The sequence below is a fragment of the Vibrio profundum genome, from assembly GCF_050337555.1.
GTDB classification, from domain to species: Bacteria; Pseudomonadota; Gammaproteobacteria; order Enterobacterales; family Vibrionaceae; genus Vibrio; species Vibrio profundum.
Window position 1 is genome coordinate 1 of the sequence record NZ_JAKJTA010000025.1, and the last position, 47,005, is coordinate 47,005.

At 44.6% G+C, this 47,005-nt stretch carries 42 protein-coding genes and 3 pseudogenes; 20 read left to right on the top strand and 25 right to left on the bottom strand.

The window, feature by feature from the left end:
* Positions 1–217: transposase (locus L4C34_RS18405; protein ID WP_428788723.1), on the bottom strand; the 217-nt coding region annotated here is incomplete at its 3' end.
* 308 nt (positions 218–525) lie between these two features.
* On the opposite strand from L4C34_RS18405, the gene L4C34_RS18410 reads away from it, so the two are divergent.
* Positions 526–855 (top strand): hypothetical protein, encoded by a 330-nt coding sequence (locus tag L4C34_RS18410; protein WP_428790785.1) that lies wholly within the window; start codon positions 526–528, stop codon positions 853–855.
* Between the two features lie 346 nt (positions 856–1,201).
* On the top strand, positions 1,202–1,924 hold the full coding sequence (locus tag L4C34_RS18415; protein WP_428790786.1) for a hypothetical protein: 723 nt from the start codon (positions 1,202–1,204) through the stop codon (positions 1,922–1,924).
* A gap of 35 nt (positions 1,925–1,959) precedes the next feature.
* Here L4C34_RS18415 and L4C34_RS18420 read toward each other — a convergent pair whose 3' ends face one another.
* From L4C34_RS18420 to L4C34_RS18445, 6 genes and pseudogenes are all read right to left on the bottom strand, one after another.
* Positions 1,960–3,225 carry an ABC1 kinase family protein gene (locus tag L4C34_RS18420; RefSeq protein WP_428790787.1) on the bottom strand — a complete coding sequence of 422 codons (1,266 nt, stop codon included), beginning with the start codon at positions 3,223–3,225 and terminating at the stop codon, positions 1,960–1,962.
* 291 nt (positions 3,226–3,516) lie between these two features.
* A pseudogene (locus L4C34_RS18425) lies at positions 3,517–3,822 on the bottom strand (IS6 family transposase); the annotation flags it as partial.
* 189 nt (positions 3,823–4,011) lie between these two features.
* Positions 4,012–4,422, bottom strand: a complete 411-nt coding sequence (locus L4C34_RS18430) for a hypothetical protein (protein WP_428790788.1) — start codon at positions 4,420–4,422, stop codon at positions 4,012–4,014.
* 106 nt (positions 4,423–4,528) lie between these two features.
* Entirely contained in the window at positions 4,529–4,942 is a 414-nt protein-coding gene (locus L4C34_RS18435) for a hypothetical protein (protein ID WP_428790789.1), read from the bottom strand.
* Complete coding sequence (locus tag L4C34_RS18440; protein ID WP_428790790.1) at positions 4,942–5,352, bottom strand: hypothetical protein; 411 nt, start codon at positions 5,350–5,352, stop codon at positions 4,942–4,944. The genes L4C34_RS18435 and L4C34_RS18440 overlap by 1 nt, the downstream gene beginning before the upstream one ends.
* Before the next feature lie 96 nt (positions 5,353–5,448).
* Complete coding sequence (locus L4C34_RS18445) at positions 5,449–5,865, bottom strand: hypothetical protein (RefSeq protein WP_428790791.1); 417 nt, start codon at positions 5,863–5,865, stop codon at positions 5,449–5,451.
* A gap of 179 nt (positions 5,866–6,044) precedes the next feature.
* Here L4C34_RS18445 and L4C34_RS18450 point away from each other — a divergent pair, with 179 nt between their 5' ends.
* Both L4C34_RS18450 and L4C34_RS18455 read left to right on the top strand, forming a co-directional pair.
* Positions 6,045–6,800 carry a transporter substrate-binding domain-containing protein gene (locus L4C34_RS18450; RefSeq protein WP_428790792.1) on the top strand — a complete coding sequence of 252 codons (756 nt, stop codon included), beginning with the start codon at positions 6,045–6,047 and terminating at the stop codon, positions 6,798–6,800.
* Between the two features lie 24 nt (positions 6,801–6,824).
* Complete coding sequence (locus tag L4C34_RS18455; protein WP_428790793.1) at positions 6,825–7,571, top strand: substrate-binding periplasmic protein; 747 nt, start codon at positions 6,825–6,827, stop codon at positions 7,569–7,571.
* A 295-nt stretch (positions 7,572–7,866) separates the two neighbouring features.
* Here L4C34_RS18455 and L4C34_RS18460 read toward each other — a convergent pair.
* The 3 genes and pseudogenes from L4C34_RS18460 to L4C34_RS18470 all read right to left on the bottom strand — a co-directional run.
* Positions 7,867–8,013 (bottom strand): annotated as a pseudogene (locus tag L4C34_RS18460) (transposase); the annotation flags it as partial.
* 268 nt (positions 8,014–8,281) lie between these two features.
* A complete protein-coding gene (tatA, locus tag L4C34_RS18465) occupies positions 8,282–8,473 on the bottom strand; it encodes a twin-arginine translocase TatA/TatE family subunit (protein ID WP_428790794.1) in 192 nt (63 codons plus the stop codon).
* A gap of 138 nt (positions 8,474–8,611) precedes the next feature.
* The gene (locus L4C34_RS18470; protein WP_428790795.1) at positions 8,612–9,532 is read right to left on the bottom strand and encodes a M14 family metallopeptidase; all 921 of its coding nucleotides are present in this window, start codon (positions 9,530–9,532) and stop codon (positions 8,612–8,614) included.
* A gap of 153 nt (positions 9,533–9,685) precedes the next feature.
* Here L4C34_RS18470 and L4C34_RS18475 point away from each other — a divergent pair, with 153 nt between their 5' ends.
* Positions 9,686–10,600, top strand: a complete 915-nt coding sequence (locus L4C34_RS18475) for a DUF808 domain-containing protein (protein WP_428790796.1) — start codon at positions 9,686–9,688, stop codon at positions 10,598–10,600.
* Between the two features lie 33 nt (positions 10,601–10,633).
* Here L4C34_RS18475 and L4C34_RS18480 read toward each other — a convergent pair whose 3' ends face one another.
* Positions 10,634–11,278, bottom strand: coding sequence for a DsbA family oxidoreductase (locus L4C34_RS18480; protein WP_428790797.1), 645 nt, complete (start codon positions 11,276–11,278; stop codon positions 10,634–10,636).
* Positions 11,279–11,501: 223 nt separating this feature from the next.
* Here L4C34_RS18480 and L4C34_RS18485 point away from each other — a divergent pair, with 223 nt between their 5' ends.
* Positions 11,502–12,080 (top strand): hypothetical protein, encoded by a 579-nt coding sequence (locus tag L4C34_RS18485; RefSeq protein WP_428790798.1) that lies wholly within the window; start codon positions 11,502–11,504, stop codon positions 12,078–12,080.
* Here L4C34_RS18485 and L4C34_RS18490 read toward each other — a convergent pair.
* The 6 genes from L4C34_RS18490 to glpT form a co-directional block, all read right to left on the bottom strand.
* On the bottom strand, positions 12,052–13,248 hold the full coding sequence (locus L4C34_RS18490; RefSeq protein ID WP_428790799.1) for a quaternary amine ABC transporter ATP-binding protein: 1,197 nt from the start codon (positions 13,246–13,248) through the stop codon (positions 12,052–12,054). The two genes, L4C34_RS18485 and L4C34_RS18490, sit on opposite strands and share 29 nt — an antisense overlap.
* A complete protein-coding gene (locus L4C34_RS18495) occupies positions 13,241–14,137 on the bottom strand; it encodes an ABC transporter permease (protein ID WP_428790800.1) in 897 nt (298 codons plus the stop codon). Before L4C34_RS18495 ends, L4C34_RS18490 begins: the two co-directional genes overlap by 8 nt.
* 69 nt (positions 14,138–14,206) lie before the next feature.
* Positions 14,207–15,196 (bottom strand): ABC transporter substrate-binding protein, encoded by a 990-nt coding sequence (locus L4C34_RS18500; protein ID WP_428790801.1) that lies wholly within the window; start codon positions 15,194–15,196, stop codon positions 14,207–14,209.
* 277 nt (positions 15,197–15,473) lie between these two features.
* Complete coding sequence (locus tag L4C34_RS18505) at positions 15,474–16,754, bottom strand: hypothetical protein (protein WP_428790802.1); 1,281 nt, start codon at positions 16,752–16,754, stop codon at positions 15,474–15,476.
* Between the two features lie 385 nt (positions 16,755–17,139).
* A complete protein-coding gene (gene glpQ / locus L4C34_RS18510) occupies positions 17,140–18,192 on the bottom strand; it encodes a glycerophosphodiester phosphodiesterase (RefSeq protein WP_428790824.1) in 1,053 nt (350 codons plus the stop codon).
* A gap of 47 nt (positions 18,193–18,239) precedes the next feature.
* Positions 18,240–19,607: a glycerol-3-phosphate transporter gene (gene glpT, locus L4C34_RS18515; protein WP_428790803.1), complete on the bottom strand. Its 1,368-nt coding sequence runs from the start codon at positions 19,605–19,607 to the stop codon at positions 18,240–18,242.
* A gap of 441 nt (positions 19,608–20,048) precedes the next feature.
* Between glpT and L4C34_RS18520 the strand changes: the two genes are divergently transcribed.
* Complete coding sequence (locus tag L4C34_RS18520; protein ID WP_428790804.1) at positions 20,049–20,801, top strand: substrate-binding periplasmic protein; 753 nt, start codon at positions 20,049–20,051, stop codon at positions 20,799–20,801.
* A 176-nt stretch (positions 20,802–20,977) separates the two neighbouring features.
* Here the strand turns inward: L4C34_RS18520 and L4C34_RS18525 are convergent, their stop codons facing one another.
* On the bottom strand, positions 20,978–21,352 hold the full coding sequence (locus L4C34_RS18525) for a cystatin domain-containing protein (protein ID WP_428790805.1): 375 nt from the start codon (positions 21,350–21,352) through the stop codon (positions 20,978–20,980).
* Between the two features lie 327 nt (positions 21,353–21,679).
* On the opposite strand from L4C34_RS18525, the gene L4C34_RS18530 reads away from it, so the two are divergent.
* Positions 21,680–22,807: a glycerate kinase gene (locus L4C34_RS18530; protein ID WP_428790806.1), complete on the top strand. Its 1,128-nt coding sequence runs from the start codon at positions 21,680–21,682 to the stop codon at positions 22,805–22,807.
* A 75-nt stretch (positions 22,808–22,882) separates the two neighbouring features.
* Positions 22,883–23,758, top strand: coding sequence for a DUF6279 family lipoprotein (locus tag L4C34_RS18535; protein ID WP_428790807.1), 876 nt, complete (start codon positions 22,883–22,885; stop codon positions 23,756–23,758).
* A gap of 37 nt (positions 23,759–23,795) precedes the next feature.
* On the opposite strand, the gene nfsA is transcribed toward L4C34_RS18535, so the two are convergent.
* Positions 23,796–24,518, bottom strand: coding sequence for an oxygen-insensitive NADPH nitroreductase (nfsA, locus tag L4C34_RS18540; protein ID WP_428790808.1), 723 nt, complete (start codon positions 24,516–24,518; stop codon positions 23,796–23,798).
* Positions 24,519–25,112: 594 nt separating this feature from the next.
* Between nfsA and L4C34_RS18545 the strand changes: the two genes are divergently transcribed.
* Both L4C34_RS18545 and L4C34_RS18550 read left to right on the top strand, forming a co-directional pair.
* Positions 25,113–25,790 (top strand): MaoC family dehydratase, encoded by a 678-nt coding sequence (locus tag L4C34_RS18545; protein ID WP_428790809.1) that lies wholly within the window; start codon positions 25,113–25,115, stop codon positions 25,788–25,790.
* Between the two features lie 205 nt (positions 25,791–25,995).
* On the top strand, positions 25,996–26,349 hold the full coding sequence (locus L4C34_RS18550) for a DUF3024 domain-containing protein (RefSeq protein WP_428790810.1): 354 nt from the start codon (positions 25,996–25,998) through the stop codon (positions 26,347–26,349).
* Between the two features lie 108 nt (positions 26,350–26,457).
* On the opposite strand, the gene rnb is transcribed toward L4C34_RS18550, so the two are convergent.
* The gene (gene rnb / locus L4C34_RS18555) at positions 26,458–28,449 is read right to left on the bottom strand and encodes an exoribonuclease II (RefSeq protein WP_428790811.1); all 1,992 of its coding nucleotides are present in this window, start codon (positions 28,447–28,449) and stop codon (positions 26,458–26,460) included.
* 583 nt (positions 28,450–29,032) lie between these two features.
* On the opposite strand from rnb, the gene L4C34_RS18560 reads away from it, so the two are divergent.
* The 3 genes from L4C34_RS18560 (at position 29,033) to L4C34_RS18570 (ending at position 34,254) form a co-directional block, all read left to right on the top strand.
* On the top strand, positions 29,033–31,045 hold the full coding sequence (locus tag L4C34_RS18560) for a DEAD/DEAH box helicase (RefSeq protein ID WP_428790812.1): 2,013 nt from the start codon (positions 29,033–29,035) through the stop codon (positions 31,043–31,045).
* Between the two features lie 374 nt (positions 31,046–31,419).
* Entirely contained in the window at positions 31,420–32,871 is a 1,452-nt protein-coding gene (gene xylB / locus L4C34_RS18565; protein WP_428790813.1) for a xylulokinase, read from the top strand.
* 198 nt (positions 32,872–33,069) lie between these two features.
* A complete protein-coding gene (locus L4C34_RS18570; protein ID WP_428790814.1) occupies positions 33,070–34,254 on the top strand; it encodes a XylR family transcriptional regulator in 1,185 nt (394 codons plus the stop codon).
* Between the two features lie 11 nt (positions 34,255–34,265).
* Here the strand turns inward: L4C34_RS18570 and L4C34_RS18575 are convergent, their stop codons facing one another.
* Positions 34,266–34,916 (bottom strand): cupin domain-containing protein, encoded by a 651-nt coding sequence (locus tag L4C34_RS18575; RefSeq protein WP_428790815.1) that lies wholly within the window; start codon positions 34,914–34,916, stop codon positions 34,266–34,268.
* Between the two features lie 153 nt (positions 34,917–35,069).
* The gene (locus tag L4C34_RS18580; protein ID WP_428790825.1) at positions 35,070–35,843 is read right to left on the bottom strand and encodes an SDR family NAD(P)-dependent oxidoreductase; all 774 of its coding nucleotides are present in this window, start codon (positions 35,841–35,843) and stop codon (positions 35,070–35,072) included.
* Positions 35,844–36,000: 157 nt separating this feature from the next.
* Between L4C34_RS18580 and gcvA the strand changes: the two genes are divergently transcribed.
* Positions 36,001–36,909, top strand: coding sequence for a transcriptional regulator GcvA (gene gcvA / locus L4C34_RS18585; RefSeq protein WP_428790816.1), 909 nt, complete (start codon positions 36,001–36,003; stop codon positions 36,907–36,909).
* 314 nt (positions 36,910–37,223) lie between these two features.
* Here gcvA and L4C34_RS18590 read toward each other — a convergent pair whose 3' ends face one another.
* Entirely contained in the window at positions 37,224–37,982 is a 759-nt protein-coding gene (locus L4C34_RS18590; RefSeq protein WP_428790817.1) for a carbon-nitrogen hydrolase family protein, read from the bottom strand.
* A gap of 375 nt (positions 37,983–38,357) precedes the next feature.
* Here L4C34_RS18590 and L4C34_RS18595 point away from each other — a divergent pair, with 375 nt between their 5' ends.
* From L4C34_RS18595 to L4C34_RS18605, 3 genes and pseudogenes are all read left to right on the top strand, one after another.
* Positions 38,358–39,017 (top strand): 3'-5' exonuclease, encoded by a 660-nt coding sequence (locus L4C34_RS18595; protein WP_428790818.1) that lies wholly within the window; start codon positions 38,358–38,360, stop codon positions 39,015–39,017.
* 157 nt (positions 39,018–39,174) lie between these two features.
* Positions 39,175–40,040: pseudogene (locus L4C34_RS18600) on the top strand (IS630 family transposase).
* A 171-nt stretch (positions 40,041–40,211) separates the two neighbouring features.
* Positions 40,212–41,021 carry a substrate-binding periplasmic protein gene (locus tag L4C34_RS18605; protein ID WP_428790819.1) on the top strand — a complete coding sequence of 270 codons (810 nt, stop codon included), beginning with the start codon at positions 40,212–40,214 and terminating at the stop codon, positions 41,019–41,021.
* Between the two features lie 256 nt (positions 41,022–41,277).
* Here L4C34_RS18605 and L4C34_RS18610 read toward each other — a convergent pair whose 3' ends face one another.
* The gene (locus L4C34_RS18610) at positions 41,278–42,093 is read right to left on the bottom strand and encodes an ABC transporter ATP-binding protein (protein ID WP_428790820.1); all 816 of its coding nucleotides are present in this window, start codon (positions 42,091–42,093) and stop codon (positions 41,278–41,280) included.
* A 54-nt stretch (positions 42,094–42,147) separates the two neighbouring features.
* Positions 42,148–43,869, bottom strand: a complete 1,722-nt coding sequence (locus L4C34_RS18615) for an ABC transporter permease subunit (RefSeq protein WP_428790821.1) — start codon at positions 43,867–43,869, stop codon at positions 42,148–42,150.
* Between the two features lie 956 nt (positions 43,870–44,825).
* Between L4C34_RS18615 and L4C34_RS18620 the strand changes: the two genes are divergently transcribed.
* Both L4C34_RS18620 and L4C34_RS18625 read left to right on the top strand, forming a co-directional pair.
* On the top strand, positions 44,826–45,743 hold the full coding sequence (locus tag L4C34_RS18620) for an IS5 family transposase (protein WP_428790822.1): 918 nt from the start codon (positions 44,826–44,828) through the stop codon (positions 45,741–45,743).
* A gap of 164 nt (positions 45,744–45,907) precedes the next feature.
* On the top strand, positions 45,908–46,948 hold the full coding sequence (locus L4C34_RS18625) for an IS481 family transposase (RefSeq protein ID WP_428790823.1): 1,041 nt from the start codon (positions 45,908–45,910) through the stop codon (positions 46,946–46,948).
* Positions 46,949–47,005 lie beyond the last annotated feature (57 nt).

A 47,005-nucleotide genomic window follows, 5' to 3' on the forward strand; every position in this document is an offset into this window, starting at 1 on the left:
GAGCACGAAGCGGGAGAGAGAAGATACCTTTTATCATTAGGGCGGTTTCAATCGCCGTGTCGGTGTATTGAAACCCTCGACCTCTCTTGCCGTGATGGGTCATACATTTCCAGGCTTTCACCGCTGAATCGTCAATCCAAAAAGTAACCCCGCCACGCTGACAGAGTGCTTGGTTGTATGCTCTCCAGTTCGTGATTTTAGCTTTCGACTTACCCATTTTTGTATCCCAACAATCATTCTCAAAAGATCAGATCGTAAGGATGGAAAAAGGTTCAATCGATTTGGGCAACAACGCCGTCATGAAGCCAAAAATATTTATGTTGTTATGGTCAATCGTACCTTCGCTATACGAGCTTGAGGTATTTCAACGACTTGGTTGTGAGCATGACACATCGAAATATCCATGGCGGCCATGAGTTTTATTTTGAAGGTAACCTACTTGTCGCACGAAGTTGGGAGGGTTGGAATTTAGAGGCAATACGTACCTATGCCGATGAGTAGAAAGCTGAAGTATAAAGAAAGAACTTGCGATATTGGGGTACGTTTGTAGATTGTAGGGAATGGGAGTTAGCCACTCCCGACGCTTTTGATGAGATTTTTGATTTTACTAATTGGCAGTATGAGCACAACTGTCGTTTTAACGGTAACGTGGTCAATACAGCCATGCTAGATAGCATTATCAAAAATGAACACTACAAACGTGAGCCAAAGTTAAAAGTAAAAAACACTGAGGATTACAATGATGTCTTGAATGGTGTGGTAAGACCCCACTATACTAAAATTACTCTCTCCTGCGATTTGGTGACAGCTGATGAAACAGAGAAGTATATATGGCGATTGGGCGATGAGTTTTAACGATAGAAAAGCTTATGTTTGGCTCTACCGGCTATTGTCAGTCTCAAAAACTCACACTTCCCTTCAGAGTTTTTTCCTTAAATTGAAAAAGCAGATTGTTACCATGTTTGGCTAATGCTGTTTAGCTGTTATTTTATACAGTCGTATTGGTTGTTCGACTAATTTCTTGGAGAAAAATGCGTAATTCGAGTCTGGCCAGAAACCTCGGTGAAGATCTTCTAAGTCATCAAGGTACGCAGGCAAACACCGGGTAATCGTTCAGCATTCGGCAATTAAAACCGTATTAAAAAAATCCGGAAACAATACAATTAGTTCAAATAAATAACGATTAATAGGAACCTCTGAGTTGGCCTATACTTATTTACAAATGATGCTTAAAGAGAGGAGGAAGCTTACAAGAACATCAACATCAACATCAACATCAACTTATCTTACTTGGGGCGGTGTAATGGCTACAGGTTCGCAAAATAAAGGGCAGATTCCTAAAGCTGTGGAATTTGATCGCATACTCGATGCTGCGGTGGAGATGGCGACTGAGCGGGATGACTGGTCCAACCTTAGTTTTGTTGAACTGGCGAAAAACTGCGGCACCTCCGTTAACCACATACGTCACTACTACGCGGATACTAACGCTATCGCTAATGCTTGGTTTTCACGTGCGCTTGAAGCCATGTTGGCTGCGGATCTTGAGAGCATTGAGGTGTTGGCGGTCAAAGAAAGGCTGGAATTTATTATTTGGCGCTGGTTTGAGACCCTCGCCCCCCACCACCGGGTAACTACTCAAATGCTGGGGGCCAAACTTCATCTACCTCACATTCATCATTGGGTACCCATGATCTTTGATTTGTCACGTCTGGTTCAATTTTGGCGAGAAGCGGCCGGGCTGCATACAGGCGGCCGGCGCAGACAAATCGAAGAAGTTGTCCTGACGGGTATTTTTTTAGCGACTTTGCGAACATGGTGCCGGGATGAAAGCCTGCAGCAATCTCAAGCACATGCTCGACTTTTGGCCCTTATAACAAGAGCGGAACGGGCGGTGACCTTTCGGTTATCAATGGATCCCCATTGAAGTTGTCTCTTATTGTTGGTTAAGTGATGCAAAGCTTAGAGGATGTAAGGCGCGACCAAGCGGTTTACGTTGACCCGTGCCCGTAGACGAGCGCAAAGTAGATAAGTCCCGCCGATCTTTCGGTGTAAAAACAGCATATCGGTGGGCGGCAGGTGCATATAACGCTGATTCAGCCGTAGGGAGACGGCTAATTCCACGACCCGCCGTGACAGGTCGGAGGTGCCGAAATCAAATTCCCCTTGGTATCGAACCGGTTCGGCAACCGCACTGATCATCTCGAATAACCCCCGCCGATACGGTATGGACTCACCTTTCCGCAGATAACCCAACTCAACAGCAGTGTTCTCAATGGCAGAAGCATCGCCTTTTGTAGCCGCCCTCATCAAACGGCGGAAAGCGTCAACCAAATCATCGGAATAGTGTCGGGTGGCACCGAAGTCGAGGAGCCCTATACTGTCCTGTTCCACCTGGTACCGGTAATTGCCAAATTGAGCGTCGGTCTGTACCAGGCCCCACTCGAACACCTCTCTCATCACCAGAGAAAGCAGTCGTGTCGCAACACGGTTCCTCACATCTATCGGTGCATTTACCAGAGTTTCGATAGGAACCCCGGTGACGAAAGACATTGTCAGCACATCAGAAGTGGTTCGTGTTCTGTCTACAGCCGGAAGATCGAACTCGGGATCATCGCCAATAAAACGCCTGTATCCGGTGATACTATCCGCCTCGGCGCAGTAATTGGCTTCTTGGTGGAGTTGCTGTTTGGCTTCTTTAAGAAGTGTCGTGATGTTGTAGTCCTTTGGAATCAGGTGCAATAGATTGAACAGCGCCGCAACATTGTCGACGTCACTATCGATACTTTTTCGAATCCCGGGATACTGCACCTTGATCGCCAGGTGTCGACCATCCTTGGTGGTGGCTTCGTGCACTTGCCCGATGGAAGCTGCAGCAAGAGGCGTAAATGAAAACTGCTTGAAAGCATCTTCCCACCCCTTACCCCAGGCGCCTTCCAGCACCTGCGCGACCTGACCTTGCGGCATGGGGTGCGCCTTCTCACGCAGGGTGGCCAGAATCTCGGTCAGCACAGGAGGAAGATACTCACCCGTCTCCATCGAGAGCAGTTGGCCGACCTTCATCGCCGCGCCGCGCATTTCAGACAACCTGTCCGCCAGCAACATGGCATTGGCCGGCGTCAGAAGTAAATCTTTTACTTTCAGTGGCTTGCCTTTATATAAGGCCGACGCACCATCGCTGAGGACCTGCACGGCAACCCCTCCGAGCAGGCGGCCGATCTTTAACAAGCGGCTGGCTCGATTTATCGGAACCGGTCTCTCTCTAGCCATACCGTTACATAACCTCCAACATTAGAAATATCCCTTTCTCTTAATATTAGAGGATCTCTGAGTAGGGCTGCTTACTCAACAACAGAAAAATGCATAGCAATATCCGCGAACTGTCGATTGGAGTTCAAGCTGTTGGATAATACCAATCGAAGTAAGAATTTGATCTAATTAAGTTATTCAATCTTGTGGTGGTGTCACTATGGATAACATAAAAGATATCGACTTCAAAAAATTGGCAAGTCAGCAAACATCGATGGTGTCACCTTCTTTGGTGATGGCCCGGTACATATACGTCCACTGGCCATTCACCTTGACATAGGTTTCATCGATCTGCCAACTGGAACTGTACCCAGGTTTCCAGCGCCAACGTAGGCGCTTTTCTATTTCTGGTGCAGACTTTTGGACCCAGTGATAGAGCGTGGTGTGACACACCTTCATACCACGCTCTAGCATCATTTCGGAGAGCTCCCAGTAACTGACACCGTACTTGCAGTACCACCAGACGGCCCACAGAATGACATCATCAGTGAAATGACGCCCTTTGAAATCTGACATAATAACTCCGACTACAGATATTTCTATTCAGATTGGTTCAACTGGCAAACTTTGCAACGGAGCCTTTAAAAGACGCTACCATGATGAGAAAAACAAAAAATGCTCAAACCTTTCTTCAAAAAAGCCAATAAATAACAAAAATCGCAGGTTTTTGATCAAACATGATTAGACTCCGGAGGCAAGGGTTGGCTATTGTTCGTTATTCGCTTTAGCGAGTGCATTGAGACAGGCTTGATGAGCTTCCTCATAATCGAAGAAATAGTTTAAGATATCGTTGGCATCGAACCATTTTTCAGCAGCAAATCCCTGTATTTTGTTAGAAAAGACAAATGCGTAAAAGATGCAATGATGTTCGGACATCCACGTGATCATTTCATTGTAGTAATCCCACGCATCTAAAGAACAAGTATCCCAATGGCGACAGTCATTGAGTACAACCCAAGGTAGGGAGTCACTCCCTTGTGATGAGAATAACAGCTCTTGCATTTCTTCTAGCCATACTTGCCCAGTCTCAGTGTTCGTCGCCCCTGTGACTTTAGTGTGTAATATCCGCTCCTCAAAGCTTATGGTCCAAAGCCCGTGAACGTTTCGTTTTGTCATTGCGCTGAATCTCTGTAAGGAATAGACGTTCCATTGAGTATAGCTAACACGCGATATACCAAGGTACATATGTTGTGAACACAGCAAGTGAGCCCGCGTGGCAGAGTTATTGGTTGTGTTGACTCTGAGCTTCGGCGAGTTTATCCAAGCAAGCTTGGTGCGCCTCGTCATAGTCATAGTAGATGGTAAATTTCTGAACTTTGGCGTTAGTTGTTGTCGCAAATTCCATTAATTTAGTGGATACGAGGACTGCGATAAATACACAGTTGTGCGCTAGCATCCATTCCTGTATGTCGTCTAGGGAGCCCCATGCATCAAGTGAAAACCCCTCCCAGTCTCGAATGTCAGATAAAATCACCCATGGAGTTTTATCGCTTTCAGGTGAGGACAGCACCATCTCCTCGACCTCCTCAAGCCAAGTTACGGCACCTTCCTTGTTTCCTGCACCATGTCCTTCGTTATAAAGTATTCTATTCTCAAATTTTACGGTCCAGTCGCCGTGAACGTTTCTTCTTGTCATCACTTTGTCCTCTGAGCTTCTTTGAGCTTGGCTTGGCAGGTTTGATAAGCTTGAGCGTAATCGAAGCTAAATCGTATGATTTCGAGGCTATCTATTTGAGTTTCAATGGCAAATTTTTGCATTTTTTTGGCAAGGATAAACAAAAATAAAACGCAGTTATGCTTTTCCATCCAGTCGACTAATTCATTATTGGCTTCCCACATATCCATCGATGCCATTTCCCAATCACGAGCATCAATGAGTGCGGCCCATGGAATCGGCTCGTTGGCTTGATAGGAGTCAACGATATGTGCCATCTCGCCAAACCAAGCCTGAGAAGCTTCTTTGTTGGTCGCACCTTTTATTTTTGAACACAGTAAACCGTCTTCAAAAGTCATGGTCCAGTTGCCATGTATATTTCGTTGTGTCATCGCTCTTTAGAATCGCTGTATGGAGGAGAGGTTCCACTTAGTATAGTTAACGAGAAGGGGAGTTATGAATGTTTAAACGCGGTAAGTTTAGTGAGATTATTTGTCTTGTTGGCGTTGAGGTTCGGCGAGCTTGTCGAGGCAATCTTGGTAGGCCTCTTCATAATCAAAATAGTAGCGCATTATACTTTGGCCTTTTAACCCAGTTTCGAAAGCGAAGTGCTGGACTTTGATAGAAAAGACAACAGCAAACAAAATACAATGGTGTTCAGAAACCCAATTGATTACCGAATTGGCACCTTCCCAAGCATCGATGGGTGCCATCCCCCAGTCTCTCATATCATGCAGAACTACCCACGGTGCTGAGTAACCCTCTTTGGACGACTTCACTTTAGCCTTCAGCTCTGCTAACCAAGCTTGGCCTGCTTCATCATTGGTGGCACCACTGACTTCGGAATGCAGTATTCGGTCTTTAAAACTCATACTCCAAAGGCCATGGATATTCCTTTCTTTCATGTTTATGTCGTCCTTAAATGTGCCTCCACATCAGTATAGCGTACGTATGATTTACCGAAATCGAAAGGATGGAACCCAGAAAAACGATTCGCTATATCATATCAGCCGCCTACCGAACCTATATGAAAGTTTCCCATCTATACTCAGGTCAGGTTACGTTGCGATACAGGAAATGGTGCGTGTTTTTACGTTTTATACTTCTATTTTCATTGGCGGTATTTGGATTAAGCTCAACACAAGCATGGGCACGAAACATCACTGGTGTTTGCATGGAGAATTCTTCTCCGTTTTGCTTTGAGAATAAAGGGCGACCGGCAGGGATCTACCCTGATATATATAAAGAGCTGTCTGTTCGTTTGGGAACCTCCGTAAATGTTAAAGTCATACCGTTCAAACGTATGCTTCTAAACCTGAAACAAGGGAGCGTAGATATTGCGGGGCCACTGTTTTATACAGAGGAACGAGCGCGCTCCTCAAGTTACTTTTCGACCAATATTTTTGAAGTAAAGATTATACTTTTTGGTTATGACGAGCCTTCATTTGAGTTCCAAAATGCTAGTGATTTATACGGTAAAACCATCGGAAAACGGCGGGGGTATCACTTATCCGATGAAGTCGCCTCTGCGGTGAAAAGAGGGCAAATAAAGGTGGTGGAGGCGAACTCTGAAGAGCAGTTATTTAACCTCCTAGTAAAAAAACGAGTGAAGTTTATTATGGTTCCAGAGTACTTGGTGATACTGGAGCAACCGAACTTACCGAAGGGCTTAGCTAATTTGGGGTATGTCAGTACAGGCACACAGCTTAAGATGGTTTTGTCGAGGTCGGCAGACCAATACCAAGAGAAAGATGAACGGATAAGCGAAGCGTTAGCGTCGATGCGTGCTGATGGCACCTTAGAGCGAATAATAAAAAAGTATTTGGTTCCTTTTGATTAACACGACTTTGAATGGGGCAACCATATGCGATGGTGTCAATGTTTGATTCTTTGTGCAGTTTCTTCATTTTTATTGCCGACTAAAGTTTCGTCAGAGGTAATTAAAGGCGTATGTAACGAAAAGGTCGTGCCGCATTGCTTTGAGGACGATGGAAAAGTCGTCGGGATTTTTGTCGAAGTCGCTCAGGAAATCGGAGCCAGAATGAATCTCCGCGTCGATATGAAGCCGATGCCTATGAAGCGTATTCTGCTAAATATGAAGGATGGGGGGGCGGATATAACGGGCCCACTGCTCTATAGTGACGAGCGCGCTAAGTTCGTTCAGTATCTATCTGCTCCAGTCTTTATTATCAAGCAAGCTGTATATGGAAGGGAAGGAGATTACTTTCCTTATCAAACCATTCAAGATCTATACGGGAAAACCGTAGGTAAGCGTCGCGGTTTCCACTTGGAGGCTGAGTTTGCAAAAGCTGAAAAAAGCGGAAAACTGAAGGTGTTTGAAGCGAATTCCTTTTCCCAACTATTTAACCTATTATCGAAAGACAGAGTTAAATACATTATTTTTCCCGAGTATATGGCTGCCCTAAACCGTTCACAGTTGCCAAGTGACGCTGTGTTATTTGGGCATTTGGGTGGAGAATTGAAAGTCTTTATGGCCATATCTAGAAATAGCCCTCTGGCTAGCCGTTATGATGAAATGAACCTAGTGCTGACAGAAATGGAAGCAGACGGAACACTACAACGTATTAGAGTTAAGTATTTGCCTCAATAGGTGTAGGGTAGCGGTTCCATATTTACTCGCTGTATTTCGTATAAATATGCTTTAGTTCGCCAGAACGTTTCATATTCAAAAACGTCTCAGAAAAAGATTTGTGTAATTGCGCACATGGTGAGTTCTTGGAAAAGAGTAGGTAGACATCTGTGCTCGTGACGGGAACGGGTAGAGGCACAATTTTTGTTTCAAGCCCCTGAGATTTTAGAGCTTTTAAACCGTCATGATGCGCAAGAATCAAATGATCAGCGCGATCCTTGAGCAACATTTCAAATCTTCTGGGAGGACTACCCCCCTTTGCCGCTTTACGCCAATTGTAAATCTGAGATTCATGTAAGGGAAGTTGCCTTGCTGCCGAAGCTACACCGACTTTCTCTGCCAGTTTAAGGGTTTCCGCTTTAAATTCAGGAGAATGAAGTATATGTTTCTTTTGGCTTTTCATGGTTCACCTCGTTAGTTGTTGTACTCACTTAACTCAGTGTCCAATTATCTGCTGGTACGGATCAGTGTGCTAACAACCAAGCAGTTTACCAATGGAGGAGAAGCGCTCTCGTGGCTACGAGCGCAAATGAATAAGTCGAAGTAACAGGTTCATATATCTGAGTGTTTTCTAGTATGAACCTGCCTCTTTTCAATTTGCTCTTCCCTATGATGATTAGGAGCCGTGCTAAGCTTTCACTATAAGTTACTGGAAGCACCATCAATGAAAATTATTTTTCGTGCTTGACCTGCTGCTGTGGATCAATGTCTTTTTTCTGAGGTTCATCGTCTGACATGGCCTTTTTAAATCCTCGAATCGCCGTGCCAAAGTCTTCCCCCATACTTCTTAGTTTTTTCGTTCCAAAAAGCAATGTGAAAATGACAGCTACAACGAGTAACTTTGATAACGATATTTCGCCCATGATGTAAACCTAAATTGTCTGAATGAAAGGCACCTTTAAATCGTTTGGGTGCCCTAAATATGTTGTGTGATTCGCTGGCCAGATTATACATCGAGAAATGTGACAATCTTACGACAGAGAATACTTTGATGAGCAGAATTAATGATTTAACGCATATTCTAATGCCCCAATGACCGCGGCGACTTGAGCGTCGTTGCATTCTTCATCAGTGACATTCGCGCTGTCTGGGTAAACTTCTGTCGTGGTGCCAAAACGGCAGTCAGTCATGCTACGACAGCATAGGCCGAGTGTTTTCATCGGGTAATAAATAATACCGTCGCCCTCTACCTTAGAACCAATGATTTCGCCATTTTCATCGGCTGGTGCAATGTGGGTCACTTCTCGCACTGAGTCTATAACCGCTTTCTGGAACTCGGGGGTTGGGGTCTCAGAATCGCCGACCGTATAGAAACCATCGGGAATGCTGCCAGGGATATATTCGATTCCGTCACGCGCAGCGAGGGCGGGGCGGAATTCGGATTCGTCAGTATCTGTCGTCTCGTGCAGGTCAATGTGCAGTAGCATGTCGTTTGATAATGTCGCCACATATCTCATCAGATTCGCTGCTTCTTCCGATGGGCTGTCTACGTAGAAAGAGCGGTTTGGGTCGATGGCTAGCGGGTTCCAGCGGTTTATGGTTTCGTAACCCCAAGGGCTCACACAAGGTGCGATCACTAAGTTCACCTTCCCAGCGTATTGCTCGCCATATAATTTGGCGAATTTGAGCGCGCCATGAACTCCGCTTGTTTCATAGCCGTGTACGCCACCTGTGATTAAAACGGTAGGTTTGCTGTCATCCCATTGTTTTGATTTCAGACAGTAAAGTGCGTAACGCTCTGGGTTGTAGGAAAGCGCGCCATATTGCTCAATGGTGAAATTTTTATCTAACGCCAAGATTTTAGGGACAACTTCTTCTTGGTATAGGCGTTTGATGGTGTTTTGCTCACGCCATAACTCGCGTTCTTGAGCCTGCCAAGCTGTGCCGGGGGTGCCAATTGAGTAGGTAGAATTATTGTTCATAATTTTTACTTTTTATGTAGGGTGACTGACAACAGAAAAATACTGCGTGGAAACGAATCTATATACCAAACACGGAATTAACACAAATCTTATTGTTTTTCTCAATGTTAGTGATACATTCTGTTCTCCATAACTATATTTTGAGAGGATAAAATGGCTAGTTTGAGCTTGCTCACACTGCTAGATGATATTACTACTGTGTTAGATGACGTGGCGCTGATGTCGAAAGTAGCCGCAAAAAAAACCACTGGATTGTTAGGCGATGATTTGGCGCTGACTTCTGAGCAAGTCGCTGGAGTGAAAGCCGACAGAGAAATTCCAGTTGTCCTTGCCGTGGCGAAAGGCTCTTTTCGCAATAAGTTTATGTTGGTTCCCGCCGCGTTATTGATCAGCGCGTTTGTTCCTTGGCTTATCAAGCCTATATTGCTACTTGGTGGTTTATATCTTAGCTATGAAGGTGTAGAAAAAGTTCTTCACTCGATGCAGCAACCTAAAGTCGAAAAAGGTCAATTGAAGTCCCCTCAACGAAACTCCCGCATAAAGGAATCCGTTGAAGAGTATGAGAAAAAGAAAGTCGCAGGGGCGATAAGGACCGATTTTATTTTATCGGCTGAAATCATTGTCATTGCTTTAAGTACTGTGACTGAATACTCGATACCCGTGCAGATTCTGGTCGTGAGTTTGATTGCCATAATAATGACCATTGGCGTATATGGACTCGTAGCGGCCATTGTGCGCTTAGACGATTTAGGTCTGTATTTATTGCGCCATTATAAATCCAGTAAAATATTATCGGGTATTGGCCGAAGCTTGCTTTCTTTCGCCCCGAAACTGATGAAAGTACTCACCGTTGTGGGAACTGTGGCGATGTTTTTAGTCGGTGGCGGTATTGTGGCGCATACTTTCCCTGCCGTTCATCACTTAATTGAGCCTATTCTTGCTCAGGTAGCGGATGTGCGTTTTGCTCACTCGTTAATTCCTCTGCTGTACAATGCCGTAATTGGTGTGGTAGCAGGTTCTGTGCTCGTTATGTTTCATAGCTTATACGAGAAACTGAAACACCGATAAGATCATTGCTAGGTAAAGCTATAGGTGGAGTAATCAGTGTAGGGAGAAACTTGCTTGCCTGATTGCTTCTTTCATCACTTCAGAGCGCTGTGCGCCATGTAGGACAGTAGAGTGATTGATGATGATGGTCGGTACGACAGTAATGCCTGCCGCTATCCATTGTTGTTCGGTATCTAAGACGGCTTTTTCCCATGAAGGATCTTTGAGTACGGAGCGGGCAGCATCTTCATCGAGGCCGACTTGGTCGGCTATACTGAGAAGCTGCTCATCATCGCTGATGTCTATACTTTGGCCAAAATAGGCTTGAAATAACGCGATCTCTAATTCCGATTGTTTGTTCTGAGTTTCCGACCACATGATAAGTTGATGAGCTTTACGAGTGTTATATAGACACATGTTTTCGTGGAAATTGAACTTGAAGCCAACTTCTTCACCCAGTTGTTTGAGCGTGCTCTGTAGGGTAAGAGGAGCGTTGATGGTGGGGTCTAACTGCTTTTGATATTTGGATAAGGGGGACCCGCAAAGTGGTGCATTTGGGTTGAGTTCAAGAGGGTGCCAATGTATCTCAGTTCCATGAGTTAAGGATAGAGCCTGTAAGGTCAACTCAAGACGTTTATAGTTTAAAATGCACCACGGGCACATCAGATCTGCGACAATATCAATCCGTATCTTCGTCATATCGAGGCCCTATTTTTTGCTTGGGTTATAAGTATACTCCGCTAATCTGAAGTTGCAGCTCTGTTATTGCAGTTGTTTACGCTATTCTTTGGATGTACTTCATCTGGCGGAACGCCTCACTGTCTTTTTAGCAATAGTCACAATCGAGTAGCCGCATAGGCTGTAAGGGATCGTGTGCAAGTCAGTTATCTTCCATCGGGCTCAGAGAAAGCATAAATCTGTAATGAAAAAATATTTAATAGTTTGTGTGACAGCCATTTTGAGCGCGTGTACCACCACGCACACTTCCCATATTGTGGATAATGGCCGACTACTATCGGTGCGATTTACACATACCCAAGGAAGCCTCACACAGCCTTTTAACGGCTCAATCGAGCCTGAAGAGGCGCCGAAGCCAGACAGACACGGTGTATTTGGCTTAGGGGAAGGGCAAGCCTCGCACGCTGAACAAGCGATTCAATCCGCTAAGGCCATGGCAAAAAAGTCGATCGTTTCCAACTTGATGCAGGTGCTATATGGTCCTATGACCAATAAGGAAAAGCAGCAACAACCTGATCAGTTTGCGTATTATCAAACGTTGATCAGCAATATTGTTGCTCCTTTACCAGATAAAGATTTTGCTGAAGTTGATGTTCAAGTACAAGAGAAACGTAATAGGGCACTAGCTCAAGTTGTGCTCAAACTGACTTATTCTAATTTCAATCGTTTGCTGGAACAGCAGAAAGCGTGGTCTCGCAATCAAGGCCTTAACTCAGCGTTAAGTGACTTTCAGGCTAGGCTGAGTTCGCATTTACCTCGCTAAATATTTCCGCCACAGATTGTCTTTGTAACTCTCCTTGTAAATTGCCATCCTCGTCGACAACGGGTAGAGAAAACTCACACGCCATGCTGTCGGGGATGATTTCTTCGATTACAGCATCTGGGGAAACGGATGGAATTTCTTCATAAATATCATCGTTGAAGCCTGATTGAGTGGCGTCTTGGCTGGCGGTGACTAGGTTTTCACGTGTGACTACGCCTTGATAACCTTCTTGAGTGACGTGATAGGCATAATCCTGTTTAAAGCGTTTCATTTGTTTTAAGGCTTCTTCTATGGATTCTGCGGTAATGCGGTGGGCTGGAGGTTGCATCACAGCTTCTACGGTGAGCGCCCTTGCTCGATTGACATCTTTAACAAAGGCTTCGACGTAGCTATCCGCTGGATGCAGCAAGATTTCATCTGGGGTGCCTTGCTGAATTAAAGCGCCGTCCTTCAAGATTGCGATACGATCGCCTAGCCGTAGTGCTTCATCTAGATCGTGAGTGATAAAAATAATGGTTTTATGCAGCTTATTTTGCAATTCAATCAGCTGGTCTTGCATCTCACTACGAATCAAGGGGTCAAGAGCAGAAAAAGCCTCATCCATTAACAGTATTTCAGCATCGGTGCATAATGCGCGCGCCAGCCCGACCCGTTGCTGCTGCCCCCCAGATAGTTGAGAAGGGTATTGTTGAGCGTATTCACTCAGGCCAACCGCTTCTAACCACGAGCCTGCTTTTTCGTGACGAGAAGGTTTATCTAACCCCTGGACTTCAAGCCCATACGCGACGTTGTCGATGACTTTCTTATGTGGCATTAAGCCGAAGCGCTGAAACACCATCGACATTTTGTGGCGGCGGAATTCTTCGAGCTCTTGCGTTGATAACTCCGTGACATCCACCCCTTCGACGATAATTTTACCAAGAGTCGGCTCAATTAATCGGTTGAAATGTCGAATCAACGTAGATTTACCTGAGCCGGATAGACCCATGATGACAAAAATTTCGCTGCGATTAATGGTTAAGCTAATATTTTTGAGGCCCACAGTATGCCCAGTTTCAGTCAAAATTTGTTCTTTGCTTTCGTCAAGCCGGACCTTTTCAATCACAGATAAGGGCTTAGGGCCAAAGACTTTATATAAACCACAAACTTCTACCAGTGGGTCAGTCATGTCTGTTATCTCCAAGATGTGCTTGAGCACGTTTCGCGTAAGCCTGAGAAGCTCGGTCGAATAGAATCGCTAGTGCGACGATTGCTAGGCCATTTAGCAGCCCTAGAGTGAAGTATTGGTTGGTGATCGATTTCAATACAGGTTGGCCAAGACCTTTGACTCCAATCATTGAGGCAATGACGACCATAGACAGCGCCATCATAATCGTTTGGTTGATGCCAGCCATGATGGTGGGCATAGCAAGGGGAAGCTGCACGCCCCAAAGCTTTTGTTTACTGCTTGCCCCAAATGCGGTTGCCGCTTCTAAAACTTCTTTGTCGACCAATCGGATGCCTAGGTTCGTGAGTCTAATGACCGGGGGAATGGCGTAAATGACAACGGCAATCAAGCCCGGGATTTTACCAATTCCTAGTAACATGACCACGGGGATTAAATACACGAAAGCGGGCATGGTCTGCATGATGTCGAGTAAGGGTGTGACGATAGTTTGCACGCGATTGGAGCGTGCCATCGCAATTCCAACTGGGATCCCAATCAGAATGGAGAGCAGGGTGCACACAGTGATAATACTTAATGTGCGCATGGTGTCTTCCCACATGCCAAAATAGCCAATCAGTATCAAAGCGCCAAGGCCTGAAAGTGCGAGTTTCCACGAACGACTGGCAGCATAAATAAGCCCAGTACAGACGATCAACATTAGCCACCAAGGGGTAGCAATAAGGAGTTTCTCAAACCAAATTAGAAAAGAGAGTAGTGGGTGAAATAGGGATTCAATTATGTCCCCATAATTACGTGAAAACTCTTTATAGGCTCCGTCGAGAGTTTTGCGAAGCCACATCAAATCAAGTCGATCCATTTGCGGAAAGCTTGTCCATATACTGCTTGCCATTGATAGTTCCTTATCATGGCGTAGCCCTATCAATGGGCTACGTTGATTACATTCTAGCTTATCGGGGAATTAAAGCGCGGCTTGAACTTTCTCGGCCACTTTTTTAGGTAACCATTGATGCCAAACCTGAGGGTATTTGGTTAAGAAATAGTACATAGCGTCGTTGCTATCGGCTTGGTTTTCTTCCATCCATGCTAACAGTTGATTAAGGTCCTTATTGGTGAAGTTTCGTTTACTGAAATATTGATAGGCGTCGGGAGATTTCTCGGCAAGTTTCTCAGTGGTCACGGTATAGACAGGGGAGACAGGGTACATGGTCGCTTTTGGATTGACGCACTCAGCTTGGCTGATGCAAGACATGAACTCTTTCTTGTTGACACCCGTGCCAAAATCTACTTTGACCATACTGTATTTACCTAAGATCGCCGTGGGGGCCCAATAGTACCCAATCCAAGGTTCTTTACGTTCATAGGCTTTTGCTAGTGATCCTGAAAGCCCTGCGCTGGAACCTGGGTCGACAATCGTAAAGCCCGCTTTTTTCATATCGAGTGCTTTGAACAAATTTTCTGCAGAAATCTGGCATGCCCAGCCAGCAGGACAGCTATAAAACGCCGAGCTATCAGGATCTTCAGGATTTTTGAACAAGCTAGCATGTTTGAGAACGCCAGCGATAGTGGTTAAGTCGGGGTATTTTTTGACGAGATAAGAGGGAACCCAAAAGCCTTCTTCGCCACCGTCGATGAGCACCTTACCTGCGTAACGAAGGCGCTTTTCTTTTACACCTTTGTCGAGTGCTTCTTGCAAGCTGTTGGTCCAGAGTTCAGGGGCCACATCGGGTTGGCCTTTTTCTATCATGGAGGTCCCAGTGGGCATAGTGTCACCCGGGATGAGTTCGGCGTCGCAACCGTAACCATTTTTTAGGATAAATTGGTCGATATTGGCGATTAAGCTAGCGGAATTCCAATTCATATCAGCAATGGTGATGGTGCCACATTCTTTGGCGAAACTTAAGCTTGGAAATATGCTTACAACAAGCCCCAAAGTGAGCAGTAATTTCATTTTAAGAGATCCTTTCTCAATTAATAATAGTGCCTCTATTAATCGAAATTTCCATTTCACTTAATAAAGGTGATTACGATCGTATAATATATGGCCAGGCAAGTATAGGGCAAAGCAGTATTTTCATCGATGTTTGCGAGGAGCTTGGGTATGGAGACAGTATTTTATACTTCAATATTCAGTTTCATTGTTAGATGGAAATAAAAAAGGCCTATTATTAGGCCCTTTTCTACATGATAACAATGAGAAGTATTGAAAATAGCGAGAGCGTAATTCTCTATTGCTCTTGTGCTAAAGATTCCATGTGGGAGTCAAATTTTCCGGCTATTGTTGCAGCCATATTACTTGGTGTAAACGTCTCCTTTACCTTATTTTTCAAGGTAGTACCATCCAATAAGTTTTGCATTTTCTGTTTTCTTACTGCTTTGTCGAAAGCTTTTTCATCCGTACCAGGAATAAAATTACGTTCGCCTCGAGCGGCCTTTAGAAATTGCATTGCCCCTGGCTTGTCGCTGCTGAGCTGGATACTACACTCTGAAATAAAGGTCTTAGCTTCAGCTTGCATCGAGCGATAAGAGGAGATTAGATCGGTTTGGTAAGCGGTGACCGGATCGAGGTTATTGCCAAAGCCTAGTTTTTTCTTGATTCGATTATACAACCTAGTTGTTTTTGACGGAGGGGTCGGTTTGGCATTGACCAAATCAAGAAAATTGAATGGTGAACTGTAGCACGGCATGCAGACGATATAGCTTGCCAAAATTGGAATGGTGGACATTTTATCCCGTAGCCATTCTTTAAACAAAGTTGCATTTAGTGTGTGTGCTTTGAGCTTCAAATTAATACATTCTTTTTTAAATGCCTTGAAGTTCTTTTTCATCACGTAGCGGTCGTACAGGCCTTTTAAAAAGTTAAATACAGCGATTCCTGCTTTAACGATTGTAGTGACTGTTGAGGAAATACCGATACTTGCAAGATCAATAAATAATGAGCCCACTGATGTGATAGCGATTGCCCCTTTTTCTATTGCGACCGATTTTATTTCTGCACGTACACGTTCAATAACATCCCCCGCCACTGGGTAAGCTGATACTGAGCTTAGTTCGCGAGTTTTATAATACAAAACAGTTTTTTGTAAGGCAGGATAAATAGCGGTGGCCGCTTTTTTTATATCGCTATATATAGGTGCGATTTGTCCTAAAATATTGCTTAATATTTTAGGAACCATAGCGAGAATTTGATTTTTGACATGGTCGAGGAGCGCACCACCATGGCGTATGAAAAAGTCAGTTAACTTCTCCTTGATGGCATTAATGATTTTTTGTACATATTTATAGGACTTTGAACCTTCTAGCGCAGACTGTGCTTTGTCTTTGGTTTTAGTCACGACCCAGTCATCTCCTGATTTTGCTTGGGAAATAGAGTCTGCCAGAGAGTTGGTTTTTCCTAGTCCATCCACCGCTTTCTGAGCTTTTTCAAGCAGGGTCAATCCTTCGATATTTGTGTTCGAGAACAGGTTCAACATATCCATGTACATAGGTGGTAGTGTACTGGCTGCCATAGCGCTGCTAGGCATGGAAGTGATAGCGTTTGACCTTGGTCTAGTCATATTCTATTCCCCTTTTTCAGTTGTGATGGCCTCAAATAAACTTAGCATAACCTGCTAAGACTTGATGTTAGGTTGGTGTTGTCGACTGGTAATAAAAGAGTGAATAGATCATTAAATATAATGGTTTACACTGAAGTTGGATAAATGTACAAACTTTGATTTTGTTTTTGGTGAAGCTAGGGAATTGCGTATTCGCGCATGGTATTGGTGTGCTCACAAAGGGTGTTAATGCCTTTACAGGTGGTGTTAGTCCGCTTAGTTCTGGTGTTAATACTCCCACATAGTGTTTAACACCCCCACATAATGTGGGGGCGGATGTAGTTGGATCTGACATTATCTACTGGTGATGAAGGAAACTCACGGCTTTATCAGGGAAATCAGTAAACACCCCATCCACTTTTACTTTGTTGAAAAATATGTCTAGCATGTCGTCGTAGCTGTTTGCATATTGAGGGATACGACTCGGATCGGCCCGAAATGTATAGGCATGAATTTGCAAGCCGGCTTTCTTAGCTTGCTCTGCTAGGGGCAAGATTTCAATATGTGTTTGAGTCGATGACGGATCAACAAGCATGGCTTTCCATGGTCCAATGCCGTCGGCGTATTTCGCCACCTCTTTCATCCCATCGGGCTTAAACATCCAATCGTAATTGTATGGGGTGAGTTTGCCATGTTTATTCTCCATGGTTTCATTCCAATCGGTATACGCCATCAGCTGGATCAGTTTAAGATCCATTTTGAGTTGAGGCAGTAATGTGGAATGAATCCGTTTCAGCTCGATAGGGTCGAAGCACTGTACATATATCTTGCTTTGTTTACTGGTGTAGCCATACGATTTTAACGTCTTCAGCACAGCGGCGCTGATGTCTTTCCCTTCTTGGCGATGGAACCAAGGTGCTTTAATTTCGGTATACAAACCTATGTTGTATCCCAAAGTTTTGTTTAAACCTTGAATCAGTTCGATTTCATCTTGCAAGGTATGAATAGAAAAATCAGAACGCCATAACGGGAAGCGATGTGGGAAAATTGCCTTTTCTTTCCCATTTTTGTCCAGTTCAAACCCTTCGGTGGCGCGTAACGTTTTTATTTCTTTCAGCGTAAAGTCAATCGCATAGTATCGACCGTCTTGGCGAGCACGGTTAGGAAACTTGTGAGCGACATCGGTGACACGGTCTAGATAACGATCGTGCAAGATAATTAACTGATCGTCTTTGGTCATAACGACATCTTGCTCAAGGTAATCCGGCTTCATTCCGTAGGCCAGTGCCTTGGCTGCAAGGGTGTGTTCTGGCAAGTAACCTGACGCGCCCCTATGAGCGATGACGATTTGCTGAGCGCTACTCATTTGTTGAGCACTAATTTGTTGCGCAATACTTAGAGAAGGGAGCATGACGACAAGTAGCAATAATATAGACTTAAAAATTTTCATTGATAGACCTATTGAGTGACTGGTTTAGAATCGCCAGATTTTTTGGCATGCAGGGACTTTTCGCCAACTAAAGCGTAGGTGAGGCAGATGATCGCAGCGATACAAGCGGCGACTAGTACCATAAATCCACCATGCCAGCCATATTGGTCAACGGTATAGCCCAATACAGCGTTAGCCGCTACTGCTCCACCGAGATAGCCAAATAGACCTGTAAGACCAGCCGCGGTTCCTGCGGCTTTTTTCGGTGCCAGTTCTAATGCGTATAAGCCAATCAACATTACAGGGCCGTATATCAAGAAGCCGATGGAAATCAGTGCCAGCATATCGACAGTTGGGTTGCCCGCTGGATTGAGCCAGTAAACCAATACGGCAGCTGTTACGAGTACCATGAATAAGATACCTGCGGGTGCACGGCGACCTTTAAAGAGCTTATCGGAAATCCAACCACACAGTAGGGTGCCGGGGATACCCGCCCACTCGTAAAGGAAATACGCCCATGAAGACTTGTCGACGCTGAATCCTTTCGCTTCTTTAAGATAAACAGGTGCCCAATCTAATACACCGTATCGAATCAAGTAGACAAAGGCGTTCGCAATGGCGATAGACCAGAGCAATTTGTTTGAAAAAACATACTTGAAGAAAATCTCTTTGCTGGACATTTCTTTTTCGTATGAAGGGTCATAGTCGTCGGGGAAATCTTGTTTGTATTCTTCGATCGCGGGTAAGCCACATGACTGAGGTGTATCTCTCACCGTTACCCAAACAAACACGGCGACTATCGCGGCGAAAAAAGCAGGCACATAAAAGGCGGCGCGCCAATCTTCGTTGAACATCCAAAGGCCGAGCAGGAATAGCGGGCCAATTAAACCACCGCCAACGTTATGCGCGACGTTCCAAACTGACACGATTTCGCCACGTTCTTTACGAGACCACCAGTGCACCATAGTTCGGCCACAGGCGGGCCACCCCATCCCTTGGAACCAGCCATTAAGGAACAACAAAATAAACATGGCGGTCACGCTTCCCGTTGCCCATGGCATAAAGCCAAAACAAAACATAACGAGAGCAGACATGAGCAAGCCAGCGGCAAGGAAATAGCGAGGATTTGAGCGATCGGACACGCTTCCCATTAAGAATTTAGATAGCCCGTAAGCGATAGATACGGCTGCTAAAGCAACGCCCAAATCGCCTCGGCTGTACCCTTGTTCGATTAAATAAGGCATCGCAAGGCTGAAATTTTTTCGCACTAGGTAATAGCCCGCGTAGCCAAAAAAAATGCCGATGAAAAGTTGCCAGCGTAACCGGCTGTAAGTGTTGTCAATTTGCTCACTTGGCAAGCGAGTAAGGTGAGCTTTTGGCTTGAAGATACCAAACATGAAGAACCCTCTGGAACTATTTACGAAACATATATGTAAATCACTAGTGCGCGAACGATAAAACTATGCTCGTTCGAATGAGCGCGGATTTTGTAACGAAAATGAAATCATTACCGTGATCCTTGCCTCAGTAATGTTATTTTTATAACTAAGTTGAATGTTACATTTTGTTTCTTATCAGTGATTGTTATTAGCGGAGTTGACTATTTGCCTGTATGAACATGTCGCTGTATCCCTTTCTTTCCAATTTATAGGTACTTTTTGTTTGACACTCGGCTCGTTAAAGCAACTTAACGATGAAGGGTATGAAGGGTATGAAGGGTATGAAGGGTATGAAGGGTATGAAGGGTATGAAGGGTATGAAGGGGTGAGGTATTGACTGAATTGAGGTTTTATTTCTTACACTATACTCAGTGAGAGCTAAATCTTTAGAGTCTCATTATGTCGATTCGTCTGTCTTTAATTGTTTGTTTAACGGCCAGCTTATACATCTTACCCTTGGGCGCGGAGGAAGTGTCTGGTAGTTGTTTTGCCGGCAACGTTTCTCTATGTGAAAAAGGTAAAAACGGTCAACCTACGGGTTTGGCGGTGGATATTTTACAAGAACTTGCTCGGCGAATTGAGGTCGATATTGTGATTACCCCTCGTCCCATCAAACGCACTCTGCTGAATCTGAAACAGGGGGTGACCGATATTGTTGCCCCGATACAATATAACGAGTCGAGATCAGAGTTTGTTTACTATTTATCCACGCCAATCATTCAGGGGATTAAAGCCAGCATTTATGGGCGACAAGGTAGGAAGTTTACCTTTGATGATATTCATAGCCTTTATGGAAAAACCATCGGGATCCGTCGTGGTTATTACTTTTCCAAGGACCTATCCTCCGCAATTAAGGAGAATAAATTCAAAGTTATAGAGACAAATTCACATCAACAACTTCTTGCTTTACTTAAAAAAGATCGAGTTGACTATATTGTCATGGCCGCGGTTTCCTTCGAGCAACATCAAGGTAATTACTCGTTTATTGAGTACGGCAAGTTACGCGAGTCATTCGACATTCTAGTGGGCGTGTCAAAAAACGGGAAGTTGATGGCTCATATTGAACAGCTCAATAGAGCGTTGGAGCAAATTTCTCAAGATGGCACTCTTCACAAACTTAAGCAGCGTTACCCAGAATATTCCTCGCGCTAAGAAAATGCTCCATGGGAAGTCCTTCTACGTTATCGAAACTGTGAATAGGCTAGATGTGAATAGGTTGAATATGAAAAGGATGGTTGTGAATTGGTTTATGTGAATTGGTTGTTTGTGAATAAGAGTTAGGAGCTCAGTAAACGGCAGCCTGTTATTAGCCGCCGTCAGTTACATAATTAGCCGCAGAAGCTGCCTTGCTGGGCGGGTTTTGAAATTGTGTATTCCCCTTTCAAGCTTCTGTATACCACTGTGTGCCAAACTTGGCCGTCAGACAGTTTAAATTCAATCGCGTAGTTAATGCCGTTAACAACTTGAGAGTGAACGGAGACAATGCTATCGAGTTTCGCGCTGGTGTCCATATGTGCGATGACCAATTCAACCGCTTTATTCACTTCAGGGCTGACGTCTGTTTTATGCCAGCCACCAGGCATGTTGCTTGCTGGGTTACATAGTGGATGTGGCACTTGCGCGGTTTTCTCAGGTTGAGGGGTTTTCTGGTTGCAGCCCGCAAGTGCAAGTACACAAAGGGCTGGGATGATGAGTTTTTTCATTGTATTTGCTCCATACAATAGTAACAAACGCGTCCTCGCGTATAGCTTTATAGACTGATGCAATGCTGAACGCCAGCCAATGGGCTTTCATTGTCAATAAATGTTAGACCAATGGCAATTCAGACGAGCTTCAAAGTCCGATGAAAAAGAGTCGCTATCATACGGATTAGTATGTAAAAAGTCCGTCAGTTGATGTAAAAGTTGCATGATTTTATCCCTTATTTCGATGAGAAGCGTATGCATATTTGGCGTTCTGGCTATGTGGGGAATTTATGGAACAACTTGTAGGCTTTTTAATGTGGCTTTTGGTTAAATGAGAAAATAAATATGAAAATTGTGATTGCTCCAGACTCGTTTAAAGAATGCCTTTCTGCTCGGGAAGTTGGGTTGGCGATTCAGCATGGCTTGGCTAGGGTTTGGCCCAATGCCGAATATAGAATTGTTCCCGTTGCTGATGGGGGAGAAGGCACGGCACAGTCTCTTGTTGATGCTTCTCAGGGACATTTTGTAACGCTGAAAGTGACCGGCCCGCTGGGACAAAGTGTGCGAGCAAAATATGGACTCACGGGAGACAAGTCGACGGCGATAATTGAAATGGCAGAGGCTTCGGGGCTTCATCTTGTCAGCCCAGCACAGCGCCAAGTACTGGATGCCACCAGTTATGGCACTGGTGAATTGATCAAACACGCTTTGGATAGCGGAATAAGAAAGTTGATTATCGGGCTTGGTGGCAGTGCGACCAATGACGCAGGGGTGGGAATGCTCAGCGCTCTTGGCGCTAGATTTATGGATGCATCAGATGAGCCTATCGTTGCTACAGGACGAGGTTTATCCGATCTGTGCCGGATTGATACGTCCAGTTTAGATCCTAGACTTCAGCAAAGTGAAATACTGGTCGCGTGCGATGTTAATAACCCGTTATGTGGCGATAATGGCGCATCTGCAGTTTTTGGCCCGCAAAAAGGCGCTGATGTAAAAAAGGTAGCATTATTGGATCGCAACCTTAAGCATTTTTCAGAACTCACCAAACAGGTCACTCAGCGTGATGTTTTGCATGCCAGCGGCTCTGGGGCAGCGGGGGGTATGGGCGCGGCTTTACTTGCCTATTCCAACGCAATCTTGAAACCTGGAGTTGAAATCGTATTGAATGCCGTTGGCTTAGAGAATCAATTATGCGACGCTGATTTGGTGATCACTGGTGAGGGTCGAATCGACAGTCAAACCGTGCAAGGCAAAACGCCGATGGGGGTGGCTCAACTGGCGAAGTTGAACGGTATTCCCGTTATTGCATTATGCGGCTGCACGGGAGATGGCTATCAAGCGGTATATGAATGTGGGATTGATGCTGTGTTCAGTGTGGTTCCTCGAACAATGGATTTGCCAGTTGCACTGGCGGAGGCTGAGATAAATATCAGCGATGTGGCAGAAAATGTTGCGCGGGTATATACCATGTAAGTTTACCCCACAGTCTTACTGCTCTTTTATCGGCCACTATACTGGTAGTAGACATCATTCGATAAAGGCACCGCGATGACAAAGCCGATCACCGTATTAATGATTTTGCTGCTACTTACGGGATGTGGTGCGCAGTGGGCGTATAACAACGTCGACTGGTTTGTGGTTCGCTATGTTGATAATTACGTGGAGCTGAATGGCGATCAACGTGAGTTACTCGGTGAAAAGGTGAGTGATTTTTTACGTTGGCACCGCGAATCCGAACTGCCACGTTATATTGCCCATTTAGACGAGTTTATGTTGGTCGAACCGAGCCAAGTCAACATGGCGTATCTATTGGATCAGCAAAGGCGGTTCAGAGAGCATGGCAATCGTCTACTTATCAAACTTCAACCGGAGATTCATCAATTAGCTGCTCAGCTAAGTGATGAGCAAGTTGAAGCATTGCTCGTTAAGATTGAGACCAATCGCAACAAACGGCGAGCTCAACACCAGCCAGCTGACGCAAACCAAGTTCAGGAAAACCAAGCCAATGAAAAAAAAGAAGAAGATTTGCTTCGGAAACGCTACAGCGAGAGAATTTCGGATGGATTAGAAATGTGGCTAGGGAGTATCACGCCAGCCCAGCAAGTCAAAGTGGATTATTGGGCTGCGAGTATCGTTAGCACAAGAGAGGAGTGGCTGGCCCATCAAGCGTTGTTCCAGCGCAAGCTAGAGCAATTATTGGCACATCGCCACGATGAAGGGCGCTTTGTTGAAGTATATAGGCAGTTGGCGTTTCAGCCAGATACACTCTATTCCAAATCTTTCCAACAAAAAAGGCAGCATAATATTCAGCTAGCCAACCAATCCATGTTAAACCTGATCCAAGTGGCCAGTGATCAGCAGGTGACGCATTTCAGGGGTGAGGTCCAGTCGTGGCGCGAAATTGCACAAGACCTAAGCCCCTAAAACTAAGCCTCTAAAACTAAGTCCCTATAAAACTAAGTTATTTCACCGCAAGGTTTTTGCTATTGAGGTATGGATGAATATGTGGGCGTGACTCTTGAGTAAGTTTTCCAGTGATTTGCTCTGACCAAGCTTGCTGCTTTGAGTTGCTTGTACGGCTAGCGTAGTAGTTGGCCATGGTTTCATCGTATTGACGGATTTTACCGAGATCTACAGATTGATATTGGTTTTCGTGTACGATGACTTCTGGCTGCAAGCGTGGTTTTAGTTCTGGCGCTTGATCTGGGTGTCCCAAACATAAGCCAAAAAGAACAGCGCTATGTTGCGGCAGGCCTAATAATTCATCAACTTGCTGCGCTTTGTTTCGAATGCCACCAATATACACACCGCCAAGCCCCAACGATTCCGCTGCCAGTAAACAGTTCTGAGCCATGATACCTGCGTCAATCGCACCTATGAGCGTGAGCTCAGTGTAATCGGCTTGTACTTCAGGGTTAATTTCTGCATGACGGTGGAAGTCGATACAAAATACCAAAAACTCGGCGGCGGTTTCTACGTAGCTTTGATTACCTGCATATTCAGCCAGCGCTTGGCGCTTTTGTTGGTCAGTAACGCGGATAACCGAAACTGCTTGCAGCAGGCTCGATGAAGATGCGGCAATGCCTGCATCTAAGATAGTGCCAAGTTGTTCAGTTGAGATAGCCTGCTCGGTAAACTTACGAATTGAGCGGTGCGCTAGGATGGTGTCAATAACAGGGGTCATGATTTAATGTCTCGGTGGTAGTGGCAAAAAATAGCCAGTGTGACGTGATGCGAATTAGCCGTAATTGGGTGTAATAGGATGTTTTAAATCAACTATTATTACAAAAGGCAATTTTGTGCTGACCTAATTCTAACGCGATTGAAGCCGCGATACTATGCACTTGTTATGTGCGCCTTTTTATCGTTCTTCCGATATCTATACCCTAAACTGGGGGCAAAAATGGGGATTGCAACTTGTGGGCAATTTGTGCCTATCTTTCCGCTGCCATTACCTAACTCTATGATAATGATTTCCATGTTAAATTTATGGGTACTGTGCTTGGCTGATATAAATTTGTGGCGAATAGGTGAGCGGTTCTGGCATAAAACTTGATTATATTTGTTAGCAAAGATGAAATGATTTTGTGTCCACTTAGGCAGATTTACGTAATGAACTGTGGTCTAATAAAATAATGTTTTATTTATAGTGTGTTGTTTTTATTGGGTTTAATGGTGTTGGTGTAACGCCTGTACGCTCGAAATCGATTGCACATATCTGTGAACTGCTTCAAAATTGGTAGATAGCCATAATCTTGGTTACTGTCTGAGGAACTTTATGAAAGTCGCGAATCTATTTAAGCATCGTGGTGAAACTATTTCGAAACACCACTCTGAGCTAGTGCAGAGAATGTCTCCCATGGTAAGGGAGTATTGGGGAGAGTTTCTAAATAGGACCCATGGGCGACAGATCGTGGCTTGGATGAAAGATTTTCAAGAACCAGCCATTAATGAAGATGGGCCGATCCAAGCGCCAATCGTTTTAAAGCCTGCCGCACAAGTTGTGTATGATGACCTCAGTGATCAGATTGACCAGGTAATTCATACTGGCGACTGGTTGATGGTGGATCAAAACCGCATTGACCATTTTGGTGAGGTGACCGAGGACATGCAGTGGATTCATACCGATCCGGAACGAGCTGCAACTGAGTCGCCGTTTAAAACCACAATTGCTCATGGTTTTTTGACCTTAGCTTTGCTACCGAAATTGACTGATAGTGTGGATCCGAGCATTGCTTCGTATCCTACTGCTAAAATGGTTGTCAACGTAGGGCTAAACCAAGTTCGTTTTCTTTATCCAGTGAAAGTTGGTAATCGTGTTCGAGCGAAAAGCACCTTGATTAAGGTCACTCCAGTAAGAAAAGGGCTAGAAGTTGAGCGGGAAATCAAAGTTGAGATAGAAGGTATTCGCCGACCAGCTTGTGTCGTAATTTCGGTTACTCAGCTTCATTTCTAAGCTTTAATGCTTTCCACCATATTTTGTAAGGGCAGCCTTGTCATTCCCCTAAGTTGCCTTCTTAGTGTTTAGTCACTCTCTTTTTTAACACCATCTTTGTCAATTTTGTATGAATTAACTTGCTTTTCTGAGGTTTTTGGTTTCTAAAATAGAGTTTGTCATACATACTAGTAGTGAGTAAGTGTAAATACAGGTTGGCTACCTCATGAATTTAACTAGTATGTTGCAGCGTCAAGTAGAGAATCGGGCCCTTAGAGTCTGCTCTTGTCGCAATCAAGGTATACCCATTGCACTTGGTGGGAGATCTCATTTTGAATCCATAGATAATGGCGTCAATTTTATTCACGATCACTATTTATTAGATTCGGCCCACAGTGATTATTCGAGTGTTGTAGCTCGGGTGCAGTGGAGCGACAATGATAAATGTTGGTTACTTTCTGTTCCCAAAGATAGCGGGACGAATACGTCTTGGCTCCCCTACCAGCCTTTGGCTCATAGCAAAGACTTAACCAAGATTATGCGTGAGATTGAAAGCGATCCGAACGCTTCGTTTTGGTAGGTAGGAACTTTCTGGATAGTTAATATTTCGCCGAGACTAGAATAAAAAATCCCACCCTAATAGGGTGGGATTTTTGCAATATGAGCGTTTCATTCGACTGATGTTATACTAGGCGTCGGTTTTTTCCGCTTGAACATCGGCAAATACTTGCACAGGTTTTGCTATCAAATTACGGCTCTCTTGATTTACATCCGAAAGGGTAATTGCTAGGTTATCTCCAAGGCGGAAGACCACCTCTTTGTCGAGTTCGACCGTACCTAATTCAAAGTTGCACTTAAGACGCTCTTTATTCGCTAGGATTAACGAACTAGGAATGAAGGCGCTCGCTCCATTTTCTAATAGGCGAATCCGCATACCAGCGCGATTGATATCGAATATTTCTGCACTGAACTGAGTTTGTTTCTCAAGTTCTGGTGCTAAAGTTCGGGCATAGAGCCAATCAGCAACGTTGCGTTCGGCGATTTTATGATGTTTACGGTGAATCGCTAATTCTGCGCCGACACTTTCGTCAGGGACTTGAACGGGATCTTTACCCATGATGTGGGCTTTGAGCATGCGGTGGTTAATCATGTCGCCATACTTGCGGATTGGTGATGTCCAAGTCGCATAGATGTCTAGACCCATTGCATAATGGGGGAGTGGCTGGTTACCAATCTCGCTGTACGCTTGAGATTTGCGAATGCGGTTGTCTAAATAGCTGGTGTTTTGTTCACCTAACCAGCGGCGTAATGCAGCAAAGCCGTCAAGCGTGGTCAGGCTTTCGTCATTGAATGGTAAATCGCCTTCTGGGTTTACCATAGTAACGACGTCGGCGAGCTTTTCAGGTTTGAAACCGGCATGTGTATTGAACACGCCTGATGCAAAGGTTTCTTTTAAGATACGACCAGCACAAATATTTGCGGTGATCATGGCTTCCTCAACTAGGCGGTTGGCACTGCGGCGCATATCTGCGTGAATCGCCACCACGTCGTTATCTTCGCTCAACTCAAAGCGATAGTCTGGTCGGTCAGGGAAAACCACAGCATGGGTTTCACGCCAGTTTGCACGCACGAGAGCGAGTGCTTGTAGGTCGGTAACCACTTGAGCTATTTGCTCGTTAGGTGCCCATTGCTCACAACTGCCATTCTCAATCCAATCAGAAACACGATTGTAAGCAAGGCGAGCATGTGACTTGATGTGGGCAGCGAAAAATTGAATATCCTCGCCAATGACGCCGTCTGCCGAAATAGTGACGCTGCAGCAAAGTGCTGGGCGAACTTCGTTCTCGATCAGTGAACATTTATCATCCGCAAGCTCTCTAGGTAGCATAGGGATGTTACGGCCAGGCAAGTAAATAGTGAAGCCACGCTCGCGAGCCACTTTGTCCATTTCGTCATCTGGGTTGATGTAGGCTGTTGGATCAGCGATAGCGATCGTAAGCTTGATGTCGCCGGATTCGGTACGCTCTGCGTGCAAAGCGTCATCCATATCTTTCGTGCTCTCGCCATCAATAGTGACGAAAGGAACGTGAGTCATGTCTGCACGTTCAAGATCTTCATCATCGTTGAGCTGCCAGTCATCAATGCCTTGAGGCTCACTGTTCGGAAGATCATTGACAGCTAGTGTGACCCACCAAGGTGCGATTTTGTCATTCGCATCAGTAATTTTATCACTGATCTCGACGCCAAAACCGTTGTCACCTTTTAACGGGTGACGCACTAAATGGGCAACGACCCAGTCACCCTCGGCAAAGTGCTCAGGGTTGAGGCCTTTCTTAACCTTCGCTTTTAGGGACTGCTTTTTTAACTGCGGATGATCAGGAGTAACGTTCAACTTTCCTTTGAACATTTTTACTCGACCGATAAACCGGGTGAGGTTTTGCTCCAACAAGCTCTCTGGCTCAGCCACTTCTTTTTCTTTTTCAGTACGTATAATCGCGACGACTTTGTCACCATGAAGGCACTTTTTCATATAAGGTGGCGGGATAAAGTAGCTGGTTTTGCTGTCCACTTCGAGAAAGCCAAAACCTTTGTCGGTGGCTTTAATGGTGCCTTCTTTTTTTGGAAGCGTTTCTTGGATTTGTTGTTTTAGCTGAGCAAGTAGCGGGTTATCTTGGAACATGTTCTTTTATTTAGCAGAAATAGTTGTCCACACTATAAACATTGAAGCGGACGATTACTACACCCAAGTGGCTTCCAAAAGCATTCTTCCGCGTGAATTCCGTCTCAGCTCAAGTTAAGGGAATTAGATGCTGTGGTGCTTATTGCTGAGATCTAGGCTTTCCCTCGTTGTTTACTTCCCCCCACTCCTTACCACTGTCTTGCTAGCTCGCTGGAATTAAGTACTTTCTACCCACTTAGTTATTATCTGAAATCAGGAATATACCAAGGTTATATATACCAATTGGGGCCATTAGTGTGATAGACTCCGCGCCCACCGTGTGTCAACGTGAATTCACTTTGCACCAACGGTGAACATAGCGTGCAAATTGGTGAAAAAATATGAACATTTGTGATGAATTTCAATTTTTTCTTGTTTTTTTTGTGTATTTAGGGAATAATTCGCCTCCCTAAGTAGTCCCTTAGTCGCTTGATGCGTTTTAACACTTATCCGCATCTGGATGGATTCAGCTCTTAAACTGGATTGGTATTGGAATTGGTAGAGCGCGTGGGACCGTTTGTTTATTTATTTTAGTGGGAACCCCATGCAAGATACCGCAATACAATTTAGTGACCTTAACTTAAACTCATCTGTTCTTTCTGCTCTAGATGAGATGGGTTTTCAAAACCCGACTCCAATTCAAGCTGCTGCTATTCCTCACCTTTTGGAAGGCAAAGATGCACTTGGTAAAGCACAGACTGGTACAGGTAAAACTGCCGCTTTTTCTCTTCCTTTGTTGAACAAGCTAGATCTCGATCAGCGTAAGCCACAAGCAATTGTTTTGGCTCCAACACGTGAGCTTGCAATTCAAGTTGCGGCAGAGATTAAAAACCTAGGCCGAAACGTTCGTGGCCTTAAAGTCTTAGAAATTTATGGTGGCGCATCGATCGTTGATCAAATGCGTGCGCTAAAATCAGGTGCTCACATCGTGGTGGGTACACCAGGACGTGTTCAAGACCTGATCAACCGTGATCGTCTACACCTAGACCAAGTTAAAACTTTCGTTCTTGATGAAGCTGACGAAATGTTAAACATGGGCTTTGTTGATGATGTTACTTGGATCATGGAACAAGCTCCAGAAACAGCTCAACGCGTACTGTTCTCTGCAACTATGCCTCCAATGTTGAAAAACATTGTTGAGCGCTTCTTGCGTGATCCTGCGCACGTTGACGTAGCGGGTAAAAACCACACCGTTGATAAAGTAGAACAGAATTACTGGGTCGTAAAAGGCGTAGAGAAAGACGAAGCAATGTCTCGTCTACTTGAAACTGAAGAAACTGACGCATCAATCGTGTTCGTTCGTACTCGTCAAGATACTGAACGCCTAGCTGATTGGCTATCTGCACGTGGTTTTAAAGCTGCTGCATTACACGGTGATATTCCTCAGTCTCAACGTGAGCGCACTGTTGATCACATCAAACAAGGTGTTATCGATATCCTAGTTGCAACTGATGTTGTAGCACGTGGTCTTGATGTTCCACGTATCACTCACGTATTCAACTACGATATCCCATTTGATGTTGAATCTTACATCCACCGTATCGGTCGTACTGGCCGTGCTGGACGTAAAGGTAAAGCGATCCTACTTGTTCGCACTAACCAAATTCGCATGCTTCGCACTATCGAGCGCGTAACTAAGTCTCTAATGGAAGAAATCCAACTTCCTCTACGTGACCAAGTTGCTGCTGCACGTGTTGCTAAGCTTGGTACTGAACTTGAAACAGAGAAAGGAAGCAAAGCTCTAGAAAACTTTGCAAGCCTTATCTCTACGCTTCAAGAGTCTCTAGAAGTTGACGCGACGACTCTAGCTGCAATGCTTCTTAAGCGTCAGCAGGGTAAGAGCCCATTGTTCTACATTGGTGAAGACCCAATGGTTGCTGCTATTGAGCGTGACAAGAACCGTCGTAAAGAGCGTCGTGAAAACGGTGGTCGTGATGGTGGTCGTGAATTTAGCAACCAAGAGTGGGATACTTACCAACTACAAGTTGGCCGTGAGCAAGGCGTTCAAGTTAAAGACATCGTTGGTGCACTTGCTAACGAGCTTGGCTTTACTAAAGGTTCTATTGGCGCGATTAAACTAGCACCTGGTCACACGTTTGTTCAATTGCCAAAAGCAATGAACTCTGAAACTGCTGGCAAGCTACGCAAACTGCGTATTCGCCAGAAAGAAGTTGGCGCAGTAGTGTGTGACTTTGATGATTTCCGTGAGTCTCGTGGTGGTCGTCGTGATGGTGGTGCTGGTCGTCGTGATGGTAACTTCCGTGGTGGAAACGGTGGAAGCCGTGATGGAAACCGTGGTCATCGTGGTAGCCGTGAAGGCGGAAATCGCGAAGGTGGTTACCGTGGCAACCGTGAAGGTGGAAGCCGTGAAGGCGGAAATCGCGAAGGCGGAAACCGTGAAGGTGGTTACCGTGGTAACCGTGAAGGTGGAAGCCGTGATGGAAACCGCGAAGGTGGCAACCGTGAGCGTCGTTTCGACCGTAGCCGTAGTGGCGACAACCGTGGTGCAAACCGTGGTGAGCGTAGCACTGGCAGCCGCCGCACAGTTGAAAGCTAATAGCCTAATTTAGCGAAAGACTTTATAGAGCCCTGCACTTAATTGTGCGGGGCTTTTTTGTGGGGAAAATCTAAGATCTTGTCACTTGATATTAGGTACATCGAGACGATGAGCTTTCAGCTAAGTACTTCTCAGTTATGTACTTTTCAACTAAATGCTTTTCGATTCAGTGCTTGTCGATTTAGCTTAATCTCAATTAAGCACTTCTCGATTGAGCAGTTCGAGACTAGGCATTTCGCGTTCATGCAATATGAGACTTTGTAACTGAGCGCACAAAAAACGATTCCTCCCATCAGATTGACAATTTACATAATTGTCTCGGCCTTGAACTCTTTCTATAGTAGCGGCAAATAATCGCAATTTGGGTAACATCTATGTACATCGGAATCGACCTTGGCACCTCTGGTTTAAAAGCAATTGTCATCGACAAAAATGGGATACTGCTTGCTTCAGAGAGTGTGCCTTTGCGAGTATCAAGCGCGCAGGATTTATGGTCTGAGCAAAATCCGCAGCACTGGTGGACTGCACTGAACAAAGCCATGTTAAAGCTCAACGAGCAGTGTGATTTATCACAGGTGGTGGCCATAGGCCTTGCAGGACAAATGCATGGTGCGACCTTGTTGGATAAAGATGGCGAGGTTATTCGCCCATGCATGCTCTGGAATGATGGCCGTAGCGTACAAGAGTGTCGAGAGTTAGAAGAGATGGTGCCTAGAAGTCGTGCAATTACAGGCAACATGATTATGGCTGGCTTTACCGCGCCGAAAGTCTTGTGGGTGAAGCGTAACGAACCTGAAAATTTTGCGCGTATAGATAAAGTTTTATTGCCGAAAGATTATCTACGTTATCGGATGACGGGGAATTTTGCGACTGACGTTTCTGATGCCGCAGGTACTATGTGGCTGGATGTTGCGAATCGCCTCTGGAGCGATGAGATGCTTAATGCCACAGGTCTAACACAAGCACACATGCCCTTATTGCATGAAGGCTGCGAAGTCACTGGTATTTTGAATAATGAATTAGCTAACGATTGGGGTATGCCTTGTGTTCCCATTGTCGCAGGGGCTGGGGACAACGCAGCGGGCGCTATTGGGGTGGGGATTGTTGAGCAAGGGCAAGCTATGCTGTCGCTCGGAACCTCTGGCGTATATTTTTCGGTCAGTGATCGTTTCAATGCTGATCCGGCTCATGCTTTACATGCGTTTTGTCATGCTATCCCTAATAAATGGCATACTATGAGCGTGATGTTAAGTGCAGCCTCTTGTCTGTCTTGGTTCGCTAAAATGGCAGATTGCACGGACGTTCAAGAAATGATTGATGAAGCGGCACACGCTGAGCACGCGGACAGTTTGCTGTTTCTTCCGTATTTATCAGGAGAGCGCACGCCGCACAATGATGCGAAGGCTAAAGGGGTGTTTTTTGGCATGACACCAATCACCACCCGCGGACAAATGGCGCAGGCTATTTTGGAAGGTGTTGGGTTTGCACTGGCCGATGGCTTAGATATTTTGCATCAAGCCAGTGAAGTGCCTAATGAAATATCGTTAATTGGTGGTGGGGCGCGCTCTGTCTATTGGCGACAAATCTTGGCAGATATCTTCGGTCTTCCAATCTGCTATCGCAAAGGAGGCGACGTAGGTCCTGCTCTTGGTGCCGCTAGATTGGCGCAAATTGCGATGCAACCGGAACGGTCACTGGGTGAGCTTTGCCCAACGCCTGAAAAAGTAGCAACCTATCACCCTCAACCAGAAAAACATCAGCGGTATATTGCGAAGCGACGCAAGTTCTCGGAACTGTATCGTCGGCTACGAGGGTTCACAGCGTGAACGAAACCGAAAACATTATTACCAAGTATGCTTCTTCAACGAGAGGCTACTTTCAGCGAGAAGCTATCTTTAACGAGAACCTATCTTTAACGAGAAGCTTTCTTGAACAAGTCGTTTTCTTGCCCAAGAAGTTTTTGGACGAAAAGTGTTCTTGGACAAGAGCAAACTTCGTGGCGAATTAATTAAATGCAGTGAGTTATGAGCAAGATATACCGTATTTTATTGTTGTTTAATGCAAACAAAATCTATGATCGACAGATTATTGAAGGCGTAGGTAATTTTATCGCGGCTTCCCAAGTGGAATGGGAGGTCTACGTAGAAGATGACTATTTAATTGACCGTTCTTCTATTGAATCTTGGCAAGGCGATGGGATCATTGCCGACCTTGATGATCCCGAGATAGTGCGAGCGTTAGAAAATACGAAGGTGCCCGTGATTGGGGTTGGAAGTTCGTATGAAAATGTGGATGATTACCCTCGCTTTCCATATGTCGCCACCGATAACCACGCGATTGTACGGATGGCTGTTGACCATTTAGCGCAAACTGGACTCAGCTCATTGGCCTTTTATGGTGCCAATCCAAGTGAATATAACCGCTGGGCCAAAGAGCGCGAGAAAGCCTTTATTTCTATCACGAAGGAAAAGGGCTATAACAATTCCGTTTTTCGTGGCTTCGATACCAGCAGTAGCAACTGGCAGTTTTGTATCAATCGAGTGAGTGACTGGATTCAGCAGTTACCTAAGCCTGTGGGTATTGTGTCGGTGACGGACGCCAGAGCTCGGCACATCATACAAGCATGTGCCAATATGAATATTTTAGTGCCAGAACAGGTTGCAGTGATAGGTATCGATAATGACGAAATCGCGCGCAGTTTGAATCGCATTCCCTTATCGTCTGTTGCACAAGATGGTAATCAGCTTGGCTTTGTTGCGGCAAGAAAATTGAGTCATTTACTTACAGAACAGCTCACAGAACAAGGTGACGTTGCTAAGCTTACTTCCATTGGGCCTCTTAGCTTACATGAGCGTCAAAGCAGCGACTTTCGCGGAGTACATCATCCCCTTGTGATGGCAGCATTGCATTACATACGGGTTAACGTGAACAAAGGCATTAAGTCATACCATGTTTTTGATGCGCTAAATGTGTCGAGATCCAAGTTGGAATCCCTGTTTAAGCAGGAGTTAGGCACGACAGTTCACGATCAAATCTTTCGCATTCGGCTGAAAAAGGCATGTCAGCTGCTAAAGTCTAAAAATAAACCGATCGAAGAGATAGCGTTTTTATCTGGGTATCCATCGACGCAATATATGTACTCTGTATTCGCTAAAAATGTGGGAATGACGCCAAAAGAATACCGACAACAGCAGTTAGAGTTAGCCTAAGTGTGAGTTTGTTAGCTAGCAACGCTTTCTTTTACATATAAAACGGTAGCTTGCTCCCCTGCTATGACATCGAGAATATGGTCATTGGCTAACCTTAGCCAGCTGCCGGATGGATAAGAGACGTTATCCACATTCAATGTACCAGAAAGGATAAGTAGTTCAGTTTGTGTATTCGCTTTGTGAGACAACTGGCCGCCTTGATTCACTTTACACAGCTTAACGACTTCGTGCTCATTGGAGAACAGTGGGCATACTTCTCTGTTATCGACGGTTTGCCAACAAGCTTTTTCTTTAGTATTGATGCGAACGTGGGCTTTTTCGTCAGCGCTCATTTGCCACAGTTTAACGAATATCGTTGCTCCAATATGACTATGTGGACTGTGCGCGGAGCCCGGCGGGTTTCTTAAGTACCAGCCTGCGGGGTAGTCGCCAGTATCATCTGAAAAAGTGCCGGATAGAACTAAGATTTCCTCGCCTCCGGGGTGATTGTGACGTGGGAAATTTGAATTTGGTTCATATCGAACAATACTGCTCGCCCGTGCTTTCTCATCACCAACTCTATCTAGCATCATGCGCTCAACACCTTGTTGAGTGGAAGGCACCCACTGATATTCCTCAGCGTGAACGATAGCGGTTTGATTGAAATCAGCATTGATGTTCATGATGTCTTTCTCACACAAAAAAGGGAGGAATAAAGCAAATACCTAAAAGGATACCATCCAGTTAAGTATATGCTTAGTCGTGTACTTTCTTAAGGTCTAACGCTTATCTTGAGGACGATAACAAGTTAGTTGCTAGAAGTTAGTAACTAAAAGTTAGTTGCGACCTGCCATCACGCCACCGTCGATATCCCATACAGCGCCTGTCACCCAACTTGCTTCATCTGAGAGCAAAAAAACAATAGTCTTGGCGACATCTTGCGGAGTACCAACTCGACCGATTGGGTGGAAACTATTGAACCCTTGCACGGCCGCATGCACTTCTTCTTTTGGAATAAACCCTTCATAAATTGGCGTTTGCACAACAGCAGGTGATACAGCATTTACGCGAATGTTGTGCGCCGCTAGTTCCATTGCAAGGTGCTGGGTTAACGCATGTAAGCCTGCTTTAGCCATTGAATAGGCTGATGATGGCGTGGCGGCAATGGCTTGCTTAGCCCACATAGAACCTACATTGACGATGGAACCTGAGCGGCCTTGCGCCACGAGATTGGCCGCGATTTTTTGGGTAATAAAGAATAACGCGCGGTTGATTTGCATGTATTGGTCGTAGTCGTTTGCTTGATGCTCTAAGAATGGTTTAGGGAAAAAGACGCCAGCGGCGTTAACCAAAAGATCAACATCAGAATGCTGAGAGTTGATAGTCTCAATCAGCTCCTGCATTGCCGTGTCATCGGTGAGGTTAGCTGTGAGCACGTCAACAGTGCCTAGGGGAGACAACTCTGCGTGAGCCGCCTGTGCTTTTTCAGCTCTTTGTCCCACAAGGACAGCTTGACCACCTTGCTCTAGAATCATACGGGCAGTTTCTAGTCCCATGCCGCTGGTTCCGCCAATCACCAATAATTTTTTACCTGAAAATTGTTTGCTCATCATGTTATCTCTTTCGTTGTTCCGTTTGCACGGCTCGTTTCTGTAATGCCGATGGTCTGGCTTGCTTGCTTTGTATGGCTCTTATTCTTGCGTTATTTACTAGGTTCAACAAACCAGATAATCTGTGTTTATACTAAAGAAAAACTTTATCGGAATTATGATGCGTCCCATCCACCTCAATGCACTTAGAGCGTTTGAAGCAAGTGCAAGACATCAAAGCTTTTCGTTGGCGGCAAAAGAGCTGAACGTGACGCCAGCCGCCGTTGGGCAATTGGTGCGTTCGCTTGAAGATTGGTTAGATGCGCCGCTGTTTATACGCACGACTAGTGGAAAGTCCCGCTTACAGATCACCGATTCTGCTGAACGCGCTTTACCCGATATTCGAGCTGGGTTAGATAAATTGGCGTCTGGATTGGAGCGATTACAGGAAAGTGTTGTAGGGGGCGTTCTCACCGTAACGCTAAGCCCAGCATTTGCTGCCAAGTGGTTGCTACCAAAGTTAGATCGTTTTCAGGTTCAGTGTGAAAATACTGATGTACGGCTTGATATGAGTCTGAGTAGTGTGGATTTTGTGGCTCGAAAAATTGATATTGGCATTCGTTATGGGCTAGGGCAATGGCCAAACTTGAAAGCAGAGAAACTCTTGGAAGAGGAGGTTTACCCTGTTTGCTCCCCACAATTTCTAGCCAATCACCCAAACCTGCAGCAAGCCTCTAGTCTTATGAAGACAAACTTGCTGCACGACTTATCGATGGAAGGCTATAGTGGTTTTCCCTCTTGGTCAATGTGGCTAAAGATGGCTGGGGTCTCACAAGAGACTCTAGTTCCCAGTATTCAAATCAATAACTCGGCAGCGGTGTTACAAGCCGCGATGGAAGGCCATGGAGTGGCTTTAGCGCGGAGTGTTATGGCGAAAGATGACCTCAAAGCCGGCCGTTTAGTGCGTTTATTCCCCGATATTCACCTCACCTCACCGCTCGCTTATTACGTGGTTTATCGGCCAGAGTATGCTGACATCGAGAAAGTAACTAGTTTTAGAGATTGGTTGTTTGTAGAGGCTAGATAAGTAAAGCGATAAAGTTTTTCCATCTGAACTAAACGTAGCGTTACGCTGCTAAACCTTTAAAGGATGACGACACCGTTTAGTTAGAACTCCGTGCATCGATTGGAAATGAACTTATACGGGACGGACGTAACGATAAACTTGAGTTGTTCTTCTTAGTCGTCCTATCGCTTAAACTTTATACTCATTGACATCTCTATTTACGCACTTGCTACACTCTGTCTTGACGTTAGCTCTAAGTTGTCTCCGCTGCCACAGAGTTCACTACCTTACTTTTTAGGCTATTACTGTGCCTACAAAGTTTTGATAGTCCGAAATTACCGGATGGGTAAAAAGCTAGAATTGCTAACGGATCCGTTTAGCAATGTACAACATGTTATCCCTACATTTGAATCGCTGCCCTGAATGATAGGGTTTCCTATATCGTCCCAAACACAGGATTTGCCTGCAGTGCTCCAGCCACCTGTCATACCAACATAATTGGAGAGCAGGACGGGCACTTTCATGTCGACCGCTATGCGAGCCAGGAGATCAGAATCACATTGATACCCGCTTTCTGATATCAGTGCGCTCACTAGGTAGGCATCGATATTATCGGCTTTGGCTGTCTCTTGATGTTGAGTACTGCAAAAATCGGCGCACACGGCTAATCCGAGTGATGTTTGATTTATCTTTAGGACGTAACTCTTATCTCCAGATACGCAATAGTCACTTTCACCGTCATGTAAGTACTGTTTGGAGTATATGTCGATCTTGCCAGAGGGGTGGCAGATAACAGCGCTGATATACGGCTTCGGTTCTCCACTTTTTATTGGGCAGCCAGTAATTAATGTTTGACCATACTGGCTTGCAATCTTTGATAGCTGGAAAATATACGGAGATGAAGAATCAAGTGCGAGATCTGCAAGAAGTGATGGTTCGTAGCCAGTTAGCGACAGCTCTGGAAAAACAATAACATCGGCTTCATAACGGGTGGCATTTTTACATATTTCCTCATGGATACGCAGGTTCTCAGTGATGTTTCCTTTGACCGGTTCAAACTGTGCTAGTGCAAATGTCACTTCGTTTTGACGCATGTGGGTTCCTTGTTAGTGCATAAGTGAGGCGTAGCATATCCTAATTTTTACTCTTTTTTATAATCCACTGTAATAATTCAGATCTATTGGAGTTGAGCTGTAAATTTGAGATGGGTGAGAGGGGTCAATGACTCATTTTAGGGTGCTACTTAATGAATCGCATTGAATGGATACGTTGTGTTCCACACACGTTATCGCCATTTTTGACACTCGTTCTTCGGAGCATCTCGTTCGTAATTGTGAGCTCGATAATGAAAGAGTCTCCCCCGATGGGCAAAAGTGTTTACTTTACTGATATGGATTTTGTGATAGCTACGCTAGAATAGCGTTTGCCTTTAGAACTCAGTTTTTCAATGACACTTTGGACTTAATCCTATGCGCTCCGAATTCCCCTCGACTATGTTATTAAACCATCGCGCTGATTCCATCATCGTATTAGATTTCGAGACGACTGGCCTGTCTCCAAATCAAGGCGACCGTGCGATTGAGATTGGAGCCGTTAAGCTGATAAACGGTGAAATCGTAGACCGTTACCAACGCTTAATGAACCCAGGGTTCAGAGTCAGTTCCTTTATTGAGGATTACACAGGGATCAGCAACCGCATGCTCTCTGAGGCCGCAGAATGCGATGTGGTGATGAATGAGTTCGCGGATTTTATTAAAGGGAGTAACTTGCTTGCCCACAATGCATCGTTTGATCAACGCTTCCTTGATGCAGAACTGAATGCAATCGGGCGAAGCCACGAGGGGGAGTTTGCCTGTTCACTCTTGGTTTCACGGCGTTTATCGCAAGAGGCATCTTCTCATAAACTCAGTGATTTGGTGCGTTACCACAATATCGATAATGATGGTGTTTTTCACCGTGCGTTAGCTGACGCCGAAGTGACTACCTCATTGTGGCTGCTTCAACTGGCGATGTTAGAGCAACGCTATGGTATTGAAAATCCGGATTTTAACTTGATGAAAAGGATAGCGAAGGCACCTAAAGCTGAGGTCGGAAAATTACTTGCGAAATATGGGTGTACAAGCCAATAGTCGATACGCGATTTCCAATCGGTATTTGTTGAGCATGTAAAACAATAAGATCTATCCCCGTGATCATTGAAGATGCTTGATTTTCGATGAAATCAGGATCATGCTAAGCACCATGAAAATTGCACTGATTCCTCAACAAAAGTAGCAACTTGAACAAATGCACGATTCAACTCGTGACGGACGAGTGCGTGATCGTATTAAAGCTGTCTTACTTGTTTCTGAAGGTTGGAGTCAGACCATGATTTCTCAAGCCCTTCGCATTCATGAATCACTGTTGCTCGCCATCTCAGCGATTATGTGCTTTCAGAAAAGTTTATGTTAAAGAGGTATTTGGCCTTAGTTATACGGTTTCGGGCATGAATAAATGGCTTCACCATAATGGTTTTAGTTACAAGCAACCGAAAGGTATTCCACACAAGTTTGATGAGACAAAACAGCTAGCTTTCATTAAAGTTTACGAAGCTCTAAAGGCGAGTTGTGGCCAGGACGAGTATCGATGCCGTTCACCCAACATTATCGACCAAAATCTCCCATGGTTGGGTACGCACTGGTCAAGATAAAGTGCTGGAAATGACAGGTAATCGTAGCCGACTGAATAGTATTGGTGCGCTGAACCTATCGGATATTGGCGCGCCCATTGTCAGTGATTACGAAAGCATTGACAGTGAAAACATTGTTCGCTTTTTCTGTAAGCTAAGAGAGATCTACCCATTAACTCACAAGCTCCATACCATCTTAGATGGAGCAGGATATCACCGCAGTGATTTAGTGAAAGATGCGGCGTTTGTCCTAAATATTGAGCTGCATCACCTCCCACCTTACAGTCCTAATCTCAATCCTATAGAGCGGTTATGGAAGGTAATGAACGAGAAGTCGAGAAATAACGTTTACTTTAAAAACAAACGTGACTTCAATGCAGTAATTGACCCATTCTTTACTGTGACTCTTTCAGAGATAGCAGATTCGTTGACGTCTCGAATCAATGATAATTTTCAGGTGTTCAAACCTGCATCTTCAAGTTGATTGGGTATATTAATACTGATTGATATTAATGCCTTATCACGCTCTCGAAAGTCGGAGAATAATGTTCATAGCTACTAGGCGAAGCTCACCTAAAACGAGCTTTTAAAATAAGAAGAGCGGTTCACAGTGATCTACTACACTTAGCTTTAGGCTTATGCCAAGGAGAGAGTAATGATTAAATACGGATTTTGTGTTGCAGTATTTTTATCTGCATTAGTCGGATTTCCCGCAATGTCACAGGTTGTCAATGTATGTAATGATAATGCGGAATGGCCACCTTATACATTTTACCCTAGAGACAATGGGAAAGCTGATAAGTCTTCATTAGTCGGTGCGAGTTATGAGGCAATTAAAACCATTTTCCAACAAGCAGGCATGAAGATGGAAATGAAGATGATGCCTTGGAAGCGTTGCCTTGATGAGGTACATAACTTTGCTACCAAAGGTCAGTTTGAACTCTTTATGGATGGGAGTTCTAATGATGAACGGATGAGTAAATACCTTCGAACTGAAGCATTTTATCAAACAAACCAAGGATACTTATATAGCACCAAAAAGTTCCCTTCAGGGCCTGAGGTCAAAAAAGTCAGTGACCTGAACAAATATAAAGTTTGTGGTATCGCAGGCTACAACTACGAACCATATGTTAAATACGGTTTAACATCAAAAATTGATACTCGAACCAAATCGCCTAAAAGCCTTCTTCAAAAACTAACGGCTGGCCGTTGCGACATTTTCCTTAGCGCGATAGAACCCATTCTTGGGGGAAATCTAGTGGGCCAAATAACGTTTACCCCGGATATTAAGTACGCTGTTTTAAACGAACTGCCGAAAACAAAATTCTACGGTTGGGTATCGAAAGGTTCTCCTCGTTCAGCTCAACTTGTCGAGACTATCAACAAAGGTTTGGACAAACTTAAGGCTGATGGAGAACTAGACAAGATTTTCAAAAAATATACTTCAACAGGCACCGGCTTTTAAACACCGCCACCTATACAGCCTATATGCATCTAACTATAGGCATCCGACGCTATGAAAGGTCTGGATGCCTATAGAATCTTAATCACTCTACCATTGCCTCTTGAACGCTATATAGATTGCTTAATGAGGCATTGGTAAAGCTCGTTTCTAGTGCTAAAAAGGGCAACGGAGTGCGGTACAACCGATTCAGTTCAGATTTAACCTAGTATTTATCGATAAAGTGCGTAACTGATAGATCAAACCTGAGTTGATTCGACTAACCGCGTTCGTCGTGGTGCATGAGCTGTTCGATGATGGTAGTTTTTAGGGTGTTTAGTTCTTGGCTATCCATTTCTCTTGGCCGAACTTGGTCTATTTTGATATCTGATTTGATTCGACCGGGGTTGCTATCTAACACAATAATGCGATCGGCCATCGCGACGGCTTCTTCAACATTGTGGGTAACAAACACCATACTCTTGGTTTTTAGCTGATTTGAATCCCAAAGCGTTATAATGTCGTCTTTTAGGCGTGTTGCCGTGAATACATCGAGAGATGAAAATGGCTCATCCATCAGGAGTATTTCAGGCTCGACAACCAAAGCACGTGCAACCCCAATACGTTGCTTCATTCCGCCTGACAAAGAACTTGGGAAAGACGCTTCTTCACCTTCTAATCCAATCATTCTAATGGCGTCATTGGCTTTTTTGTAGCGGAGCGCTGGCGGCATACCCTGTGCTTCAAGACCAAAAGCTACGTTGTCGCGAACTGTCAGCCAAGGTAGTAGCGCAAAGCTTTGAAATACCATGGATACGTTTGCCATTGGCCCATCCATATCGACACCACAATACTGCATGCTGCCAAGTGTCGGCGCGATGAGGCCCGCGATGATTCGCAATAGGGTGGACTTACCCGCACCAGAGCGGCCTAATATCGCCACCACTTCATTTTCATGAATCTTTAGGTTGATGTTGCTTAATACCGTTTTCTGTTCCTTTCCTTGTGTATAAGTGTGGGTAACTTCATGCAAGTTCATCATTACAATGTCATTGTTTGTTTGAGTGTTTACTGCTTGGTTGTTGAATTTAGTCATGGTGCTCTCTCTAGAATCGTTATTAAATCTTTTATTCGTTGTCATTGGGCTTTACTACGCTATTTTGTATCTACGCTCTGCCATCTTGTAGAGCGGGTTCCAGATGAACACAATACAAATCCCAACGAGTACTGACATTGCAATGCAGCCCAGTGCCGCTTGAGGAAGTGCATTGTCATTGGTGGCTTTGGAGATGTAATAACCCAGTCCAGAAGTGTGCACAGTTGTCGAGCCCCATTGGAGAAGCTCAGCACAGATTGCTGAATTCCATGCGCCTCCAGCAGCACTGATGACGCCTGTTAAAATGTATGGGAAAATCGCGGGCAGCATAAAGCGCATCCACCAAGTCCGACCTTTTAGCTTAAACAGAATGGCCAGTTCTTTCATTTCTTGCGGTAACGTAGATACGCCGGCAATTACGTTAAACAATACATACCAAGTCGTGCCCAACATAATGAGAGGAATCGTCCATAGGTTCAGTGATGTGTGCGTTACCACTAATGCCAGAGTCACGAACGGAAAAAAGATATTGGGCGGCATAGCGGAGCCAATTTGAATGATAGGTTGTGCGATACGGGTTGCTTTAGCGCTAAGGCCAATCCAGACTCCGGTTGGTACTCCGATCACCAAACTCAGTAGCATAGCGGCCACAACACGTAATGTTGTCTCAAGCATGAGTGGTGCCATGCCTAATATTTCGTCTCTAGGCACGTAATTCCACAGCGTGTAAATCCAATCCGCACAGAAGTAGGTGATGACGGCATACCATGTAACAACACAAGTGTGTTTAAGCCATTTAGGTAGAAATGATCCTCTGCGCATACGAGGTAGGTAACGCTTGGCTCCGTTGATTGCTATTTCGGCGAATACGTGAAAAGGCTGAAGTAACCTCGGGAGCATCACTGTGTTGTAAAGCAAGTCATAGAACCAAGAAGTATGATGCTGAGAAGTACTAATAGACTCGTACTTGAATTTTTCAGACCATCGAACAAGAGGGCGGAAAAAAAGTTGATCAAAGATTACGATGTTAAGAATGATGGCGAATACTGCCCAAGCAATCATTTTCGCGTCTGCATTATTTAACCCAATTTGAATGAATGTGCCCACGCCATGAAGAGGCATGTTTTCATCACCAAGTGGGATGATTTCAGCGGCGACGATGGCGAACCAAGCGGCTGCTTGGGATACCATGGTGTTCCATAAAAGACCTGGAATCGTATACGGGAACTCTACTCGCCAGAACTTTTGCCATGCGCTTAGCTGAAATAATCGAGCGGCTTCATCCACTTCTTTTGGAACAATTCTCAACGTTTGGTAGACAACCAGCGCCATATTCCATGCTTGTCCGGTAAACACACCAAAGATAGCGGCGGCTTCAAGGCCCATCACACTGTTTGGGAACATATGGATAAAAATGATAGTGGAAAACGTGATAAAACCAAGAAGTGGTACGGATTCCATGATGTTGATAAAAGGCAATATCACTCGTTCAAGATGCTTGTTCTTTGCCGCCGCCACACCAGCCACGATCGCAAATACGAATGAGAAGAACATGCCTATAACTAGGCGCATCGTCGTACGTAACATATCGTAAGGTAGATTGGCTAAGTCGCCTTTTGTTTCAGGCTGGAATTCATGAAGCGAACGGTGCATGTCGTGCCAACCATGCTTATACAGCATGATTAGTATTAAAAATAAAATAAAGGTAATAACATCTTTGTAATTAAAAGACAGTGTGGTGTTTTTTGATAATGGTTTATTTAGTGCTAAGGACATGGTAAGTCCTCCATCATTATAATGGATATAGATCGTCGCTCATAATTTAATATAAGGACATTGTTATGTTTTTCGCGTGCAGGGTGATCCTAGATTTTATTATCCAGTATCTATTACTATTTTAGTGAAAATCAAATAACACTAAACAATAGCTTTTTATGACGCGTGAGACGTAACTAGCTTGATGGGCGGTGGTTGTAATGAGGAGAAACGATGCATAATGCGAGTTCCGTATCTTTTACTTTAATCTATACAAAACACGGTAAACGTTACCATGTATATCTATTCTTCATATCAATAGATTTTAGGCTAAGTATAGTAAACAGTATGAAATTACAGGGGGTAGCCTAATAAAATCAGGCTCAGTAAGCTTGGTTTTTCTTGATACAGTATTAGTGTCTACAAGGAGGCTGCAGAGGAGTAAAGAGTTCGTACATCTTGTTCTCCTTAAAACTTTATCTGAGGAGTGGCAGCGAATCAGGTGTTCGCTGTTTGGATGCGGCATATCATAATCCAGAGGATTTATATGTAAACCTATTTTTCAAATTATTTTACGATGAGTAATTATATCGATAAGAATTTAAATTTTAGCATTGGACGTTTACCTTAAAGGTTGGATATCTCAGAGCTCATATTTTCTAGCAACGTTATACTGAAATCTCTGATGTTAAAAATTATGGGAAGAGTCTTGGCTTGCATTAGGGAAATGAATGTAATTGAGAAATTAAAGTGACAAATTTCTTTACTCAATAAATTATTTATGGAAGAATTTTACCGCTAATCGTTGAGGCGATGCCTCGTCTCAGTAATAAGCGACACATCTTCCCCAATAATCCCAACCAACCTGATGGAGGCGCTATGATTTTTACTACATTGATGGGCGTTGTTGCGTAAATAGTTGAACTCTTTACCTAATCAGCGATCAGAGCATAAAACCAGCTGAAATAAGTCACTCCATGGGTAAGGCAAAAAACAAAATTTCTAATTGGGCGAGCTATAACAACGCCCTAATACAGCGTGGTTCTGTTACTTTTTGGATTGACGACTCAGCAAAAGAAGCTTGGACCTGTATAACTCATCACGGCAAACGTGGTCGAGGCTTTCTTTTTTCGGATACAGCCATAGAAACGGCGTTAATGATCAAAGGTATATTCAAGTTACCGTTGCGCGCTCTGCAAGGCTTTATCGATTCCATTTTTGACCTAATGAATGTGCCATTACGCAGCCCAAACTACACAACGATTAGCAAGCGAGCTAAAACAGTCGTGGTGAAATATCGTTCCCCTTCGCGAGGAGCAGTGCGGCATGTTGCGATTGATTCAACAGGCTTAAAAGTGTTTGGTGAAGGCGAGTGGAAAGTAAAGAAGCATGGTACGGAGAAGCGTCGAACGTGGCGTAAACTCCACCTTGCCGTAGACATTGATACACATGAAATCATTAGCGCTGAAGTGAGCTTGGTTAATGTGGGAGACAACGAGGTGTTACCGACGTTGATCAATCCCCTTCGCCGTAAAATTTTAGCTTTATCGGCGGATGGCGCTTACGACACGAAAGCTTGCCACAAAGTGCTCAAGAAAAAGAACATTACCCCGTTGATCCCACCCAGATCAAACGCCGCTTTATGGGATAAAAACCACCCAAGAAATGAGGCGGTAAAGGCACTGAAACGAGGTGAACTAAAAGAGTGGAAAACAAATTCTGGCTATCATGGCCGCTCACTATCAGAAACAGCGATGGGAAGATATAAGTGCCTCACAAGTGGAACATTGTCACTTCGATGTTACAACGCTCAAGTGGGCGAAGCATTAGCCAACGTTAAAGCGATCAATAACGTCATAAGACTCGGTATGCCTGAAAGAAAGCTAACTGCATGAAATATAGGCTAGAAGACAACTTTCACCTTAAGGCTGATTTAATCAACAACGCCACATTGATGTGTATTAGTTTGAACTAGATCTGACACTTCGATTTGAAAAGAAGAGAGTTACCCACTTTGATTAAGGTGCTGAAACTTAAATCAAAGGAAGAGGTAACTCTCATGCTTCATACTAGCAATCCAATCATAAAACACAAAGCGGGCCTTCTGAATCTTGCTGAAGAGCTGGGTAATGTATCTAGAGCCTGTAAAGTGATGGGCGTATCAAGAGATACTTTCTATCGTTATCAAGAATTAGTCGAAACGGGCGGCATCGATGCTCTGATTAATCAAAGTCGCCGATCGCCAAACCTGAAGAATCGAGTCGATAGTGACACTGAACAAGCGGTTCTCAAGCATGCCGTTGATTTCCCAGCTCATGGTCAAGTCAGAGCAAGCAATGAGCTGCGTAAACTAGGCGTGTTTGTCTCACCCARTGGCGTCCGCTCTATCTGGCTTCGAAATAACCTAGAGAACTTCAAGAAGCGACTGATTGCGTTAGAAAAGCAAATAAATGAGAACGGCATCATTTTAACCGATGAGCAAGTGGCCGCTCTTGAGCGTAAAAAACATGACGATGAAGCGTGTGGTGAGATAGAAACGGCACACCCAGGTTACCTTGGCTCCCAAGACACATTTTATGTGGGCAACTTGAAAGGCGTCGGACGTATTTATCAACAAACCTTTGTCGATACGTACAGTAAAGTCGCGTTCGCCAAGCTCTATACAACCAAGACCCCCATCACAGCGGCTGATGTGTTGAATGACAAAGTACTGCCGTTCTTCGAAGCTCAGGCGCTGCCCATGCTCAGGATCTTGACTGACCGAGGGACGGAATATTGCGGTCGAGTTGACCAGCATGATTACCAGCTCTACTTGGCGATCAATGATATCGACCACACTAAGACTAAAGCCATGTCCCCACAAACAAACGGTATCTGTGAACGCTTCCACAAGACCATATTGAATGAGTTCTACCAAGTGACGTTCAGAAAGAAGCTGTACGGTTCGATGGAAGAGTTACAGAAAGATCTGGACGAATGGATGGACTACTACAACAATCATCGTACCCATCAAGGGAAAATGTGCTGTGGCAGAACGCCAGCTGCAACCTTAGAAGATGGGAAATCAATCTGGGCTGAAAAAAATCTAGACCAGATATAACCTGACAGGCACCAAGTCAAAAGTGGGTAACTGTCAGATCAAGTCTGAGTTAGTACA

Coding starts and splice junctions, on each gene's coding strand:
- L4C34_RS18430 (WP_428790788.1), bottom strand. CDS start 4,422: ATGACAAAACGAAACGTTCACGGGCTTTGGACCATAAGCTTTGAGGAG.
- L4C34_RS18435 (WP_428790789.1), bottom strand. CDS start 4,942: ATGACAAGAAGAAACGTTCACGGCGACTGGACCGTAAAATTTGAGAAT.
- L4C34_RS18440 (WP_428790790.1), bottom strand. CDS start 5,352: ATGACACAACGAAATATACATGGCAACTGGACCATGACTTTTGAAGAC.
- L4C34_RS18445 (WP_428790791.1), bottom strand. CDS start 5,865: ATGAAAGAAAGGAATATCCATGGCCTTTGGAGTATGAGTTTTAAAGAC.
- L4C34_RS18455 (WP_428790793.1), top strand. CDS start 6,825: ATGCGATGGTGTCAATGTTTGATTCTTTGTGCAGTTTCTTCATTTTTA.
- tatA (WP_428790794.1), bottom strand. CDS start 8,473: ATGGGCGAAATATCGTTATCAAAGTTACTCGTTGTAGCTGTCATTTTC.
- L4C34_RS18470 (WP_428790795.1), bottom strand. CDS start 9,532: ATGAACAATAATTCTACCTACTCAATTGGCACCCCCGGCACAGCTTGG.
- L4C34_RS18475 (WP_428790796.1), top strand. CDS start 9,686: ATGGCTAGTTTGAGCTTGCTCACACTGCTAGATGATATTACTACTGTG.
- L4C34_RS18480 (WP_428790797.1), bottom strand. CDS start 11,278: ATGACGAAGATACGGATTGATATTGTCGCAGATCTGATGTGCCCGTGG.
- L4C34_RS18485 (WP_428790798.1), top strand. CDS start 11,502: ATGAAAAAATATTTAATAGTTTGTGTGACAGCCATTTTGAGCGCGTGT.
- L4C34_RS18490 (WP_428790799.1), bottom strand. CDS start 13,248: ATGACTGACCCACTGGTAGAAGTTTGTGGTTTATATAAAGTCTTTGGC.
- L4C34_RS18495 (WP_428790800.1), bottom strand. CDS start 14,137: ATGGCAAGCAGTATATGGACAAGCTTTCCGCAAATGGATCGACTTGAT.
- L4C34_RS18500 (WP_428790801.1), bottom strand. CDS start 15,196: ATGAAATTACTGCTCACTTTGGGGCTTGTTGTAAGCATATTTCCAAGC.
- L4C34_RS18505 (WP_428790802.1), bottom strand. CDS start 16,754: ATGGCAGCCAGTACACTACCACCTATGTACATGGATATGTTGAACCTG.
- glpQ (WP_428790824.1), bottom strand. CDS start 18,192: ATGCTCCCTTCTCTAAGTATTGCGCAACAAATTAGTGCTCAACAAATG.
- glpT (WP_428790803.1), bottom strand. CDS start 19,607: ATGTTTGGTATCTTCAAGCCAAAAGCTCACCTTACTCGCTTGCCAAGT.
- L4C34_RS18520 (WP_428790804.1), top strand. CDS start 20,049: ATGTCGATTCGTCTGTCTTTAATTGTTTGTTTAACGGCCAGCTTATAC.
- L4C34_RS18525 (WP_428790805.1), bottom strand. CDS start 21,352: ATGAAAAAACTCATCATCCCAGCCCTTTGTGTACTTGCACTTGCGGGC.
- L4C34_RS18530 (WP_428790806.1), top strand. CDS start 21,680: ATGAAAATTGTGATTGCTCCAGACTCGTTTAAAGAATGCCTTTCTGCT.
- L4C34_RS18535 (WP_428790807.1), top strand. CDS start 22,883: ATGACAAAGCCGATCACCGTATTAATGATTTTGCTGCTACTTACGGGA.
- nfsA (WP_428790808.1), bottom strand. CDS start 24,518: ATGACCCCTGTTATTGACACCATCCTAGCGCACCGCTCAATTCGTAAG.
- L4C34_RS18545 (WP_428790809.1), top strand. CDS start 25,113: ATGAAAGTCGCGAATCTATTTAAGCATCGTGGTGAAACTATTTCGAAA.
- L4C34_RS18550 (WP_428790810.1), top strand. CDS start 25,996: ATGAATTTAACTAGTATGTTGCAGCGTCAAGTAGAGAATCGGGCCCTT.
- rnb (WP_428790811.1), bottom strand. CDS start 28,449: ATGTTCCAAGATAACCCGCTACTTGCTCAGCTAAAACAACAAATCCAA.
- L4C34_RS18560 (WP_428790812.1), top strand. CDS start 29,033: ATGCAAGATACCGCAATACAATTTAGTGACCTTAACTTAAACTCATCT.
- xylB (WP_428790813.1), top strand. CDS start 31,420: ATGTACATCGGAATCGACCTTGGCACCTCTGGTTTAAAAGCAATTGTC.
- L4C34_RS18570 (WP_428790814.1), top strand. CDS start 33,070: ATGAGCAAGATATACCGTATTTTATTGTTGTTTAATGCAAACAAAATC.
- L4C34_RS18575 (WP_428790815.1), bottom strand. CDS start 34,916: ATGAACATCAATGCTGATTTCAATCAAACCGCTATCGTTCACGCTGAG.
- L4C34_RS18580 (WP_428790825.1), bottom strand. CDS start 35,843: ATGAGCAAACAATTTTCAGGTAAAAAATTATTGGTGATTGGCGGAACC.
- gcvA (WP_428790816.1), top strand. CDS start 36,001: ATGATGCGTCCCATCCACCTCAATGCACTTAGAGCGTTTGAAGCAAGT.
- L4C34_RS18590 (WP_428790817.1), bottom strand. CDS start 37,982: ATGCGTCAAAACGAAGTGACATTTGCACTAGCACAGTTTGAACCGGTC.
- L4C34_RS18595 (WP_428790818.1), top strand. CDS start 38,358: ATGCGCTCCGAATTCCCCTCGACTATGTTATTAAACCATCGCGCTGAT.
- L4C34_RS18605 (WP_428790819.1), top strand. CDS start 40,212: ATGATTAAATACGGATTTTGTGTTGCAGTATTTTTATCTGCATTAGTC.
- L4C34_RS18610 (WP_428790820.1), bottom strand. CDS start 42,093: ATGACTAAATTCAACAACCAAGCAGTAAACACTCAAACAAACAATGAC.
- L4C34_RS18615 (WP_428790821.1), bottom strand. CDS start 43,869: ATGTCCTTAGCACTAAATAAACCATTATCAAAAAACACCACACTGTCT.
- L4C34_RS18620 (WP_428790822.1), top strand. CDS start 44,826: ATGGGTAAGGCAAAAAACAAAATTTCTAATTGGGCGAGCTATAACAAC.